Below are 55,210 nucleotides of genomic sequence, written 5' to 3' on the forward strand. Positions count from 1 at the left end.
ACCCCCGTTTTGCGCACCCTCAACGGGAACTGGTTTCCGTGGCAGTGTGGAGCGGGCAAGCCTCAGGGGGCCAAGAGAAGAGGGGGAGTCCGTGATCGTCTGGGTCAACGGCGCGTTCGGTGCGGGTAAGACGACCACCGCACGTGAACTGATCGAACTGATCCCGAACAGCACGCTCTTCGACCCCGAGGTCATCGGCGGGGCACTGACACACCTGCTACCGGCCAAGCGCCTCGCCGAGGTCGGCGACTTCCAGGATCTGCCGATCTGGCGACGACTGGTGATCGACACGGCGGCAGGGATGCTCGCCGAGCTGGGCGGGACCCTGGTGGTTCCCATGACGTTGCTGCGCCAGGAGTACCGCGACGAGATCTTCGGCGGCCTCGCCGCCCGCCGGATCGCCGTCCGGCATCTGTGCCTCACCCCGGCCGAAACGATCCTGCGCGAGCGAATATCCGGCCGGGAGATCCCGCCCGACCTGCCCGACGGCGAGATACGCGTCCGGCAGTGGTCGTACGACCAGATCGAGCCCTACCGTGCCGCCCTCGCCACCTGGATCGGCGCCGACGCCCATCTCGTCGACACCAGTGCCCTCACCCCGTACGAGACGGCCGTGTACATCGCCGAGGCCGTCGGCACCGGTGCCGCGCCCGTCTGTGACATCGTGCAGACCCCGGAGCCCACCGCCGAGACCCTCGCGGCCGGGGTCCTGCTCTTCGACGAGGACGACCGCGTCCTGCTGGTCGACCCCACCTACAAGGCGGGCTGGGAGTTCCCCGGCGGTGTCGTCGAGCCCGGCGAGGCCCCCGCACGGGCGGGCGTGCGTGAGGTCGAGGAGGAGACCGGGATACGGCTGGAGAAGGTCCCGCGGCTGCTGGTCGTCGACTGGGAGCAGCCCGTGCCGCCCCGCTACGGAGGTCTGCGGCTGCTCTTCGACGGCGGCCGACTGGACTCCGCCGAGGCCGGACGGCTGGTGCTGCCGGGGCCCGAGCTGCGCGGCTGGCGTTTCGCCACCGAACAGGAGGCCGCCGAGATGCTGCCGCCGGTGCGCTACGAACGGCTGCGCTGGGCGCTGCGGGCCCGCGAGCGCGGCGCCACGCTCTATCTGGAGGCCGGCGTCCCGGTCGGTTGACAGTCCCTGACTGCACGTCAAGTAGGCGCATTCTCGGTGAGGTTGGCGGGGACCTTGGCAATTCCCGGGGCTGTGTCTAACGTCGGTGCGCAGCTCAACTTCCTCGCGGCCGCCGTCCGCCGTGCACAGGCCGGACACCCACCGGTCGAAGGAGGGGCATTCGCGCGCACTCTTCGGCCCCCACAAGGGGACTCGCGCTCGCCGCCTGTAGGCGCCGACGCCGTAGTGGCAGTACGGCGGCAGGCCGAAGAGGTTCGCGGTGGAGCGGGCGTGCCATGGGTCCCGCTCCCGGTCGGTCAGGGGGATCCGGTTCACGAACACCGGCCTGCCGTCCACCCTGATTCGCATCGCGGTGCCGCCGGTCCCGGTGCCGAGCGGCTCGCCCGCCGCGACCAGCTCGGTCAGCTCCACATCGCTCAGCAGGGCCGGCGAGGTCGCGATGTCGGTGTGGGCTGCGATCCGGCGCGCGGTGTCGGTCATGCTCCCATGGTCAGCGCGGCGGCCCGTAGGTGTCCGCGGATGTCCGCAGCACCTGGGATGCGTCCGCGGTCACCGGATCACCGTGGCCGAAGCAGGCCACCTCCGCGTCCAGGGCGGCCAGCCGCCGGAAGGACGCGACGGCCTGGGCGCGGTCCAGGTTGAACACTCCCAGTATCACCGAGCCGGTGACCGGTGAGACCGCCACCGCGTCCCCGGTGAACAGCACGCCGTACGAGGGGAGATGAAGTGCGATGCTGCCGTCGGTATGACCCGGGACGTGGACGACCCGGGCGCCGCCGCCGAAGTCCAGGACGTCACCGTCGGACAACTCCGTCACCGCGTCCGGGCGAACCGGCTCGTCGGCGGGCAGCCGCTTCGCGGCCTCGGCCCGGATCGGCAGCTCCCACTCCTCGAACACCGGGGGCGCACCAGGGAGTTCGCCCCGGATCACCGGTGCGTCCAGGCGGTGGGCCAGCACGTCGCCTCCGCTCAGGGCGGCGAACTCGGCCGCCCCGCCGACGTGATCCTCGTGGAAATGGGTGAGGACGATCCGTCGTACCGACGAAGGGGAGCGACCCAGCGCGGTGAGCGCGTCGGCGATCGGCCGGCCCGAGCCGACCGGGCCGGCGTCGATCAGCGTCGAGGCGTCGGCGTCCGGGTCGTGCCAGAGGTAGGCCTGGCCGACCGGGAAGCGCAGCAGATGCAGCCGGGGGAACAGTTCGATGACGTCCATGGTCCGACCGTAGGAGGACCCCCGTCCGCAGACGAGGGTCCTCTGCCGTGGGCAGAGCGGTTCAGCCCGCCGCGTAGTTCCGCAGGAACAGCGCCTCCGTTACGGACAGGCGCTCCAGCTCCTCCGGAGACACGCTCTCGTTGACCGCGTGGATCTGCGCCTCCGGCTCGCTCAGACCGATCAGCAGGATCTCGGCGTGCGGGTAGAGGCTCGCCAGGGTGTTGCACAGCGGGATGGAGCCGCCCTGACCGGCGTACTGCATCGTCTCGCCCGGGTAGGCGACCGCCATCGCGTCGGCCATCGCCTGGTACGCCGGGCTGGTGGTGTCGGCGCGGAACGGCTGGCCCTGGCCGACCGCCTCGGTCTGCACCCGGGCGCCCCACGGCGTGTGCGCCTCCAGATGGGCCTGGAGCAGCTTGCTCGCCTCGGCCGCGTCCACGCCCGGCGGCACCCGCAGGCTGACCAGGGCACGGGCGCTCGCCTGGACCGACGGGGTGGCGCCGACCACGGGCGGGCAGTCGATGCCGAGCACCGTGACCGCCGGACGCGCCCAGATGCGGTCCGCCACCGAGCCGTCACCGATCAGCCCGACGCCGTCCAGCACCTTGGCGTCCTTGCGGAACTGCTCCTCGTCGTACTCCAGCCCCGCCCAGTGGGACTCCGGCGCGAGCCCGTCGACCGTCGTCGAACCGTCCTCGGCGCGCAGCGAGTCCAGGACCCGGATCAAAGCGGCCAGCGCGTCCGGGGCGGCGCCGCCGAACTGCCCGGAGTGCAGATTGCCCTGAAGCGTGTCGATCTGGACCCGGAGCATGGTCATGCCACGCAGGGTCGTGGTCACCGTCGGCAGGCCGACACGGAAATTGCCCGCGTCGCCGATGACGATCGTGTCCGCCGCCAGCAGTTCGGGGTGCTGCTCGGCGTACCGCTCCAGGCCGCCGGTGCCCATCTCCTCCGAGCCCTCGGCTATCACCTTGACGTTGACCGGGACGCCACCGTTCGCCTTCAGCGCGCGCAGTGCCAGCAGATGCATGATCACACCGCCCTTGCAGTCGGCGGCACCGCGTCCGTACCAGCGGCCGTCCCGCTCGGTCAGCTCGAACGGAGGGGTGGTCCAGGCGGTCTCGTCCAGCGGCGGCTGCACATCGTAGTGCGCGTACAGCAGGACCGTTTTGGCACCCTCCGGCCCAGGCAGATAGCCGTACACCGACTGCGTCCCGTCCGGTGTGTCCAGCACGGCGACGTCCACGAAGTCCTCGGCGCGCAGTGCGTCGGCGACCCAGTTCGCGGCGCCCTCGCTCTCGCTCCTCGGGAACTGGGCGAAGTCCGCCACCGACTTGAAGGCCACCAGCTCGGCGAGCTCCGCCTTCGCCCTGGGCAGCAGGGCGGTGACGGTCTCGGCGACCGGATTGGACGACATGGGCACGCTCCTCGTGGGTGCGACGTTGAACTGGTGAGTACACCGATCCTCCCACAGCGGCCTGCGGCGATCTCCGCCGTAGGATGCGGGGGGACAGGTGACAGGTGTCGGCCTACGGACGGCCAGGGCCTGACCCACGGGTTGGTACGGCACCTACGGCTTGATACGGCACCTACGGCTTCTACGGCTTGATCGGAGCAGCGGACCATCGTGAGCGGTGAGATTTCTTCGGCGGACGACGTGCAGCGGGTGTGGGACGTCGTCGTGGTGGGCGCGGGACCCGCGGGGGCCTCGGCCGCCTACGCGGCGGCGGTCGCGGGACGGCGCGTGCTGTTGCTGGAGAAAGCCGAGCTGCCCCGCTACAAGACCTGCGGCGGCGGCATCATCGGCCCCTCGCGCGACGCGCTCCCGCCCGGCTTCGAGCTGCCCCTCAAGGACCGGGTGCACGCGGTCACCTTCTCCAACAACGGACGGTTCACCCGCACCCGCCGCTCCAAGCAGATGATGTTCGGGCTGATCAACCGGCCCGAGTTCGACCAGCAGCTGGTCGAGCACGCCCAGAAGGCGGGCGCCGAGCTGCGCACCGGCGCCGCCGTGCAGCGCGTCGAACAGCACGGCGCGGCCGTCCCCGACCGGCGCACGGTCGCGGTCGTCCTCCAGGGCGGCGAGACCCTGCTGGCCCGCGCGGTGGTCGGCGCCGACGGCAGCGCCAGCCGGATAGGCGCCCACGTCGGCGTGAAGGTCGACCAGGTGGACCTCGGTCTGGAGGCGGAGATCCCGGTGCCGGAGACGGTCGCCGAGGACTGGAAGGGGCGGGTCCTCATCGACTGGGGCCCGATGCCCGGCAGCTACGGCTGGGTCTTCCCCAAGGGTGACACCCTGACCGTCGGGGTGATCTCGGCGCGCGGCGAAGGCTCGGCCACCAAGCGGTACTTGGAGGACTTCATCGCCCGGCTCGGCCTCGCCGGCTTCGAACCGAGCATCTCCTCCGGTCACCTGACCCGCTGCCGCGCCGACGACTCGCCGCTGTCCCGGGGCCGGGTGCTCGTGTGCGGTGATGCGGCCGGCCTGCTTGAGCCGTGGACCCGTGAGGGCATCTCCTTCGCACTGCGCTCGGGGCGGCTCGCGGGGGAGTGGGCGGTGCGGATCGCCGAGGCCCACGACGCCGTGGACACCCGCCGCCAGGCGCTGAACTACGCCTTCGCCGTCAAGGCGGGCCTCGGTGTCGAGATGAGCGTGGGCAAGCGGATGCTGGCGGTGTTCGAACGCAGGCCCGGGCTGTTCCACGCGGCCCTGACCGGCTTCCGCCCGGCCTGGCGCGCGTTCAAGGAGATCACCCAGGGCCGGACCTCCCTCGGCGAACTCGTCCGCTCCCACCCGCTCGCCCAGCGCGCCCTCGCCACACTGGCCCCGGAGCCGCCCGCGTCGGGGAAGACCGCCGAGGTGGACGCGGACGACCCGGGCGACACCGACACCGAGGACTCGGTCACTTCGTGACGGTGATCCGGAAGACCGGGTGGTCGGGGGCGATCCGGCGCAGGTCGGCGTCGGGTGAGTCGGGGCCGACCCCGTTGAAGAAGACGCCGACCTCCGCCTTCCAGCGCTTCAGGTAGGCCCGCAGCAACTCGACCTTGTCGTCGTCGGCGACCTCGGTGGCGGTGAAGACGTCCACGTTCTTGCCGAGCCGCAGTTCGCCGCCGCCGGCGGCGCGCATGTTGCGGGTCCACTGGACATGGCCGCGCGGCGCGAGCAGGTACTGCTGTCCGTCCACCGTCAGCAGGTTCACGGGGGTGGTGCGCCACTCCCCGCTCTTGCGTCCGCGGACGGCGAGGACGCGGGAGCCCCAGATGCTGATACCGCGGCGGGTGAGCCAGGACACGGCCTGGTTGAAGACGTTGACGGTGAACCAGCCGGGCTTCTGGACGTGTGTCGACACGGGGACCCCCACAGTTTGGAGAGCGATGCTCTCGCTTGACTCCAGTGTGGGGAGATCGGCGCTCCAAAGCAAGAGCGGTGCTCTCTTTTTTGTACGACGCACTTGATTCGGGTTAGGAGCACTGAAAGGAGATCGGCGCTCAAGTTCGAGTGCAGTGCTCCAAAGTGTGTGCACTGCTCCGTCCTCGTGGCACACTGCTCGTATGAGCACCTCACAGGGCGCCCGCGCGCGAGCCAGGATGGAAGTCACCGCGGCCATCAAGGACGAGGCGCGCAGACAGCTCGCGGCCGAGGGCGCGGCCAAGCTGTCGCTGCGTGCCGTCGCGCGCGAACTCGGCATGGTCTCCTCGGCGCTCTACCGCTACTTCCCGAGCCGTGACGACCTGCTCACCGCGCTGATCATCGACGCCTACGACTCCCTCGGCGAGGCCGCCGAGGCCGCGCACGCCGCTGCCGCCGACGCCGTCCCGGCGGAGCGCTGGGTCACCGTGTGCGAGGCGGTGCGCGGCTGGGCGCTGGCGCGCCCGCACGAGTACGCGCTGATCTACGGCTCGCCGGTGCCCGGCTACTCGGCGCCGGACACGACCATCATGCCGGCCGCCCGGGTCGCCCTCGTGCTGATCGGCATCCTGCACGAGGCGTTCGAGCGGCGCGGTCTGGCCCGTACCCCCGTGCCCGCCGAGCTCGCGCCCGAGGGCCGCAGGATGGCCGACGAGCTGATGCCCGGACTCCCACCGGAGGTGGCTGTGGCCATGGTCGCGGCGTGGGCGCAGCTGTTCGGGCTGGTCGGGTTCGAACTGTTCGGGCAGTTCAAGGGCGTCGTGGAGGACCGTGACCTGTTCTTCCGGCACGCGGCCGCCCAGCTCGCCCACGGGGTGGGCCTGGTCTTCCCCTAGGGGGGCTCCGGCGGGCGAGGCGACGGGCGCGACGCCGCTTCGACCTCGGCACCCTTCGCGGACGACGGGTTCGCGAAGAGCGGCCGCCGCAGAGCCGACGGTCTTCACTGTGCCGGGGCTGCCGACGTCCCGCCGCCGTCCTCCGGGACGAGTACGACCTTGCCGGCGACCGTCCCGGACTCGGCGAGCCGCAGGGCTTCGGCGGCCTGCGTGAGGGGAAGTCGGGCGGCGATGCGGGCGGTGACGTCGCCGCGCCGGAGGGACTGGAACACCTGGGTGAGGTCGGCGCTCAGCCGGGCCCGGAAGCGGTCCTTGTTCAGGGCGCGGCCCTCCCAGACGTTGAAGAAGTACGCGTGCCGGCCGTTGGGCAGCGCGTTCCACAGCCACACCCGGCCGAGGATCTTCAGCACGGGCAACTGCTTGGAGCCCGAGTCGTCCCGGGTGGTGGCGCTGCCGTAGGCGACGAGGGTGCCGCCGGCGGCGAGGAGCTTCCAGGAGTCGACGACGCTGCGGCCGCCGAGGTGGTCGAAGACGGCGTCGACACCGCCGGGAACCAGTTCGCGGACCCGGGCCGGGACGTCCTCGGCGCGGTAGTCGACCGGGGTGACGCCCAGTTCCCGCAGCGCGTCGTGATGGCGGGCGGAGGCCGTGCCGATGACGTGGAGGCCCGCCGCGCGCGCGAGCTGGACGAGGACCGTGCCGACCCCGCCGTTGGCGCCGTGCACCAGGATCGTCCCGGCCTGGCGCACCTTGGCCTTGCGGTGGAGCATCTGCCATGCCGTGATGCCGTTGACGACCAGCGTCTCGGCCTCCGCCGCGCCGACCCCGTCCGGCACCGTCACGGCGTCGGCCGCGTCGAGCACGACGTGACTGGCCCAGCCGCCCACCTTGACCAGGGATGCCACCCGCTTGCCGACGAGCCCGGGCGCGACCCCCTCGCCGGCCGTGAGCACGGTACCGACCAGGTCGTAGCCGGGGATGAAGGGGAAGGGCGGCTGGTCGTAGTAGCGGCCGCGGCGCATCTGCTGCTCCGCGAAGGAGACGCCGGTGGCCTCCATGCGCACGACGATCTGGCCGGAGCCCGGGACGGGGATCTGACGGCGCCGGATCTGCAGTCCTTCGGGCTCAACAACGCCTGGCAGGACGACCTCGACGAGCTGGGTGCTTGCTGCGGTGCCCTTGGGGTTGACGGTTCCCGCGGTTTCCATGGCGACCTCCATGACGATCTCCTTGCAGATGCATTCACGAACAGAAGAGGTGCTCGCCTCTCCCTCGAACTCGCCGGGCAGTTCGTGGGGATGGGCTTCGACCCGGAGCGGCTGTTCGACGCCGAGGTGGCGGAACTGGCACCCGGCCACCGCTGACAGCGCCCCGCCCGACGGCCTACTTCCCCGGGAGTACGCGTGATCACCTCACCGGGCTGACGCTCGCGCGGGCCGGTGCCGTCTAGCGTGGCGGACATGGACGAGCAGCGGGTACGGGAGCGCGGCCCCGCGCACTGGTGGCACCACGGCCCCCCGTGGTGGCACCGCGACGACGACGGCGAGGACGGGCCGTCCCGCGGCCGGCTGCCGTGGCGCACCACCGTGCCGTTCACCGTCCTGGTACTGGTGGGCTCGAACTTCGCCGCCCACGAGCAGCCGCACCGCGAACACCTGGACGGGTACGCCCGCCTGCTGCTCCTGGCCACCTGCGCGCTGTTGCTGTGGCGGCACCGGCACCCGGTGCCGGTGGTGTTCGGCACGGCGGCGCTCGCCCTGGTCTACCTCGCGGCCGGCTATCCGTACGGGCCGGTCTTCGCGGCCGTCGCCGTGGCCTGCTTCGGTGCCGTCGTCGCGGGGCGCCGCCGGGCCGCGTGGGCGGCTCTCGGGATGCTGTGGGGCGGCCACCTGCTGATCTCGCTCTGGCTGTACCGCTGGCTGCCGCCGCCGGGTGACGCGGGTTCGAGTCCCGGCCAGGAGATGATCACCGCCACCTGGGTGCTGATCATCGTCTCCGTGGCCGAGCTGGTCCGGCTGCGGCGCGAGCAGTGGGCGCGGGAGCGGGCCGACCGTGCCCAGGCGGCCCGGCGGCGGGCGGACGCGGAACGGCTGCGGATCGCCCGCGAACTGCACGACGTGCTGGCACACAGCATCTCGGTGATCAACGTCCAGGCGGGTATGGGCCTCGCGCTCCTGGACTCCGACCCCGAGCAGGCCCGGTCGGCGCTCACCACCATCAAGGCCGCCAGCAAGGAGGCGCTCGGCGAGGTGCGTCAGGTGCTCGACACCCTGCGCGCCCCGGGAGACGCGCCGCGCGCGCCCGCCCCCGGCCTCGGGCGGTTGCCGGAACTGGTCGAACAGGCGGCGAGCGCCGGACTCACCGTGGCGGTGGAGGGGGAGCCGCCGCGGCTGCCGCCCGGAGCCGACCTGGCCGCCTTCCGGATCGTGCAGGAGGCGCTCACCAATGTCGTACGGCACTCGGGTTCGCGGCACGCGCGCGTGCGGTTCGGACACGAGGGCGGGGAGCTGCGGTTGCGGATCGACGACGACGGTCCCGCGACCGGCGCGGACGCGGGCGGCAGCGGGAACGGGCTGGCCGGGATGCGGGAACGGGCGGCCGCCCTGGGTGGCACCATCGAGGCGGGACCGCGCGCCGACGGCGGCTTCCGGGTGCTCGCCGTACTGCCCTTGACCGATGCCGTAGTGCCCATGACCGACTCCGTGCTGCCCACGACCGACCGGGAGGACCGATGATCCGGGTACTGCTCGCCGACGACCAGTCGCTGGTGCGGGCCGGTTTCCGGGCGCTGCTCGACGCGCAGCCGGACATCGAGGTGGTCGGGGAGGCGGCGGACGGCGACGAGGCGCTGCGCACGGTCCGTGAACTGCGTCCCGATGTCGTCCTGATGGACATCCGCATGCCGCGTCTCGACGGCCTGGCCGCGACCCGCCGTATCACCGGCGAGGAGAAGCTGAAGGACGTCAGGGTGGTGATGCTGACGACGTTCGAACTGGACGAGTACGTCTTCGAGGCGATCCGCTCCGGCGCCTCCGGCTTCCTCGTCAAGGACACCGAGCCGGAGGAACTCGTGCGCGCCGTCAGGGCGGTGGTAGGTGGGGACGCACTGCTGTCGCCGGGGGTGACGCGTCGGCTGATCGCGGAGTTCGCCGCCCGTTCCAAGGAGCCGGCCGCCGCCGACACTCTCGCTCAACTCACGGAAAGGGAACGGGAGGTGATGGCCCTGGTCGGCATCGGCCTGTCCAACGAGGAGATCGCCCGTCGCCTGGTGGTCAGCCCTCTCACCGCCAAGACCCATGTGAGCCGCACGATGGTCAAGCTGGGCGCCCGAGACCGGGCCCAACTGGTCGTCCTGGCCTATGAGTCGGGGCTGGTCCGGCCGGGCTGGCTGGGCTGAGGCGCGCGCCGGAAGCGGACGAGCACGCTGACGACCCGGGCGAGGAAAACCAGGGTGGCGAGCGCCATGCCCACCAGCGGCAGCGCACGTTCGAAACCGCCGGGCAGGTCGAAGAGCAGTGCCGGTCCCGCCACCGCTCCGAAGACCACCGCCGCCGCGAACACCCCACTGCACAGCGCGTATCCGATCTCGACGGTGATCGTGTCCCGCTCGGCCTGACCGCGCCGTCCCCCGTGACTCGTCATTCCGGCAATGTCACAGCCGTGCGCCCGGCGGGGCAACCGACCCGCCGGGCGCAGGTGTGGAGCGTCAGGTCAGTCGCGCACGGACACGCGCTCCGCCTCCAGGGACGTGGACTTGGCGATCACGACGGTCTGCTGCTTACGCGGGGTGCGCAGTCCGGTGAGTGTGATCAGGAGGCCGGCGAGGGCCACGCCCGCGACCACCATGAAGCCGGGGCGGTAGCTGTCGAGCATCGTCTGCGGGGTGGCCTGCGCCGGGGCGCCCGCGGTGACCACGGCCGTCACGATCGCGAGGAAGATCGCGCCGCCCACCTGCACCGAGGTGTTGAGGAGCCCGGAGACCATGCCCTGCTCGTGGTCGTCCACCCCGTTGGTGGCCTGGATGTTGAGCGAGGGGAAGACCAGCGCACAGGCCGCGCCGATCAGCAGCATCGACGGCAGGATCACCGCCGCGTACCCCGGGTCCAGGTCGATGCGCAGGAACAGGGCGTATCCGACGACCATGAACGCGAAGCCCGCAGCTATCAGCCGCGGGGTGCCGAAGCGGTCCACGATCGCACCGACCTTGGTGGAGGACACCGCCACGAGCGCGCCCGCGGGCAGGAAGGCCAGGGCGGTGTGCAGCGCCGACCAGCCGAGCAGGGACTGCATGTACAGGGTGGTGAGGAACTGGAAGCCGACATACGAGCCGAAGAAGGCGACCGCGCCGAGCTGGGCGCGGACCTGGCTGCCCGAGCGCAGCACGCCGAGCCGGATGAGCGGGCCGGGGGAGCGGCGTTCGACCCGGACGAAGACGGTCAGCAGGACCGCGACCGCGAGGAAGGACAGCAGGGTGCGGGCCGACGCCCAGCCCACCTGCGGGGCCTCCACCACGGTGAACACCAGGAGCAGCATGGAGGCGGTGCCGAGGACCGCGCCGGGGATGTCGTAGCCGTTGTGGTCGCGTTCGCGTGAGCTGCGCGGCAGCAGCTTGAGGCCGGTGAGGAGCGCGATCAGGGCGATGGGGGCGGGCAGCAGCATGGTGAGGCGCCAACTGGCCTCGGTGAGCAGGCCGGACAGCACCAGACCCATGGAGAAGCCGGTGGCCGCGCAGGTGGTGTAGATGGCGAGGGCACGGTTGCGCAGCGGGCCCTCCGGGAACGTGGTCGTGATGATCGAGAGGCCGGCCGGAGCGGTGAATGCCGCGCTCAGGCCCTTGACGAAGCGGCTGGCGATCAGCAGCGGGCCCGAGTCGACCAGGCCGCCGAGCAGCGAGGCGAGCGCGAAGACGCCGAGGGCCACGAGGAACACCTGGCGGCGGCCCAGCAGGTCGGCGGTACGGCCGCCGAGCAGGAGCAGGCCGCCGTATCCCAGGATGTAGCCGCTGACGATCCATTGCAGCGTCGAGGTCGACAGCTGCAGGTCGGAGCCGATCGACGGCAGGGCGACGCCGACCATCGACACGTCCAGGGCGTCCAGGAACATCGCGGCGCAGAGCACCAGCAGAGTGCCCCAGAGGCGCGGAGTCCAGCGGCCCGTCGCGGGCGGGGCGGCAGGGGCGGTGAGCGGAGAGGTCATACCCACGGACACTACATGCACATGCATTGAATGCGAGCGCATTTGATTACGATGCAACAATCCCGTTGCTCTGCTACGGTGCGGGGATGGCGGCGAAGAAGCCCGAGCAGGCACTCGTGGAGCAGTGGCGGGACATTCTCGCCCTGCACGCCCGCACCCAGTGCGAACTCGACCGCGCCCTGCACGGCCACGGCCTGTGCGCCAGTGACTTCGAGGTGCTCGACCTGCTCTCCGCGGGTCCGGCGGCGGACAGTGCCTGCAGTTACCGCGTCCAGGAGATCGCTGAGCGGGTGCATCTCAGCCAGAGCGCGCTGTCCCGGCTGATCGCCCGGCTGGAGAAGGACGGCCTGGTCGAGCGGGCCATGTGCCCGGAGGACCGGCGGGGCGTGCGGGTGGCGCTCACGGGCAAGGGGCGCGCGCTGCACGGCGAGGTGCTGCCGGTGCAGCGCGCGGTGCTCACCCGGATGCTGGCCGGTTAGAACCGGCGGTCAGATCCCGGAGCTGGTGCGCCACAGGTCGACCAGTTCCGGGTCGCCGATCACCTTCGGTACCGGTATCCGGTTCCACAGCGCCAGATACAACTCGTCCGCAGGGCCGGAGAGTTCGGCCGTCGCGTCATGGAGTGCGCCGACTTCCGTGACGGGCGGCTGCTCCGACAGCCGTACGGTCCAGGCCGCGTCCCTGTCCTCGGCGCGGACCAGGAGCACCCGCGGGTATGCGGAGCGGAGCCGGCTGCGGGAGCGGGCGTGGAAGCCGCGCAGCAGCTCGTCGATGCCGTCGACCGCCAAGTCCGTGCCGATCGGGGAGACGGGCCCGCCCCGGGCGGCCTCGGCGTCGTACCGGTGGACGGTCGTCTCATGAGCCTGCCGGCGCAGCCAGAAGATCAGTGGTGAGGGGACGGGGGCGGGGTGGAACGTCCAGCACGTCACGTTCTGCGGCGCAGCGGCCAGGGTGTCGACGAGGTCACGGTGGCCTTCCCGGAACCAGGTGGTCAGTTCGGTGCCGTCGAGGTCGGGCGGGTCCGGGATGGGCCGGGGGCCGGGATGGGCGTCGGCGACGACACCGGCCGCCCACCGGTGGATGGTGCCCGTGTGCCGCAGCAGGTCGCGCACCCGCCAGTCCGGGCAGGCCGGCACCTCGGCGTCGAGGCCCGCCTCCATGGCGGCCGCGGCCAGCGACCGGCCCTCCCGGTCCAGGATCTGAAGAAACTCGGCAGTCTCCATGCCGCGAGTCTGCCCGATACGGCGCACGCCAGTGCGGCAGGCCCCGGCGTGGCATGCCTCAGCGGAGCAGGAACCCCACCGCGTACCCCAGCGCGTTGACCGCCCAGTGCAGGGCCATCGGTGCCAGCAGGGAGCCGCTGCGGTCGCGCAGCCAGCACAGCAGGCAGCCCGCCACGGCCGTGAACAGTACGGCCCCGACGTCCACCAGGACCGCGCCGGCGACCGACTGCCCGAAGACCGAACCCAGGGTCGGCTTGTCCTTGTTGAGGTTCAGCGAGGGCAGGATGTGCCAGAGGCCGAACAGCACGGAGGAGAGGACCGCGGCGGTCGTCGCCGTGCGCAGCCGGCACAGCAGCGCGAACAGCACCCCGCGGAAGGCGATCTCCTCCAGCAGTACGGTCCCCACGGGCACCGCGACCAGCGCCTTGAAGGCGACCTGCGCACCGCTCAGCGCGGCGGTCCGCTGGTCCGCGAACAGCCCGCGGGTGACCGGGACAAGGGCCCCGCACAGATAGACAGCCGTGACGATCCCGATCAGGGTGAGGGCCCAACGCGCCCCGTCCGCGAGCGTGTTCCGGCCCAGCCCCAGCTCCGCCCAGCTGCCTCCGGCCCACAGCAGCAACGTCACCAGGACCGCCGAGGCGATGACCGCGGTCAGCAGGATCCACGACCGGGCCCAGCGGTTGTCCAGCAGGTTGACCGCCACCAGGACGGCCACCGCCGACGCCAGGGCGGCCCGGGTGGGGAGCCCGTGGACCGGCATCTCCGGGCCGCGCGCTGTCAGAACTCGACCGGGTCACGCGGCAGCGGGCAGGTCATGCAGTGCCTGCCGCCGCGCCCCCGGCCCAGTTCGGCGCCGACGATGGTGATGACCTCGACGCCCGCCTTGCGCAGCAGGGTGTCGGTCCGGGTGTCGCGGTCGTAGGTGAAGACCACGCCCGGCTCAGGCGCGACCGCCCCACCCCCCCTCGCGTAGGCGTACACACCCGCGTCCGGGTCCGCCCTGCGCAGCGCCGGCGTCTGGAAGACCAGGGTCGGCACCAGCATGCCGGTACCCACGATCACCCAGGCGATCAGTGCGCCCGCGGCACCGGTCTCCTCGGCGAAGCGGCGCGGCAGCGAGAACACACCGGCGCCGACCATCGAACCGGCCACCATCGCGGTCAGCGTCGGCAACGCCGGCTTGGCCACAGGTGGCGAGAAACGGGGACTTTCGGTCGTCCGGGCCTGGGCCATGCCCACAATGATGGGATATCCGAGGGTGCTCTGCACCTTTTGTCGCCCAAGGGGATGGGCTTGGGGATCTTCCGGATGCGGCGGCCGGTGCGGTGGCCGATCGTGGTCTCGAGGTGGCCAAGTGGGTGTTGCGGGCAAGGCTCTGAATCATACGAGGGACTGGACCCGGCGGGTCGCGGAACGGGTGCGCCGGCACTCGGGCCCCGACCGGGTGGTCCGGCGGCGGCCGTGCTGGGGCGGGATCGCCGTGGCGGTGCTGTGCTACTGCCTGTCCCTCACACCGTCCCTGCTCCCGCGCGCCTGGTGGCTCCAAGGTCTCGTCGCCGGCGTCTCGGCGGTCGTCGGATACGTCGTCGGCGCCGTACTGGAGACACTCGCCCGGTTTCTGCTCCGCTGGGCCGGCTTCCGTATCCGACCGCGTGTCCGCAGGATCGTCTGGGCGGCTCTCACGGTCCTCGGGGCCGCCGCGGTCGTCACCGTCACCGCCTGGAGTGTTCGTTGGGAGGGCGAGGTCCGCCGCGCGGTGGCCCTGCCCCCGCAGGTGGTCTGGTGGCAGTGGGTGCTCGTCCCGGTCGTCGCCGCGTTCGTCGGGACGCTGCTGCTCCTGGTCGGCCGTACGGTACGGCTCGGCACCCGCCTCGTCGCCCGCCCACTCGGCGTCCACGTCCCACGCCCCGTCGCGTACGCCACCGGGGTCGCCCTCGCCGCGTTCGTGATCGTCGGAGTCGTCCAGGGCTTTCTGCTGCGCGCGGCACTGGACGCGATCGAGAGCGGTGCGTCCCTCACCGACCAGGGCACCACCGAGGGCGTCCACCAGCCCGGCCTGCCCACCCTCTCCGGCACTCCCCGGTCCGCCGCCCACTGGGACACCCTCGGCGCCAAGGGCCGCGACTTCGTCGGCACGGCCACGGCCCGTGCCGACATCACCGCCTTCACCGGCCGGTCAGCGAAAGACCCGGTACGCGTCTACGTCGGCCTGCGCACCGCCGACACCCTCGACGAACGCGCCGCCCTCGCCGTACGCGAACTCGAACGCACCGGCGGCTTCTCCCGGAAGATCCTCGCCGTGATGGGCACCACCGGCACCGGCTGGATCAACGACCAGGGCAGCAAACCCCTGGAGTACATGTGGGGCGGCGACACCGCCGAGGTCGCCATGCAGTACTCCTACCTGCCCAGCTGGGTCTCCGCGCTCACCGAGGACGAGGCCGCCGACACCGGGCGCGCCCTCTTCGACGCCGTCTACGCCAAGTGGCGGACCCTCCCCGCGGGCTCCCGCCCCCGGCTCCTCGTCTACGGCGAGAGCCTCGGCTCCTTTTCTCTGGAGTCCGCCCTCGACGGCTCTCTCCCCACGCTCACCTCGGAAACCGGCGGCGCGCTCTTCGTCGGGCCGACCTACGACAACCCCCTGTGGAAGAGGGTCACCGCGCAGCGGCAGCCCGGCAGCCCCGAGTGGCGGCCGGTGGTCGGCGACGGCGCGCATCTGCGGTTCGCGCAGGTGCGGACGGACTACGGCATCCCGCCCGCGCCCTGGGGAGAGCCCCGCGCCGTCTACCTCCAGAACGGCTCCGACCCCGTCGTCTGGTGGTCACCCGACCTCGCCCTCCACCAACCGGACTGGCTGGACCGCCCGCGCGCCCGGGACGTCTCACCGGCGATGCGCTGGTATCCGCTGCTGACGTTCTGGCAGGTGGCGTGCGATCTGGCCGGGGCGGACAGCGTGCCCGACGGGTACGGGCACCGGTACGGCGCGCTGCCGACGAGCGCGTGGGCGGAGATCACGCAGCCACCGGGCTGGACGGCGGCCGACACGGCGAGACTGGCCGGCCTGCTGGAGTCGGTACGGGAACCGGGGTTGCTGGACTGATGGTTGCGCGCTTCTCCACTGCTGTGGTGCGGCGTCGCTCGCCTTTTTCTCGTCGGCCACTTTGATCCGCCGCAGCGGTGCCCGGCCATGACGGCGGCACTTCGGCGGTGCCGGACAGCCGCTGGTCCGTCACTTGCTCGTCGCACCTATCAGCGTCGCGATCCCCGCCAGTAGCGCCACGCTCGTCAGCGCCGTGGGCAGTGATGTCCAGCCAGCCATGAAACCGATCGCCGGCGGGCCCAGCAGCATGCCGCCGTAGCCGAATGTGGAGGCCGTCGCGACGCCCGAGGGACCGGCCAACGCGCCCGCGCGCTCCACCGCCACCGGGAACAGGTTGGCCAGGCCCAGGCCCGTGATCGCGAAGCCGAGCAGGGTTGCCCATATCCAGGGTGTGAGGGAACCGAGGAGCATGCCGGCCGCTGCCGTGCCGCCGCCGAAGATCACGGTCTTGGACCGGCCGAGCCGCTCCAGCAGCCGCGTGCCGCTCGCTCGGCCGATCGTCATGGCCAGCGCGAAACACGTGTAACCGGCCGCTGCGAGACCCGGCGACGCATCCAGGTCCTGCCGGAGATGGAGTGCGCCCCAGTCGGCCATCGCCCCCTCGCCGTACGCCGTGCACAGGGCGATCAGGCCGAAGACGATGACCATGCGGCGGGTACGGATGTCCAGGCGACGCGGGGCGGCGTCGGTGTGCTGCTCGGTGTGCGGGACCGGGGCGTCGTACCGCAGGAGCGTGCGAGCGGTGATGGCCGTGACCAGCAGGCCGATCACGGTGAGGGCGAGCAGGTGACGTGTGGGGGAGAGGATGCCGGCGACCAGTCCGCCCAGGCCCGCCCCGATCATGCCGCCCAGGCTGAACGCCGCGTGGAAACTTGGCATGATCGGGCGGCCCAGGGCGGCGACCAGGTCGACGGCCGCGCTGTTGAAGGCGACGTTCAGACCGCCGTACGCGGCGCCGAACACGAGCAGTACGGCGCCGAGTGCCGCCACCGAGTGGGTGAGCGGGGGCAGCGCGACGCTCAGTGCGAGCAGGGTCGCGCAGACCAGCGTCACCGGGTGGCTGCCGTACCGGCGGCAGAGCCGGCCCGTGAGGGTCATGGTGATCACGGCGCCGGCCGAGACGCCGAGCAGTGCGAGCCCCAGCGCGCCGACCGAGGCGTGGGTCTGGTGCTTGATGTCGGGGATCCGCACCACCCAGCCGGCGAAGACGAAGCCGTCCATGGCGAAGAGTGCGGTGATGGCGATGCGGAGGCGGGTGAGGGCGGCGGTGCTACCCGGCACGACGGTGTGCGATCGGGTTTTGTTTATTAGCGGCACAAAATCAGCGTAGGAGGTGTGCCGGGGCGCCGCAAGGGGAGTGTCGGTCGTTGTGGTGGCCGCCGCGTGCCCGCGGCGGAGGCTCGTCGGTGAAATGCGGAAGCAGGTCATAGGGGGCCTACATACACCCCTGACTCGGAGGTCAGCCCCATCCTCACGCGCCCGCGGACCCGGTTGGCTGTGATCGTCACCGAACAGGACCCACAGCACCGGGGGATTCGATCATGAAGATGCCGCCGTCGAGAAAGACCAGGACCGCCGTACTGACCGCAGCGCTGCTCGCGCTGGCCGCACCCATGGCCGCGACCGCCGTCGCCGCCGGGCACCCGGCGCCGGGACGCTCCTACAGCGAGGACGAGCTCCGCCAGGACCTGGCGGCCGTACGGAAGGCCGGCGGCGGCGATGTGAACGTGCTGGCCAGGGTCGACGGACCGCACGGCGTGCCGCTCATGGCACGGATCGGTACCCGGACCGCCGACTCCTCGGCCCCGATCCCGTGGAACGCGCACTTCCGTGTGGCGAGCACGACGAAGACGTTCGTGGCCACCGTGGTCCTGCAACTCGTGGCGCAGAAGCGGCTGTCGCTCGACGACACCGTCGAGCACTGGTTGCCGGGGGTCGTCGCGGGCAATGGCAACGACGGGAGCCGCATCACCGTCCGCGACCTGCTCCGCCAGACCAGTGGCCTGTACGACTACATCGACGACCCGGAGATCCAGGACCGGCTGATCAACCACTTCGACGAGAACCGCTACGACACCACGCCCGCTGCCGATCTGGTCGCCGTGGCGATGCAGCACGCGCCGGCGTTCCTGCCCGAGCCGGGCGGGGCGACCCGGTGGGCGTACTCCAACACCAACTACCTGCTGGCCGGGATGATCGCCGAGAAGGCCGGCGGCGCGCCCTGGGGCGAACTGGTCGAGCGCCGGGTGATCGCCAGGCTGGGACTGCGGCACACCTCCATTCCGGGGCTCGACCCGCAGTTGCCCGACCCGCACGTGAACGCATACCTGACCGGCGCCGACGGTAAGCGTCTCGACGTCACCGAGCACAGCTTCCAGCACACCGCGGACTCCGGTGTCGTGAGCACCACCGCCGACCTGAACACCTTCTTCCGCGCCCTGGCCGGAGGGAAGTTGCTGCCCGCCGCGCAGTGGCGTGAGATGCGGCAGACCGTCGAGCGGACCGACGACCCGGAGGACGTGGCGGAGATGCCCGAGGGCACCTACGGTCTCGGGCTGCGCAGGATCCCGCTTTCCTGCGGTGGTTTCTACTACACCCACGAGGGTGACGGAGCGGGCGTCAACGCCCGCCCCGCGGTGAGCGCGGACGGCAGGCGAGCGGTGACGATCTCCATCACGACGACGGCCGCGCCGCCGGACCTGGCCGCACTCAACCGCGCCACGGGCACCCTCGTGGACCACGCGCTGTGCGCCGCCGGGCCCGCCAAGGGCTCGCGGCAATAGCCTCCTCTTCGGGTACGGCTCTCTGCGGGCCGGTGAGGCCTGGGCCGCGCGTGCCCAACGGCCGGCCTGATTCCGTGCCAGGAGCCAAGTACCCGGGCCTGACCGCCGGAGCCTTCCGCCGGCTCGGCGCGGTGTCGCGAGCGGAGTGCCGTTCGGTCGTGGCGTTCAGGCGTCCCGTCGGTCATCGTCGCTCAGACTCAGGGTAGAAGGGCCGTGTCGCCCTCGGACTGGCGGCGGAAGGCCTCCTGGACGAGGGGGTCGGCGGCGTGGCAGGTGCGGCCGAGCGCTTCCGTGTCGCCGGCGACGCCGAGCGCGAGCAGTGCACGGCCCACCCCGTCGGCCATCCGGTGCCTGTGCTCGCGGTCCGCCTCCCGGGCCTGGTCGGTCAGACCGTTGCCGAACCGCAGGGCGGCGAAGCCGTCGGTGAACACGCCCACCAGGTCGCCCCACTGCTCGGCGGCTGCGGCACGGACCAGGTCGTCCATCACGCCTTCGAACCAGGAGAGGTACGTCGCTGCCAGCGCGTCGATGATCGCGTCCCGGTCGGGCAGGTACTGGTACAGCGAGTCGTGGTCAGCGCCTGGACACCCTCGGCGACCAGAACGCGCTCCGCGGCCTTCAGTACCGTGCCAACCGGGCTTTGCTGCGGGCCTGTTGGGGTGTCCGCCGCAGGACGACCCCGGTCTCTTCGGTGGTCGGCGATCCACGTGGTCAACCCCACGGGCTACGGCGCCGCCTTCACCGCCGGCTTCGTCCACGGCATCGGGCTGGGCCGCAGTCCCAGGAGGCCGCCGTGCTCGGCGACGCCGTGGCGGCTCTGGTCGCCCAGGGCCTCGGCAGCGACTACGGGGGCCTTCGACCTCGCCGCCGCCGTCACGTTCGCGGCGACCGGCGTCAGGCGTGCGTAAAACGTGACGTTGACCACGCCCGTCCTGGACGTCCGAGAAGTACCTTCCGTCCCTCGAACCGCTGAAATCCTGCGGATATTCACTCGGTAAAGGTGTCTGTGTTCGGAAAGAGTCCGGCAACAGCTCGGTTAATAACTGCCCGCTGATTGGTTACCGGAGAGTGAGCGGTCCATGATGGGCCCATGACGTTGGCCTCGCGCGCTCTGGCGCAACTGGCGACCTGGCCCGACCTGACCCAGGCGGTACCGAGCTGTGGTCTGGGGCAGGCGGTGAATTCGCATCAGGGCGAGATCGCGCACTTCCACTCCGACCGCGATGTGGACCTGCGTCTCACCACGCACGCCATCCGGCACTTCGCCACGGATCTCAAGAGCACGGGAGCGATTCGCATCGTCCCGGGTTCGCAGTGGGTGACGATACGACTCGACGCCGCGAGTGACGTCGATCTGCTGCTGACCCTGGTGAGCGTCGCCCTCCAGGCCCAGCAGAGCTGGCCCGACCCGGCCGACCGGCCCGTGTTCGGCTGCAACGACCAGCGGGGCGCGGGCTTCGTCAGCGCGGACACCAGCGGCATGTGAGATGAGGGCCGGCGTCATGTGACCGGGGTCCGCGGCAGCGTCACACGGTTATGACCCGGATCCCCGCCTCCTCGAACCGGCGCACCGTCCCGGGCGTGGCCGCAGTGTCCGTCACCAGTGTGTCCACCAGTTCCGCCGCGCAGATCCGGGCGAACGCCCGGCCGCCCAGCTTGCTGGAGTCGGCGGCGACGATCACGCGGGCCGCGCGCTCGCACAGCAGCCGGTTGATCGCGGCCTCCGCCTCGTCATGGGCCGCCGCCCCGTGCACGACGTCGAAGGCGACCACCCCGAGCACCGCCACGTCGAGGGTGATCTGACCCAGCACACCGTCGGCGAGCGGCCCGATGAGCTCGTACGACTGCGGGCGCGCCACCCCACCCGTCACCACGATCTTGAACTGGGGCCGCACGGCGAGCTCGTTGGCGATGTTCAGCGCGTTGGTGACGACCGTCAGTGCCGGCGTGCCGGTGGCGAGGTCGCCGCGCACGGCCAGGGCGCGGGCCACCTCCGTGGTGGTCGTCCCACCGGTCAGCCCCACCGCCTCGCCCGGCGCGACCAGTTCCGCGACCGCCTTGGCGATCCGCTGCTTCTCCGAGGCCCGCCGGGCGGCCTTGTAGCGCAACGGCAGCTCGTACGACACCCCGTGCACCACCGCCCCGCCCCGGGTGCGCACCAGCATCTGCTGCTCGGCGAGCTGGTCGAGGTCCCGCCGGATCGTCGCCGCCGACACCGCCAGCTCGGCCGCCACCTCCTCGACCTCCAGACGGCCGCGCTCGACGAGCAGCTCAAGCAGCGCCTTCCAGCGGGCGTCGCGCGACATCCGCCCCCTCCGTTCCTCGATCTCCCGGCGACCCTAACCCACCCCGCCTTCCGCGGAATGCTTGATTGTGCTCGAAAACTGCCCCTATCTTGCAAGAACAATCAAATGCGGGAGGCTCCGGCATGACGTATGTCGAGGACGAGCTGTACAGCCAGCCCGAGTGCTGGATACGGGCGGCGGAAGAGGCGGGGCGGTACACGGGGGCGTTGCCGGCGGCGGGGGAGCGGGTCGCCATCGTCGGATGCGGCACCTCGTACTTCATGGCCCAGGCGGCGGCCGTACTGCGCGAGTCAGCGGGGCAGGGGGAGACGGACGCGTTCCCCCCCTCGGAGTTCCCGCACGGGCGGTCCTACGACCGGGTGCTCGCCCTGACCCGGTCCGGCACCACCACCGAAGTGCTGCAACTGCTGGGGCAGTTGAAGGGGCGGGTGGGCACGTCCGCGATCACCGCTGACCCCGACACCCCCGTGCTGCGGGCCGCCGACGACCTCATCGTCCTGGACTTCGCGGACGAACGCTCCGTCGTCCAGACCCGGTTCGCCACCAGCGCCCTCACCCTCCTGCGCGCCCACCTCGGCCTGCACACCGACGCGGTGGTCGCCGACGCCCGCACCGCGCTCTCGACCCCCCTGCCCACAGGGCTCGTCGAGTGCAGGCAGTTCACCTTCCTGGGGCGCGGCTGGACCGTCGGACTCGCCAGCGAGGCCGGGCTGAAGATGCGCGAGGCCTCGCTGTCCTGGACCGAGGCCTACCCGGCGATGGAGTACCGGCACGGCCCGATCAGTATCACCACCCGCTCCACGGCCACCTGGATGCTCGGCCCGGCGCCCGCCGGACTCGCCGAACAGGTCCGCGCCACCGGCGGACTGTGGATCGAGGGCGCCCTCGACCCGCTCGCCGAACTCGTCCGGGCCCAGCGCCTCGCCGTCGCCGTCGCCGCCGCCCGGGGCCTCGACCCCGACCGGCCACGCCATCTCACCCGCTCGGTGATCCTCGCCCCGACCGGGGAGGCGTGACCGTGCCCCTCGCCGCCACCGGTGAGCTGCTGACCCGGGCCGCCGAGGCCCGGTCCGCCGTCGCCGCGTTCAACGTCATCACCCTGGAGCACGTGGAGGCCGTCGTCACCGGCGCCGAGGCGGCCGGTTCGCCCGTGGTCCTCCAAGTCAGCGAGAACGCCGTCAAGTTCCGCTACGGAAGGGTGCTCCCGCTCGCCCGCGCCGCCACCGCGGCCGCCGAACGTGCCGGCGTGCCGGTCGCGTTGCACCTCGACCACGTCCAGAGCGACGAGCTGCTCCGGCAGGCACCCGAGGCAGGCTTCAGCTCCGTGATGTACGACGCCTCCCGGCTGCCGTACGCCGAGAACCTCGCCGCGACCGCGGCGGCCGTCGACTGGGCGCACACCCAAGGACTGTGGATCGAGGCCGAGTTGGGCGAGGTCGGCGGCAAGGACGGCCGCCCGCCGCAGGACGCCCATGCGCCCGGCGCACGCACCGACCCCGAGGAGGCACGGGCCTTCGTCGCCGGGACCGGGGTCGACGCGCTGGCCGTGGCGATCGGCAGCGCGCACGCCATGACCACCCGCACCGCGGCCCTCGACCACGACCTCCTCACACGCCTGTACGCCGCCGTGCCCGTCCCGCTCGTCCTGCACGGCTCCTCCGGAGTCCCGGACGACGGCCTGGTCGCCGCCGTCGCCGGCGGCATCGCCAAGGTCAACGTCGGCACGGCGCTCAACATGGCGATGACCGCCGCGATCCGCCGCTTCCTCGCGGACCACCCCGAGACGGTCGACTCCCGCAAGTACCTCAGCGTCGGCAGGGAGGCGATGGTCCGGGAGGTCACGAGGATCACCGGCGTCCTGCGGACTACCCGCGCTTGACCGCCTTCAGCACCACGAACTTCGGGTCGCTCGCCACCAGTTGGCTGTTGCCGAACAGCCGGCGCAGCTTCACGTGATAGCCCAGGTGCCGGTTGCCGACCACCCACAGCTCGCCGTCCGGCCGCAGCGCCCGCTTCGCCCCGGTGAACATCCGCCACGCCGTCGCGTCGGTGGTCGCCTGGTGGGAGTGGAACGGCGGGTTGTTCAGCACCACGTCCACGCTTCCGGCCGCGACCCCGGCCAGCCCGTCCCCGACCCGGAACTCGGCATGTCCTGGCACCCCGTTGGCCTTGTACGTGGCCTCCGCCGAGGCCACCGCCTGGAACGACTCGTCGACGAACAGCACCTCGGCCGTCGGATCGGCCAGCGCCACCGCCGTACCGACGACCCCGTTGCCGCACCCCAGATCCACGATCCGCCGGCCGCCCTCGGGCAGATGCCGTAGGAAGAACCGGGTACCGATGTCGAGCCGGTCGGCACAGAAGACGCCCGCGTGATTGACGACCGTACGCCCGGAGACCGCGCCGATGCCGTCCGGGAGCACGTAGCTGTACGGCCACGGGTTCGCCGGCCTTCGCAACGACGGGTCCGGGACGCAGTGGATCAGCCGGGCCTTCTGCTCGGCCGGCGAGGTGCGGGTCGGGCCGAGGATCCGCTCGAACAGCCGCAGCGTCGACGTATGGATCTCCTTCACCATGCCGGTGCCGATCACGACCGTGTCCTTGTGCACGGCGGGCGCCAGCCTGAGCAGCTGGTCCTCAAGGAGCGCCAGGCTCTTCGGCACCCGCACCAGCAGCACATCCACCCGCTCCGGCGGCGGATCCTGGGTGGTGAGCAGCTGTACCGCCCCCGTCTCGACACCCGCGCGCGCCAGGTTCGCCCGGGTCGCCTCCTGGCTCAGGTACGAGTCGGTGATCTGCGTCGGCCGGTACTCCGCCAGCGCCGTGACCAGCGCGCCCCACCGGTCGCCGAGGACCACGACCGTGCCGGACAGCCCGGTCCTTTCCTCGGCCAGGTGCCTCAGCAGATACGCGTCGGAGGCGTCCCAGGCACGCAGCCGGTCGCTCGGGTCCTGGGGGAAGCGGGACAGCTCGTACTCGCCCCACGCAGTCGTCATACGGTCGCTCATCGTGCGTCCAGGCTAGCGGAGCCGCAGCTCAGACCCGGTCGGGCAGGATGGGGAGCATGGAGGACGAGTTGTTCCCGAGGGCGTGCGCCCAGGTCGCGCCGGGCGCCGTGCACGTCCCCGACTGGCTGAGCGCGCCACGGCAGCGTGAGCTGCTGCACGCCTGCCGGGAGTGGGCCCGGCCGCCCGCCGGGCTGCGCACGGTCCGCACCCCGCAAGGCGGCACCATGACCGCCCGGCAGGTCTGCCTGGGCTGGCACTGGTACCCGTACGCCTACGCCCGCACCGTCGTCGACGGCGACCGCAGCCCCGTGAAGCCGTTCCCGGCCTGGCTCGACGAACTGGCCCGCCGTGCGGTGACCGACGCGCTGGGCCCACAGGCGGTCGGCGGATTGTCGTACGACATCGCGCTGATCAATTTCTACGAGGCCGACGCGAGGATGGGCATGCACCGGGACGCCGACGAGAAGTCGGACGCGCCGGTGGTGTCACTGAGCCTGGGGGACACCTGCGTGTTCCGCTTCGGGAACACGGAGACCAGGGCGAAGCCCTACACGGACGTGGAGCTGCGGTCGGGCGACCTGTTCGTCTTCGGGGGCGAGAGCAGGCTGGCGTATCACGGCGTGCCAAGGGTGTACCCGGGCACGGGTCCGCGGGAGCTGGGCTTGACCGGCCGCTTGAACGTCACGCTTCGCACGAGCGGTTTGTGAAGCGCGCCCCGAAGGGCGCGGGGCTGGATCGATGTGCGGCTCCGCCGCGTGGGCGCGACCAGCCACGACGGCGTCGTACCGTTCGCACGGCGCTCCCGGCTCAACCAGTCTACGGATCATGGCAGACTCGCTCTCATGAGCGGCAAGGCGGCCCCCCGCCCGACGGGGGAAGGGACCTCCAGGACGAGACTGGACCGAGGACGCGGCGCACTCGGCCCCGCACTGGAACTCGTGCACACCGGCCGCGCCCCCACCCGCGCCGTGCTCACCGCCGAACTCGGCGTCACCCGGGCCACCGCCGGCGCCGTCGCCGCCGAACTGGAGGCCCTCGGCCTGATCAGGGTCGACGCACACCCGGGCGCCGCGGCCGGTTCACAGGGCCGCCCCTCGCACCGCCTCGAGGTCGCCGAGCACGGCCCGGTCGCGCTCGCCGCACAGGTCCACGCCGACGGTTTCCGTGCCGCGCTGGTCGGCCTGGGCGGCCGTATCGTCGCCACCGCCCCAGGCTGCGAGACCGTCGACGCCGACCCGGCGAAGGTGCTCGGCTCGGTGGTGGAAGCGGGCGCCGACCTGCTGCGCACCACCGGCCTGCGCTGCGTCGGCGCCGGGCTCGCCGTGCCGTCCGCCGTCGCCGAACCGGAGGGCCTGGCCCTCAACCCCCTGCACCTGGCCTGGCCGGTGGGCGCGCCCGTGCGCCGGATCTTCGCGGAGTGCGTGCGCGCGGCCGGGATCACCCGCCCGGCCTTCGCGGGCAACGACGTGAACCTCGCCGCGCTCGCCGAGCACCGGCACGGGGCAGGCCGGGGCGCCCGCGATCTGCTGTGCGTGGCCACCGGGCACCGGGGCGTCGGGGGCGCGCTGGTCCTCGACGGCCGTCTGCACACGGGGAGTTCGGGACTGGCCCTGGAGGTCGGCCACCTCACCGTCAACCCCGAGGGCCGCCCCTGCCACTGCGGCAGCCGGGGCTGTCTGGACGTCGAGGCGGATCCGCTGGCGCTGCTCATCGAGGCGGGCCGCGACCCCGGCCCCGAGGTGTCGCTGCTCCGGCAGGCCGAGGACCTGGTCCGCGACCACTACGCCGACCCGACCGTGCGCAGGGCCGCCGAGGCCCTGATCGACCGCCTCGGCCTGGGCCTTGCCGGCCTGGTCAACATCCTGAACCCCGACCGCATCATCCTCGGCGGCCTGCACCGCACCCTGCTGGACGCCGACCCCGAGCGGCTGCGTGCCGTCGTCGCCGACCGCAGCCTGTGGGGCCAGAGCGGTGGCGTACCGATCCTGCCGTGCACGCTGAGCCACAACAGCCTGGTGGGTGCGGCCGAGTTGGCGTGGCAGCCGGTGCTGGACGATCCGCTCGGTGCGCTGCAGTGACGGTCCACCACTGAGCGGTGAGGCCGGGCCCGCGCTTCCGGACGTCCTACGAGCAGATCGCCTACCGGACCGCCGAACTCCCCGCGCACCAGGCCTGACGCCAGTCGACGGCGAAGGCCCGGGCCGGGTTCTCGGTGAGGATGCGTTCTACGTGCTCCGCATCCAGCTCCGCCGCCAGCCGCGGCCGCACCCGGCGCAGCAGATACGGCATCCCGGGTCCGCCGTCCACCGACCGCGCCCCCGCCACCACGGTGTCACCGCCGAGCAGCAGCCGGTCCCCGAAGCCGGCCTCGGCCAGAGCCCGGACGGCCTCCGGCATGCGCCAGTCGGTGGCATGGTTCGCGCGGGACGGTCCGTCGAAGGCCAGCCAGCAGCCGGAGGCGGCGGCCTGACGCTGCACGACGAGGTCGGGGGAGCGGTTGAGGTGGCCGAGGATCACCCGGTCGCCGGGGACGCCCAACTCCCCGCACAGCAGGTCCAGTACGTCGAGCGCGCCGGTGCCCAGTTCCAGGTGCACGGCGACGGGCGCGCCCGTCGCGTGGTGGGCCTCGGCCGCCGCCGTCATCGTCCAGCGGGTGTGCGCGTCGAGGGCGTGGAAACCCCCCGCCACCTTGATCAGACCGGCGCGCACCCCGGACGTGCCTATGCCCTCGGTCAGCTCGGCGACGAAGACGTCGGCGAGCCTCCCGCCCAGCCCGTCGAGCAACTCCGGCGCATAGTGCGCCGCTTGGTGCAGGTGCGGGGCCCGGCGCCGTGCCAGTGCCATTCGCCCGGCTCGATCCACACCGTGTCCCCCGCGCGGATCGCCTCCGCCTCGCCGCCCCTGCGCTGCACCAGGCCCTCGCCGTCCAGGACGTGCAGCACCTGGCCGTACGGGTGCCGGTGCCAGGCAGTGTGGGCGCCGGGCGCGAAACGGACGTTGAACACGCGCAGCCGGGACGGGGCGGCGGGCGCGGCTGTCTCATCGAGCCACACCGAGCCGGTGAAGTTCTCCGCCGGGCCCTGCTGTGTGTCCGGGCGTCTTGTGGTGATGTGCACGTACGTCAGCTCCTCAGCAGCGACAGCAGTCCGCGCACGCCGGCGTCGAAAGCGGCGGGCGAGCCGGAGGCACGGGCGAGGACGTACCCGCCCTGCACGGTCGCGAGGACCGTCGCGGCGATCTCCTCGCCGTCCACCTGGGGCCCGAACTGCCCCTGCTCCTTGCCCTCTTCGACGATCCCGGCGATCAGCTCCTGGATCCGGTCGAGCGTCTCGTCGACGGGCGCCCGCAGTTCGTCGCTCGCGATGATGTCCGGGTCCATGGTCAGCCGTCCGACCGGGCAGCCGCGCAGCACATCGCGCTCGCGCCGCAGGTACGCCTCTATCCGCTCGTACGGCGTGCCCGGCCCGGTGAGTACGCCCTCGGCGGTGGCCAGCAACTCCTCGGCGGTCCGCCGGATGGCGGCCAGGGCCAGGTCCTGCTTGCCCTTGAAGTGGTGGTACATGCTGCCCTGGCCGGCCCCGGCGCGCTCCAGGATCGCCTTCGGACTTGTGCCGACGTAACCGCGCTCCCACAACAGTTCACGGGTGGACTCGATCAACCGCTCCGACGTGCTCATACATCCACTGTACATACTAGTAGGTACAGTGGGTCAACCGTGAAGGGAGCAGACGCCCTTCGCCCGCGTACTCCCCGGGAGGTACGGCCACTGCCGCCGGTCGCACGACGACCCGGACCCCTCCCCGGAGCCAGTCTCTAGGCGTCAGATCAAGGCCTCTTTCGGCAAGGTTCGAGAAGGGGTGACGACAAGGGAGTTGAGCGAGATGGAGACCCTGGCGAACTGGGACGGCGGGCCCGGCCCGTGGATCCTGTTCTTCCCGCTGATCTGGGCGGCCGTCGTGATCGGCGTCGTCACCGTCCTGCGCCGCACCGCGTGGCGTGGGCGCGGTGGCCCCTGGCGTCCGATGGACGCAGGGCGCCCGGCGGGCGACTCGCCGCTGGCCGTCCTCGGCCGCCGCTTCGCCTCCGGCGAGATCGACGAGGACGAGTACTGGCGGCGGCTGTCCGTCCTGGAGGAGCAGTTCGGCCGTATCGGCAAGGGCGGTGCGGCATGAGGGTGTACGGCGGTGGCGACATCGCCGTACGCGCCCTGGACGTTGCGGTCGTCATGGTGCTGATGGGCGTGGCTCCGGGCGGCCCGACGGGCCTGTGTCCGGCCAGGCGGGCCGCCCGCCGGGCCTGGCTGCGGGCCATCGCCGTGGAGTAGCGCCTGAGGGGAAGACTCACCGCCCGCTCAACTGGCGACAGCCGAGCGGGCGGGAGCGTGTGCGGTGTCAGGGAGCACCGGCGGTCGCGGGTACGGCAGCGGAGGGAGTGGCGGTCACGGGTGGGGGAGCGGGTGCGTCGGCGGCCATGTGGACCGCGACAGCGGAGGCGCCGGCGGTCGCATTCCCGGCAGCGGGCGCACCGGTGGCCGCCGGTCCCGCCGTGACGACCCGGCGGGATGCCGGCTCGGCGGTACGGTGCTGTGGGCGGGCCGCCTTCGGTGTGGCGGTCGGCGCGGGCAGGGTGAACCACACGACCTTGCCGTCGTCGTGCGGCCGTACCCCCCAGCTCTCGCTGACCGCGGCCACCATCGCCAGTCCCCGGCCGCAGGTGGCCATCGGCGCGATGTCCGTTCCGTCCTCGATCACCGGGAGGCGCGGATCGTGGTCACGGACCGACACCGTGAGCCGGTCGAGCTGGAGCTCGATCTCCACGGTGCAGTTCTTGTCGGGCTGGGCGTGCCGGTGGACGTTGGTCAGCAACTCGGTCACACCGAGCGCGGCCCGGTCTATCAGCGGGTCCAGATGCCAGTAGCGCAACTGTGCAGATACGATTCTGCGGATCTGGCCGATCCGCGAGGGCAGGGCTTGGAGCTCCACCGAGCAGTGTCTGCTTGGGTGTTCGATCACGACTGCGACTCCCCGACGTGAGGTCCGGAAGAACACGGAGAACGGATCCAGCAGGGCGCCGCCGTCCAGGGGGCCGCCTGCTGTCGTGGCCGGCGGGGCTGGTTCGCAGCGTTATCGCCGGTAAACCCAGAGTGACGTGAGACAAGCGTGACCCAGTGCGCACGGTCCCGCAACTCGCCGTGGTTCAGTGGTCACGCCCGGCGGCCCGCCGGACCGCCTCGATGAAGCGGCGCGCCGCGGGCGGCCCGGGCTCGCCCGGCGCCGGATCGTGGTCGCCCAGGGTGAGTGAGTAGCGCTGGCCGTTGAGGTCGGCCAGGGCCCGGTCCTCCGACGCGAACCACGGCTTGGAGGCCCGCACCGCCTGCACGGGCGCGCTGTCGATCTCGCTGCCGTAGCTGGTCAGCAGCTGCAGCCTGCCGTCGCTTATCCGGACCTGCCCGGCCCGGGTGAGCGAACGCAGCCGCTTGTCGATCCGCACGCCCTGCGCCGTGAACTCCGGCTCCGCCATCCTGCCCCGCCCCTTTTCGAGTACCTCGGTCACCGGCCCGCGGGCTTGTGGCCCCGGCCGGCGTGCTCCGGCTCGTTTCGTGATCCAGTGTGCGCCCCCGTTCGGGACGTTCGTCCCGTCCGGTGGCAGTCTGCCCGCCCTCGGCGACGAGCACCAGTGCGCACGGGCCGCCGGGCAGGGGGCGCCCGGAGCACTCGCCGCAATGCGCCCCCGAATGGTTCGCGCCACTGTTCCCCAGGGTGTCTTTGAGGAGCTCAAAGATGCGTTTATGCAGGTGAGAAGCGGTGCGGAAGGTGATTATGATCGGGGTGTCGGCCGCGCTCGGACGCCGTCGGCGCCCAGCGTAAGGAGTCTCGCCGTGAGCACCACCCCGCAGATCCGCACCGGCGACACCCTCGACGTCGACCACAGCGACACCGGGTACCGCGACTGGCTCAAAGAAGCCGTCCGCAAGGTCCAGGCGGACGCGAACCGCTCGGCGGACACCCATCTGCTGCGCTTCCCCCTGCCCGAGGCGTGGGGCATCGACCTCTACCTCAAGGACGAGTCGACCCATCCCACAGGAAGCCTCAAGCACCGGCTGGCCCGCTCGCTCTTCCTCTACGGACTGTGCAACGGCTGGATCCGGCCCGGCCGTCCCGTGATCGAGGCGTCCAGCGGCTCGACGGCCGTCTCCGAGGCGTACTTCGCCAAGCTGATCGGCGTGCCGTTCATCGCCGTCATGCCGCGCACGACCAGCTCCGAGAAGTGCAGGCTCATCGAATTCCACGGCGGCCAGTGCCACTTCGTGGACGACTCCCGGAAAATGTACGAGGAATCCGCGCGCCTCGCGGTGGAGACCGGCGGCCACTACATGGACCAGTTCACCTACGCCGAACGGGCCACGGACTGGCGCGGCAACAACAACATCGCCGAATCCATCTTCCGCCAGCTGGAGTTGGAGCGGTTCCCGGAGCCGGCGTGGATCGTGGCCACGGCGGGGACCGGCGGTACGTCTGCGACCCTGGCGCGCTACGTCCACTACACCCAGCGCGATACTCGGATCTGTGTCGCCGACCCGGAGAACTCCTGCTTCTTCGAGGGCTGGATCACCGGCGATCCGGACGTCACCTGCGACTGCGGCTCCAGGATCGAGGGCATCGGGCGGCCCCGGATGGAACCGAGCTTCGTGCCCGGGGCCGTCGACCGGATGATGAAGGTGCCGGACGCGGCGAGCGTGGCGGCCGTGCGGGCACTGGAGCGGGCGATCGGGCGGAAGGCGGGCGGTTCCACCGGGACCGGGCTGTGGAGCGCGCTGAAGATCGTGTCCGAGATGGTGGCGGCGGGGCGTACGGGGAGCGTGGTGACGCTGCTGTGCGATCCGGGGGACCGGTATCTCGACAAGTACTACTCGGATTCGTGGCTGGAGGAGCAGGGGCTGGACATCGCACCGTACTCGGCGGCGATCGAGGCCCTGCTGGCGACCGGAGTCTGGCCAGGATAGGCGCGGGTGGTCTGCGGACCGTTGGGGGCGGCGTGCGGGCCGTTCGGGGGGCGGTGCGGGGTGTTCGGGGGCGGCGCGGGTGGTCTGCGGGGTGTTCCGGGGTGCGAGTGGTCCGTGGCTGAGCACGCCCGCTCGGCGGAGCCGCACATCGACACGGCCCCGCGCCCCTAGGCTCTGTCGGCCTGCAGGGACAGCCGCCGGTCCAAGGTCTGGACCGCCGTGCGGAACGCCCGGCCCATGCCCGGCGACGCCAGCCTGCTCACGGCCCGGAACAGCGCAGTACCGTCCAGTGCGAACGTCATCCGTACCCGCGTGCCGGTGCCGGTGCCGGACGGCACCAGGCGCCACTCCTCCACCCACGACCTCGGACCTGGCACGTTCGTCATGTCCACCCGGTAGGCGTACACCTCAGGGGCCTTCGCCGTGAGCACTGTCTCCTCGAAGCGGACGCCGCCCCGGAGCCGTACCTCGCGGCCGTCCGCCGTCGGCCGGGCCGACCGCACCGCCGAGAACCACTCCGACCAGCCCGGCACGTCCTCCGCGAGGGCCCGGAAGACTGCCTCGGGCGCCGCCGTCATCTCCTGCCCGAACACGAGCCGTATGGGTGCGGTCTCGACGAAGTCGAGTCCCGCCGGGCGCAGTTGGTGAGCCACCGGGCCGACCTCCTCGTGAGACGCTGTCCCGAAAAGGTAGCTGACGGCCCGTCATCTGTCTGCCCCTCAGTCGGTTTCGCCCGCCACCATCAGACGGCGCAGGTGCTCGGATATCTCCGCGCGCGCCGCGGCCGGCAGCCCGGCGTCCGTGACCAGCGTGTCGACCTGTTCCAGCTGGGCGAACGAACTCAGGCCCACCGTGCCCCACTTGGTGTGGTCGGCGACCACCACGACCCGCCGGGCCGACTGCACCAGACGGCGGTTGGTCTCCGCCTCCGCGAGGTTCGGCGTGGAGAGTCCGGCCTCGACCGATATGCCGTGCACACCGAGGAACAGCAGGTCGAAGTGGAGCGCCCCGATCGCCTGGTCGGCCACCGGGCCGACGAGCGAGTCGGACGGGGTGCGCACTCCGCCGGTCAGCACGACGGTCGCCGCGCCCTGCCGCTGCCCGGAGACGCGCTGCGCCGCGTGGAAGACGTCCGCGACCCGCACCGAGTTCGTCACCACGGTCAGATCGGGGACCTCCAGAAGCTGATGGGCCAGCGCGTATGTCGTCGTACCGCCGGACAGGGCGATCGCCGTACCCGGCACGACCAGTTCGGCGGCGGCCCGGGCGATGTCCTCCTTGGCGGTCAGCTCCAGCCCCGACTTGGCCTCGAAGCCCGGCTCGTGCGTGCTCGCCTCGACCACCGGCACCGCACCGCCGTGCACCTTCTCCAGCACGCCCTGCCGGGCCAGCGCGTCCAGGTCCCGGCGTACGGTCATGTCCGACACACCGAGCTTGCGGGTCAGCTCGTTGACCCGCACGCCACCCCGGCGCCGGACCTCGTCCAGGATCAGGGCGCGGCGCTGCTCCGCGAGGAGGTTCTGGTTCTCGCTCACGTACGCTCCGGTCCTCTCGCCTCAAGCCGTCCGACACGCCCTGCGTACCGGCTCCGACCAGGACATTTCGCCCGGCTCCGGTGCGTGGGCGCCCCATCATTTCACGGGACCACGCCGGTTGCGCCACTCCCTGTGGCGGTGCGCACATGCCATTCGGTCACCACGTGTTCCCTCAGGTGTCACACACAACGGGGAGATTCCGTGGCGAGTGGTGTGTGTCACACCGGAATCGGCGATCCTGAAGCCCGCACGGACACAGACCATCGGCGCGGCACGGGGGAAGTGCGAGAAGAGTGGAACGCGCGCAGGAACGTACCGCGGGCGACCCCGCCGAGCGGTCCGCCGTACCGGAGATCGACCTGGAACTGCTGGTGCACGGCGTCGGCGGCACCACGCCCGGGAAGATGCTCGACGATCCGCGCACGGTGCGGATCACCGGCGACAACACGGCCGCCGTCTTCCGCCGCGCCGAGGACGTCGACGCCGAGTCCCGGCCCGGCGACTACCGGGGCCGCCCGGTGCCCGAGGCGTACGTCTGGTGCAACCTCACCTCCGGCAACGCCTCCCGCGCCCTGTGGCTGCTCCTTCTGCCGTTCATGGTGGTCAACCTCGCCCACTGGATGCGCCCCGCCGCCCAGAACCGGCCGCGCACCGTGCGTTTCTACGGCCTGCTGGTCCGGCTCGTCGGGCTCACCCTGACGGTGCTGCTCGTCGCGGCCGCCTGCGAGGTCGCCCTCGACCTGGCCGCCTGGCAGTGCGCGGGCGTCACCGCCTGCGCCCGCCGGCACTCCTGGCTAGGTTTCCTCTCACCGGCCGGCTCCGACGGCGGCTGGTGGAGCGCCCCCGGCCGCCGCCTCGCCCTGGCGGCCCTGGTGCCCACCGCCCTGACCGGCCTGCTCTGGTATCTCTCGCACCGCACCTGGAGCGCCTACGAGTCCACCCGGCCGCTGGCCCACAACCCCGAGCCCGGCCACACCTCCCTCGGCAGCCCCGGCTTCTGGTACGGGCGCCGGCTGGTGGCCCGGCTGCGCGCCGCCCACACCGCGGTGGGCCTGCTCACCGTCGCCGCCGCGGTCCTCGCACCGGCGGCCTCCTTCGACCGCCGGGCCGGCGGACCCGCCGTACTCGACGCGGCAGGGTGGCTCCTGTTCGCCGCGCTGGCCGCCCTGGCGGTCGCCGCGGTGTGGGTGGTCTGCCGCCGGGGCCGCAGCGAGAACCTCCTCGACCAGGAACTCGACCGGCATCTGGTACGACGCCTGCCGCTGGGCGCCCTCGCCCTGCTGGCGCTCGCCCTGCTGTACGCGGGCTGGTCCCGCCCGGGGTGGCGCTCCGTGGGGCGGCTCGCCGGGGACACCGCCTTCGGAGGCCTGGCCCTGGTCCAGGGCATGCTGGTGATCGTCCTCGGGGTCGTCGCCCACGACCTGCACCGCCGGCTCCCCGATCCGCGTGCCACGATGCGCGGTCTCGGCGGGCCCGCGGTCGCGCTGCTCGCCTGCGCGCTGGGCGGGGTGATCTCGGGCGGCGTCGCCCAGCGGGTCTCCGACTGGCTGGACGGCACCGGGACCTCCCTCGCCGGGCCGCCGGTACTGCTGACCTGGCAGGCCTCGGTGATCCCGCCCGTTCTCGTGGTGCTCCTCGCCGCGGTCGCCTGGCTCTCCTGGCGCACCTCGCGACTGGCCCACGCCGAACGCGCCGCCGTCGACCTCGACCACGCCGGCGAACCGGAGGACCTGGCACGTACCCGCCGTATCGCCGGGGTCCGCGCCATGGCCGCCCTCACCGACCGGACACCGCTCATCGTCACCGTGCTCTGCGCGACCACGCTGGTGCTGGGCGCCGGGGCGCTGGTGGGCGCGCTCGCCACCGGAAAGACACCGGACGCGGCCGCCGACCGGACCTGCGCCCTGGTGCACGGCGCGGCCCAGGCCTCGCAGGCGCTCGGCTCCTGGTTGGTCGGGCTCGGCTTCATACTCTTCGTCACCTGGGGCCGGCGCGCCTACAAGGACGCCTCCGCCCGGCGCACCATCGGCATCCTCTGGGACGTGGGCACCTTCTGGCCGCGCGCCGCCCATCCCTTCGCCCCGCCCTGCTACGCCGAGCGCGCGGTCCCCGACCTGACCTGGCGCATGGTCACCTGGACCCGCTGCACCGGGGGCCGGCTGGTCATCTCAGGCCACTCCCAGGGCAGCGTCCTCGCGGCAGCGGCGGCCTGGCAGCTCACCCCGTCGGTGCGCAAGCGCGTCGCCCTGCTGACGTACGGCTCCCCGCTGGAGCGCCTGTACGGCCGCTGGTTCCCCGCCCACTTCGGCCCGGCCGAACTCGGCTCCCTGCACCGCGAGGTCGCCTGCTGGCGCAACCTCTACCGTCTCACCGACCCCATCGGCGGCCCCGTCCGCATCCCCGCCGGCGACGGCCCGGAGGTCGACCACACCCCCCTGAAGGACCCCCTCGCCTACGGACGCACCCCTGAGCACCCGCTCCCCGCCCCGATCCTGGGCCACTCCGACTACCAGGCGGACCCGGTCTTCGCCGAGGAACGGGAACGGCTGCTGGCCCGGCTGCGCCCGGAGCTGCCCGGGCAGCGGCCGCAACCGGCGGGCTGATCAGGCGAGTTCGGGGAGGTCCTCCGCGTACAGCAGGGTGAGGTCGTCGGTGCTCGGGTCGGCTAGCTGGGCGACCCGGCTCGCGTGCCGCTCGACCATCGCCTCGAAGGTCTGCCGGGCGGTACGGCCGTTGCCGAACGCGGGGCCCTTGGGGAGCACCGTGAAGTACTCCCGCAGTGCCTCGGAGGCGCCCGGCGCCAGCCGGTACTCGTGCTCGTCGGCCTGCTGCTCCACGATCCGCAGCAGTTCGTCCGGGCCGTAGTCGCTGAAGGTGATGGTCCGGGAGAACCGGGACGCCACTCCGGGGTTGACCGAAAGGAAGCGCTCCATCTCCTCCGTGTAGCCCGCGACGATCACCACCACGTCGTCCCGGTGGTCCTCCATCAGCTTCACCAGCGTGTCGATGGCCTCCTTGCCGAAGTCCCGCCCGGCGTCCTGCGGCGACAGCGCGTACGCCTCGTCGATGAACAGCACACCGCCGTGCGCCCGTTGGAAGGCCTCCTGGGTGCGGATCGCCGTGGAACCGATGTGCTCACCGACCAGGTCGACCCGGGACACCTCGACCAGATGGCCCTTCTCCAGCACCCCGAGGGAGGCGAGGATCTCGCCGTAGAGCCGGGCGACCGTCGTCTTGCCGGTGCCGGGGGAGCCCGTGAACACCAGGTGCCGCTTGACCGAGGCGGCCTTCAGACCGGCCTGCTGACGGCGCCGGCCGACCTCGATCATGTCGGTCAGCGCACGGACCTCGCGCTTGACGCTCTCCAGGCCGACCAGCGCGTCGAGTTCACCGAGCACGGCCTTGGAGGTGCGGGCCGGCTCCTGGGGCGCGGCGGGGGTGAGGAGCGGCTCCTGCTCGGTGCTGCGCTGGCCGGGAATCGCGCCCAGCAGTCCGGGGGTCTGGCGCGCGGTCTGTACGGCCGGCTCGTGCGCCGCGGGCGGCCGCAGGCTGCCGCTCTCGTCGCTGGTGCAGTCCTCCACCACCGGGCCGGTGCCCGAACCCGCGTCCGGGCCGCCGTCGGCGAACTCGTAACCTCCGCGCGCACACCGCTCCGTACGGCACTTGCGCAGCGTCGTACGGCAGCCGTCGATCACATGGAACCCGTAGCCGCCACTGCCGGTGACCCGGCAGTTCTCGAAGGTGCCGCGGCCGCCCGCCGACACATAGAAGCCCGCCTCGGCCGGGGAGTCCACCGTGCAGCGCTCGATGGTGGGGTCGGCGCCCTTGGTGACGATCACTCCGGTCTGGGTGCCGTCCACCGTGCAGTTGTTGAGGGTGCCGCCGCTGCCGTGGTCACGGAACCAGGCGCCGGTGGCCGCGTCCCGGATCCGGCAGTCGTCCAGCTGCGCGGTCGCCCCGTCGCTCACCGACACCGCCGTGTTGCGCACCTGGGAGAGGTCGCTGTCGACGACGTCCGCGCGGGAGCCGCGGTCCAGTACGAACAGCGCGTCCGGCACGTCGTGCACCCGGCAGGAGTCCAGGACGGCGGTGGCACCGTCGCTCACCCACACCGCCGGATAGTCACCCGTGCTGTCGAAGATCTCGCACTGGTTGGCGTCCACGCGGGTGCCCGGGTCCCACACCGACAGCCCGTTGCGACCGAACTGACGCACGGTCGTCCGCGTCAGCGTCAGCACCGAGCGCGAGCGCAGGTCGACCGCGTTCTCCGGGATGTCGTGGATGTGGCAGTCGGCGAGGGTGAGCACCGCGTCGGTGTCGAGCGTCACGCCGTCGGCGGTGGTGCGGTGCACATCGCAGTCGGTGAGGTGCGCCGTGGCCCGTGCGGTGACCTGCACACCGGAGCCGCGCACCTCGTAGATCTCACAACCCACGGCCTCCAGCGAGGAGTTCTCGCCGGTCGCCGTCATCCCCGTGCCCGATGCGTGGTGGATCCGGCAGCGCTCCAGCCGCGGACGGCCGCCGCCGCGCACCGCCACCCCCGCCTGACCGGCCGCCACGACCTCGCACTCCTCGAACACCCCACCGCCGCCGTCGAGTACGGCGATGCCGATGCCGGCCGGGTTGTCCACGGTGCACCGCCGCACGGTCGGGCGCGCTCCGCCGCGCACCTCGATGCCGGCGGCGGAGCGGGTGACGATCCGCACGTCCAGCAGTTCCGGCGCGCCCTCCTCGACGAGCAGCGCGGGCGCGGCCGCGTCCTGGCCCTCGACATGCAGGTCCTGTACGACCGCCGAGGCCCGCACCGTCAACGGCACCCCGTCCGCGGGCGCGATGCGCACCGAGCCGGGCGAGCCCTCCGGGCCGCGCAGCGTCACCGCGCGCTGGACGACGAGGTTCTCCCGGTAGGTGCCGGGCGCGACCGTCAGGACGTCGCCGTCGGCGGCGGCCTCCAGGGCGGCGGCGAGCGACGCGTACTCACCCGTGCGGCGCCGCCACCTCGATGTGCCGGTGTGCGTCACCTGTACCGTGCCCTGTGCCATGGCGTTGCTGAGCCCCCACCTCGTCGTACAGATCGCTTGCTCGCCATGGGGGCCACCTCGGAGGGTGTCCGGCCCCTGCGGTCCGCTCGCGCGCGGGTCGATACCGAATGCGCTTCGGCCGGTCCACCGTAGCGTGCGCCGAGGTGGTGGACTGACCAGAGGCGGAAAGGCCCTCAGCTGCCGGTGCCGGCCTTGCCCCAGTCCGGGCCCGCCCGGTCCCAGGCCTGATCCCAACGCTCGTATCTGCGACGGACCATACGCCAGACGATCATCCGTCTGGCGCCCTCGACCAGGCCCGCGGTGAGCAGGGTCGCGCCGAACCCGGCCAGCACGGCGTGGGTCGTCGCGGTGGCTGAGTCCAGCGGGCGGGCCGTCAGCAGGCCGTGCCGGTCCGTCCAGATGCCGAAGTGGTCGCCCTTGTGCGGGGACTTGAGGGTCGTCAGGGCAGCGCCGGACTGTCGGGTGCCGTCCGGTGCGGTCCAGTTGGCCAGGACGCGGCTGCGGGTGTCGTGGGCGCTGGTGGCGTCGGGGTCGGGCTCGACCAGGGAGCCGTCCAGCTTCCGTACGACGGTGGCCGTGACCAGATGCCGGTCGTGGTGCTGCTGCCGGACGGACCGCTGGAGGGTGTCCTGGGCGGCGGCGCCGACGAGCGAGCCGAGCACGGGCGCGGCCACCACGATCAGCAGCAGTGCCACCAGGGCCACCCAGGCCTCGACCAGGTCGGTCGCGCGGCGCAGCGGATTGCGCCGCCAGCGCCACAGGCCGCGGATCGCTCGCACCGTCCACCACCCCTTCCCGCTCCGTGATAACCCCCGCCCGAGCCGTTCACCCGTGAGCCCGGCCGAAGAGAGAGCGAAATCACCCCCGGCCGGTGCTTTCATGAACTTCCCACGACCCCAACGACCGGGCCGCGGACTTGGGTTCCCGCGAGGGCGGAGATCACTCGAGTCCGAGTCGAAGCCGGCTTGGGACAGGGCGGCGGGGGCGGCGCGGGGGCGTGGCTCGGGCGAGGGTGGTGCGGGTGGTGCAAGAGGCGTGGCTCGGGCGAGGGCGACTCGGTGGAGGCTGGAGGGCGGCGGCTACGGGGTGAGCGCAGGACGCAGGAAGCTGGGGCGACGAGGCGCGGCCGACGGCCGTCAGGGGAGGGGAGCCGGTGAGAGTGCGGGTGGCTCCGTCCAGGACGGGTCGGCCGTGGCGACATCAGCCGAGGACGCGCACCGGGTCCCCGACCCGGATCGTGCCGGGGGAGCACGGCACCAGGTTCTGGCCGAAGACGAGTCGGTTGCCGACCCTGCGATACCGCGCCAGCGTCCGCAGCGGTTCCCGGCCGCGCTCGGCGGTTTCCTGGTCGGTCGTGGTCACGACGCACCGCCCGCACATCTTCGACACCCGGAACTCGACCTCGCCGATGGCGATCCGTGTCCAGACGTCCTCCGCCCACGGCTCCGTGCCCCGGACGACCACGTTCGGCCGGAAGCGGTTCATGGGGAGCGGGCCCTCGTCGGCGTGGTCGCCCTGCGCTATGAGGGAGTTGAGGGCGTCGAGCGAGGCCTGTGTGGTGAGCAGCAGGGGATAGCCGTCGGCGAAGCTGACGGTCTCGCCCGGCAGCGCGTGGTCCGGGTCGATCGGGCGGCGGGTGGCTGGATCGTCCATGTGGACGAGGCGGATGTCGGCTCCCAGATAGTCGCTGCACCAGGCGTGCGCGGTCTCGGCCGCGAGGAGCGCCTCCACCTTCGTACCGAAGACGTCCACCGGCACCGTGGCCGCCGGCTTCGGGACCGGCACCTCCAGTGGGGCCCGCCCGGGCGCGGACAGGCGGATGCCGCCACCGGACAGCAGCCCGGCGGCGGCGGGCGCGAGGCGCGGCTGTTCGCGCTGGGTGACGACCTTTCCCCCGTCGTCGATCAAAGCCCAGCGCCGGTCACCGGCCAGCCCCCAGGGCTCCACAACGGCCTGCCGGGGCGAGAAGCCCCGGAGCGCCTTGACCGGGTGAACGTGTATCGACTGCAGACCGGCGATCCCCATGACGCCATCGTGCCAGGCGGCACCGACATCGGGGGATGCCGATCAGTAGCCGCGGTACTGCTGCTGTTGCTGGTTGTTGTACGGGTCCTGGTACGGAGCCGTCGGCGCGGGACGCGGAGCCGCCGGGCGCATCGCCTCGTACCCGGTGCCGCCCATCGTCGGGCGCGGCGGCTGCGGCTGCTGCTGACCGGGGTAGTAGCCGCGCGGTGCCGTCGCCTGCTGGGGGATGTACGCCGTGGGCGCCTGCTGCAGCGGAGCGGGCTGCTGCATCTGCGGGTAGCCGTAGCCGGGGGCCGGCTGGGAGGGGCCCGCCGGGAGCGCGGGCAGTGCCGACGGGAGCGCGGGCAGGTTCATGCTGCTGGGCGCGTCGTAGGCGGGGGGGACCCGGATCGGGGCGATCTGCGGGGTGCCCCGCTCGGCCACGAGGGAGTCGTAGATCGGGGTGTCCGGGAAGGAGGCGGAGTAGTAGCCGCCGCCATAGGTGGAGCGGGGGGAGGTCATGGCACATAAGTTAAGCCCACGATGTGCTGGTTGGGGAGACCGATAAGAGGGTTGTTTTCCGTGTCGGCAGTGACGCCGCATCCCCAACCCGAGCGAACTCGGCAAAAAGGGACGGCAATCAACGTTCTGATCGTGTAAAGGCCGAGTTCTGCGCCGGTTACCGGCAGTTGGACAGGGATCTTCCTGTGCCTCATGGGACTTCTCTGTCCCCGGGAATAGGTTGTGCGGGTAGGGATGATCTGGGACCGCCGGGCGCGCCCGGTATGGCGACACGTGATGGGGGCGGACATGTCAATGTCGAAAGGATCCAATACGCCGGTGCCGACCGCGGCGCTGCGTATCGAATTGGGCTGGCGCTCCGGTCCGGGTGTCCCCGACGCGGACGCCTCGGCGCTGCTGCTGGTCGCCGGAAAAGTGCGCTCCGACGGCGACTTCGTCTTCTACAACCAGCCCGCGCACGCCTCCGGCGCGGTCCGCCACGAGGGCAAACGGCACTCCGGTGATCAGGTCACCGACACCCTTTTCGTCGACCTCGCGCGCGTGGAGGCCCCGATCGAGCAGATCGTCCTGGCGGCCTCCGCCGACGGCGGAACGTTCGGCCAGGTCCCCGGTCTCTACATCGAAGTCCGCGACGCGGCGAACGGGAACGAGGTCGCCCGGTTCGACAGTACCGGCACCACGGTGGAAACCGCTTTCGTACTCGGTGAGTTGTACCGACGCCAGGGCGGCTGGAAATTCCGTGCCGTGGGACAGGGCTACAGCAGCGGGCTCGAAGGACTCGCCACCGACTTCGGGATCACGGTGGAAGAGCCGCAGCACCCGGCACCGCCGCCCGTGCCCCAGGCCGCCCGGCCGGCCACCCCCGCGGTGACCACGCCCCCCGGCGCCCCGCAGGCGCCCGCCCAGGTGCCCCCGCCGCAGCCCGGCGGTCTCCCCTTCCCTCAGCACCCGGCGCCGACCGCCGGCGGCCTGCCCGTCCCGCCGCCACCCTCACCGGCCGCGCCCGTGCGCCTGTCCAAGGTGACGCTCACCAAGTCGGCCCCCTCCGTGTCCCTGGCCAAACAGGGCGGCACCTCCGGCTCGCTGCGCGTCAACCTCAACTGGCAGGTCCGCAAGCAGTCCCCGGGCTGGGGCGCCCGGCACGGCGGGGCCGACCTCGATCTCGACCTGTGCGCCCTGTACGAGCTCGCCGACGGCCGCAAGGGCGTCGTCCAGGCACTGGGCAACGCCTTCGGCTCGCTCGGCCGGCCCCCGTACATCCATCTCGACGGTGACGACCGCACCGGTGCCGTGGCGAGCGGGGAGAACCTCACCGTCAACCTCGACCACAAAGAGGACTTCCGGCGCATCCTGGTATTCGTGACGATCTACCAGGGCGCCAGCTCCTTCGCCGACCTGCACGCCACCGTCACCCTCCAACCCCAGCACGGTGCCCCGATCGACTTCTCCCTGGACGAGTGCACTGTCCCCTCGACCGTGTGCGCCCTCGCCCTGCTCACCAATACCGGTGGCGACCTGGTCGTGCAGCGCGAGGCGCGCTATCTGGTCCCGGACCGCGGGGTGAGCCCCCAGCGGACCGTCGACCGCGCCTACGGCTGGGGCATGAACTGGACGCCCGGCCGCAAGTGACCTGAGGGAGCGGGTCAGCCCTCGTCGGCCACGGCGCCGGGACGCGCGTACGTACGGCCCTTCCAGGCCGCCCCGCGCCCGCGGTAGTGCTGCACCGCCGAGTCGACCGTCATCAGGAGATAGAGGAACGCGGTGAACGGCAGCAGAGGGGCGAGCCACAGCGGCTGCCGGTAGTAGCGGAGCATCGGCACGTACGTCGCGGTCATCACCAGCCAGGCCGCGGCCCCGACGAGTGCCGCCGCCGCGCTGCCGGCTACCGCGCCCGCCAGCACCGCCGCCGGGGGTACCAGGTACACCAGCGCGAGACCGGCGACCGTACCGAGGAGCAGCAGCGGGTTGTGCCGCAGTTGCGCGTACGCACTGCGGGAGACCATCCGCCACAGGTCGTGCAGTCGTGGATAGGGCCGGACGCTGTCCACCCGGTCCGCGAGCCCCAGCCAGATGTGGCCGCCGGAAGCCTTCACCGCACGGGCGAGCGCCACGTCGTCGATCACCGCGTGCCGGATCGCGTCCGGGATGCGCGCCCTCTCCGCCGTATCGGCGCGCAGCAGCACACAACCGCCCGCCGCTGCCGCCGTACGCGACCCCCTCCGGCCGATCCGGCGGAACGGGTACAGCTGGGCGAAGAAGTAGACGAAGGCGGGGACCACGAGCCGTTCCCACAGGCTCTCCACCCGCAGCCGGGCCATCTGCGAGACCGCGTCGAAGCCCCCCGTGCGCGCGGCCGCCACCAGCAGCCGGAGGCTGTCCGGCTCGTGTGCGATGTCCGCGTCCGTCAGCAGCAGATACTCGGGGTCACGCGCGCGTGCCAGAGAGATGCCGTGCCGTACCGCCCACAGCTTGCCGGTCCAGCCCGCCGGCGGCTCGCCGGGCGAGGCCACGGTCAGCGTCAGCCCGCCGTGGCGCGCGGCCAGCTCCCGGGCCAGCTCCCCGGTGCCGTCCGTACTGCCGTCGTCGACCAGGAACACCTCCGCCCGCCCCGGGTAGTCCTGCGTCAGCAGCGACGGCAGACTCAGAGGGAGTACGGCGGCCTCGTCCCGGGCCGGCACGACCACGCACACATCCGGCCACTTCTCAGGATCGTGCCGGGGCGGCAGCCGGACGTCGGTGCGCCAGAAGAAGCCCTGGCAGAGCAGCAGCCACAGCCAGGCGGCGAGGGATACGGCGGCGGTCCACACAATGGCGCTCACCCGCGCAGTCTGCCCCATGGGACCTGACGCCAACGGCCCATCGTCTATCGTGGCCGGGTGAAGATCGCGCTCATCGACTCCGGCATCGGCCTGTTGGCGGCCACCGCAGCGGTACGGCGGCTGCGCCCTGACGCGGATCTCGTCCTCTCCTTCGACCCCGAGGGCATGCCCTGGGGGCCCCGCACCCCCGAAGGCATCACCGAGCGCGCCCTGGCCGTCGCCGAGGCCGCGGCAGCCCGTCACCCCGACGCGATGATCGTCGGCTGCAACACGGCGACCGTGCACTCCCTGTCCGCACTGCGCGCCCGCCTTGAACCCGGCATCCCCGTCGTCGGCACCGTCCCGGCGATCAAGCCCGCCGCGGCCGGTGGTGGCCCCGTGGCGATCTGGGCGACCCCCGCGACCACCGGCAGCGCCTACCAGCGGGGCCTCATCGAGGACTTCGCCAACGGCGTGCCGGTCACCGAGGTGCCCTGCTGGGGCCTCGCCGAGGCCGTGGAGCACGCCGACCAGGCGGCCGTCGACGCCGCCGTGGGCGCGGCGGCCCAGCTCACACCGGACGATGTAAGGACCGTCGTCCTGGGCTGCACCCATTACGAACTCCTGGCGGAACGTATCCGCACCGCCGTCCAGCGCCCCCGCGCCGCACCCGTCGCCCTGCACGGGTCCGCTGGAGCGGTGGCCGCCCAGGCGCTGCGCCGGATCGGTGCGCAGCCGGCCCCCGACGCACCGGCCACCGGCACGGTGACGGTGCTGCTGAACGGCCGCGAGGGCGGACTCCCCGAGGCCGCGCTCAGCTACGCCGAGGCGCGCCTGCTGCGGACGATCAGCCCCGCCGCTTCCCAGTGAACCCTCAGGGGCTGCCGATACCGCCGATGTGAGCAGTCACCCTCCGCAACGCAGTACCCGCGCAGCGAAACCTGAGTAATCTCGTAGACATGAGGGACCACCCCCACGACCGCTCCCCGGACGAGGACGCCCCGCACCCGGATGTCTGGACGGGGCGCGCCACCAACCGGGTCCAGTGGCTGCTGGCGCTGGTCGGCGCGGCCTGCATGGCGCTCGGCATCGAACTGGCCGTGGACTCCGCCTGGACCTCGGGGATCGCCCCGCTGGTGATGTCCGTCGTGGGCTGCATCGCCGCCGGGCTGCTGGTCCTCTTCGGCACCCTCGCCTTCGTGCATGTCGATCTGAAGCTCGACAAGGAGTGCCTCGAAGTCCGCTGCGGCCATATAGGGGTGCCGCGGCGCCGTATTCCGCTCTCCCATGTGGTCGGCGCCGACTTCACGCCGCAGATCACTCCGCGTCACTGGGGCGGCTGGGGCTACCGCTGGCGGCCCGAGAAGGGCACGGCCGTCGTCGTCCGCCGTGGCGAGGGCATCGTCCTGAGCCTGTGGGACGGCCACACCTTCACGATCACCGTGGACAACGCCGAGTCGGCGGTCCGGGCCATCAGGGAACGCCTGCGGACGATCGCACCCGGCACCGCCCACTGAGACAACCCGCGTGGCTGTATGGCCCAACCACATGTGTCCGGAGCACATGGGCGTGTGCCGGGGGCACATGGACGTCCGCCTCAGCTCTGTGGAAGACCCGCCACCCACGGCCGGGCCGTCGCCAGGCCCGCCAGCAGGCCGGCGCCCGCCGACACCGTCGTGAAACTCAGGGCGTCGCCGACCGCGGCGATCGAGGCCAGTGCCGTAAGCGCCGCGCCCGCGGTGACCACGACCGGCGTGGAGCGGGGCGAGCGCCACAGGGCGTAGAGAATCCAGCAGAACGCGGCGGCCAGCAGGAGGGCACCGACCAGACCCTGTTCGGCGGCCTGCTGGAGCGGCGCGGAGTGCGGCTTGCCGACGGGCAGCAGGGCCTCGGACGCGGTGCCGCTCAGCTCGCCGAACCGGCCGGGGCCGACGCCCAGTGCACTGTTCCGGCGGGCGAGATGCAGGGCGTCCCGCCATAGCTGGACGCGGCGCTCGGTGAGGGGGCCCGCCAGGGCGGTGCTGAGGCCGGTGGGCAGGACGTTCGCGGCGACCGCCCAGACCGTGCCGGTCACCAGCGCGGCCACCAGGGCCAGGCCCGCGATGCCCGGTCCCCGACGGCGCATTCGGCCGGCGGCCAGGGAGTACAGCAGCACGGCGGCACTGGCCGCGCACCCCATCGCCGAGCCCATGGCCGCACCGGTCACCGCGATCCCGGCGGCCAGCGTCCGCAGTCCGAAGCGCAGCGCCGGAACCGGTGTCGCCCAGACGGCGCAGCACACGCCACCCGTCGCGAGGACCAGCAGCGCCGCGACGGCACCGGCATGGCCGAGGGGCGTCGTGAACTGGGGGCCCGCCGCCACCTCGGGCATCGCCACCGCCAGGCCCAGCCCGGCCAGCGCGCCGACACAGGGCGCGGCCACCGGCCACAGCGCCCCCGACATCCGGCCCGCGGCATAGCCAGCGGCCACGGCGAGCACCGCCAGCAGCACGCCCTCGGGCCGTCCGTCACGCCCGGCCGCCGAGAGCAGCGGCCACACGGCGCACGCCCCGAGCACCACGACGCCCACCGCATCAGAAACGTTTCGTCTCTCGTTGTCCGCGTCCGTGCCGGCAGCGGACATCATCCCGGTCGACCCCACCGTCGCCCCCCCGTACCCGGTCCCCCCACCTGTGGCAGGCCTCGCCGCCCGCCCCGGCTCACCGTAACCGGTGATGCCCGCTTTGTGGACGACTTGAGCGGGAACGGTGTGATTCCTGCATGCCGAGACCGTGCTGTCGGCCGCAAGGCCGGCCGCCGTACACTCCCGGAGTGACCGTCACCGCAACTTCCGTCGACCAGTCGGACCAGCTCACACCGCGCCCAGCGCCCCGCGCACGCGGCCTGCGGCTGCTCCGCCGCCTGGTCCCCGCGGCCGCCGCCGCGCTCAGCGGAGTGCTGCTGTACGTCAGCTTCCCGCCGCGCACCCTGTGGTGGCTGGCCCTGCCCGCCTTCGCCGGACTCGGGTGGGTGCTGCGCGGCCGTACCTGGAAGGCGGCACTCGGCCTCGGCTATCTGTTCGGACTTGGTTTCCTGCTGCCCCTGCTGGTGTGGACCGGCGTCGAGGTCGGTCCCGGGCCGTGGCTCGCGCTGGTGGCCATCGAGGCGATCTTCGTCGCCCTGGTCGGTGTAGGCGTCGCCGCCGTGTCCAAACTGCCGTTCTGGCCGGTATGGGCGGCCGCCGTGTGGATCGCCGGTGAGGCGGCACGCGCGCGTGCGCCCTTCAGCGGCTTCCCCTGGGGCAAGATCGCCTTCGGCCAGGCGGACGGCGTCTTCCTGCCGCTCGCGGCGGTGGGCGGCACCCCCGTGCTCGGCTTCGCGGTCGTCCTGTGCGGATTCGGTCTGTACGAGGTGGTGCGCCTGGCCGTCGAGGGGTGCCGTACGCGTGAGATCCGGCGCGGGGCGGCGGCCGCGGCCCTGCTGAGTGTGGCCGTCCCCGTGGTGGGTGCGGTAGCCGCTCGGACGCTGGTGACCGACAAGGCGGAGGGCGGCTCGGTCACCGTCGCGGTCATCCAGGGCAATGTGCCGCGCGCCGGCCTGGACTTCGCGTCCCAGCGGCAGGCCGTGCTCGACTACCACGTGAAGGAGACGCTCAAGCTGGCCGCCGACGTCAAGGCGGGCAAGGCCGCCAAGCCGGACTTCGTGCTGTGGCCGGAGAACTCCTCCGACGTCGACCCGTTCGCCGACGCCGACGCGGCCGCCGTGATCGACGAGGCTGCCACGGCGATGGGCGTGCCCATCTCGGTCGGCGGGGTCGTCGAACGGGACGGCAAGCTCCTCAACGAGCAGATCCTCTGGGACCCGGTCAAGGGCCCGACGGCGACGTACGACAAACGGCAGATCCAGCCCTTCGGCGAGTACCTTCCGCTGCGCGGTGTGGTCGGCGCCATCAACAAGAACTGGACCAGCATGGTCCGGCAGGACTTCAGCCGGGGTTCCAAGCCCGGCGTGTTCGACATCGACGGGACCAAGGTCGGCCTCGCCACCTGCTACGAGGCCGCCTTCGACTGGGACGTGCGGGACACCGTCACGCACGGCGCCGAGATGATCTCCGTGCCGAGCAACAACGCCACGTTCGACCGCAGCGAGATGACCTACCAGCAGCTCGCCATGTCCCGTATCCGCGCGGTAGAGCACAGCCGGACCGTCACCGTCCCGGTGACCAGCGGCGTCAGTGCGATCATCATGCCGGACGGGAAGATCACCCAGAAGACCGGCATGTTCGTACCCGCCTACCTGGTCCAGAAGGTGCCGCTGCGCACCTCCGAGACGCCCGCGACCAAGCTGGGCATCCTGCCCGAGATCGCGTTGGTGCTGGTCGCGGCGGGTGGGGTCGGCTGGGCGATCGGCTCCGGGCTGCGCTCCCGGCGCGCCGGTGACGCGTAGCCGTACACCCTCTGTACGCCCCGTGGCTTCGGCCGGTGCGGTAGGACCGGGCGGTTAGGGTCGGCGCATGGCTACTCCTGACTTCATCCGCACGATCCGGGCCTCGGCGGGCCGCCAGTTGCTGTGGCTGCCCGGGATCACCGCCATCGTCTTCGACGACGAGGGCAGAGTGCTGCTGGGCCGTCGTACCGACACCCGCAAGTGGTCGGTCATCGGCGGCATTCCGGAACCCGGGGAGCAGCCTGCCGCCTGCGCCGTGCGGGAGGTCTTCGAGGAGACGGCGGTGCGCTGTGTCGCCGAGCGGGTGGTCCTCGTCCAGGCGCTGAACCCCGTCACCTACCCGAACGGCGACATCTGCCAGTACATGGACATCACCTTCCGATGCCGGGCCGTCGGCGGCGAGGCCCGCGTCAACGACGACGAGTCGCTGGAGGTGGCCTGGTTCGACGTGGACGCCCTACCGCAGCTGAACGAGTTCGGTGTGCACCGGATCAAGCAGGCCATGTCGGATGCACCCACATGGTTCGACGCTACGGCTTTCAGCTGAAGTATGTGCGCTGACCCTATGTGGTCCCGGGGGACGGCCGCCTAGGGTCGGATCATGAGCTCGCCCAGTGCCCTTCCCGACCCCCACCCTCCCGCGCTCGACCTGCGCGGCCGCACCGCCCTTGTCACCGGTGCCGCCGGCGGCATCGGCCGAGCCTGCGCGCTGCGCCTCGCGGCCGCCGGAGCCGCGGTGAGAGCCGTGGACCGGGACGCGGCGGGGCTGGCCGAACTGACCGAGGCGGCCCAGCGGGTCGCGGGCCCGGCGGGCGGACCCGTCGAGCCGTACGTCCTCGACCTCACCGACCTGGACGCGGCCGAACGCGCCGCCGCCGGCACCGATGTCCTCGTCAACAACGCGGGCATCCAACTGGTGCGCTCCATTGAGGAGTTCCCCCCGGACGTCTTCCACACCGTGCTGACGGTGATGCTGGAGGCCCCGTTCCGGCTCATCCGGGGGGCCCTGCCGCACATGTACGGGCAGGGCTGGGGGCGGATCGTGAATGTGTCCTCCGTCCATGGGTTGCGCGCCTCCGCCTTCAAGTCCGCCTATGTGGCCGCCAAACACGGTCTGGAGGGGCTGTCCAAGACGGCCGCCCTGGAGGGCGCACCCCATGGCGTGACCTCCAATTGTGTGAACCCCGGCTATGTGCGCACCCCACTGGTGGAGAAGCAGCTCGCCGACCAGGCCCGGGCGCATGGCATCCCCGAGGAACGGGTGCTGGCGGAGGTGCTCCTGGCGGACACCGCCGTGAAACGGCTTCTCGAACCGGAGGAGGTCGCCGAGGCCGTGGCCTATCTGTGCGGTCCTCACACCGCCTTGGTCACGGGCACCTCGCTGGTGCTCGACGGCGGCTGGACGGCCCACTGAAGGGCCGGGCAGCCGCCGGTCCACGAGTTTTCCACAGGCCCGACGGGCCGGAGCGGCGATGCGGAATCCTGTGACCATGTCCCGCAATCACGCGCAGTCCGCCAGGTGGCCGGCCCCGGCAGAAAGGGTCGGCGCTCTCGCCGAGGGTGCCGAGATGCCCGGGGGCGCCGAGGTGCTGTCCGGCGCCGAGTCGACGTACCTCGAACTGCTGGCCAGGGGCGCCTCGGCGGAGGCGTACGAGCAGCCGCTGCTGGTCGCCCGTGCCGAAGGCCGGCCGGCCGAGCGGATCGCCGAGCTGGAGCGGGCCAGACTCCTCGCGCTGCGGGTCCGCACCGAACTGGAGGGCAGACGTCGACGCGAGGCGGAGCTGTCCGCGCTGTTCGAGACCGCGCACGACCTGGCAGGGCTGCGGGACGTGGACGCCGTGCTCCAGGCGATCGTCCAGCGCGCCCGCTCCCTGCTCGGCACGGACGTCGCCTACCTGAGCCTCAACGACCCGGCGCGCGGCGACACCTACATGAGGGTCACCGAGGGGTCCGTCGCGGCCCGCTTCCAGCAGCTGCGGCTCGGCATGGGGGAGGGACTCGGCGGGCTCGTCGCACAGACCGCGCGGCCGTACGTCACCGAGGACTACTTCAAGGACGACCGCTTCCAGCACACCCTCACCATCGACGCCGGGGTGCGCGACGAGGGCCTGGTCGCCATCCTCGGGGTGCCGCTGATGCTGGGGCCGCACGTCATCGGTGTGCTGTTCGCGGCGGACCGGCGGGTGCGCGTCTTCGAACGGGAGCAGATCGCGCTGCTCGGCTCCTTCGCCGCGCTGGCCGCGGCCGCCATCGACGGGGCGAACCTGCTCACGGAGACCCGTTCGGCCATGGCCGGCCTGGAGCGTGCCAACGAGATCATCAAGGACCGCAGCGCGGTCATCGAACGCGCCTCGGACGTCCACGACCGGCTCGCCGAACTCGTGCTGCGCGGCGGCGGAGTCCATGACGTGGCCGCCGCCGTCTCCCAAGTCCTCGGCGGCACGGTCGAGTTCACCGACACCGACACCGCCGACACGCGCTCGCTGGCGACCTCGCGCACGGAAGGTCACGCGGTCCGGCACGGCGACGACTGGATCGCCGCGGTCGCCGCCGGCGGTGAACTGCTCGGCGCGCTGGTGCTGCGCGGCCACCCCGGCCTCGACCCCGTCGACCAGCGCACCCTGGAACGCGCCGCCATGGTCACCTCGCTGCTCCTGCTGGCCCGCCGCTCCGCAGCCGAGGCCGAACAGCGTGTGCGCGGCGAGCTGCTGGACGACCTCCTCCACGCACGCGACCACGACCCGCGCCAACTGCGTGACCGCGCCGCCCGGTTGGGCGCCGACCTCGACGCCACCCACGTCGTGCTCGCCGCCCGGCTGGACGGCCCGGCGGCCGACGCCGAGGACGAGGCGGCCGCCCGCCGCCGGCTCTGGTCGGCCGCCTCCCACCTCGCCACCACCCGGCACGGCCTGGCCGCGGCCCGCGACGGCGGCATCGTCCTGCTGCTGCCCCTCGGCCCCGGCGACACCGCCGCCGGCGTGGCCCGCCGCACCGCCCGCCACCTCGGCACCGCCGTCCACCAGCCGGTGACCGTCGGCGCATCCGCGCCCGTCGCCGACCTCGCCGCCCGTCCCGACGCCGTGGCCGTCGGCTATGCCGAGGGCCGCCGCTGTCTGGACACGCTGAACCTCCTGGGCCGGGGCGGGGACGGGGCCGCCGCCGAGGACTTCGGCTTCCTCGGCCTGCTCCTCGCCGGGGAACGGGACGTCGCCGGATTCGTGGAACGCACCATCGGCCCGGTCGTCGCGTACGACGCACGGCGCGGTACAGAACTGCTGCGCACCCTCGACGCGTACTTCGCCTGCGGGATGAGCCCGGCCCACACGAAGGACGAGCTCCACGTCCACGTCAACACGGTCGCCCAGCGACTGGAGCGCGTCGCCCGCCTCCTCGGTGACGACTGGCAGAGCCCCGCGCGGGTCCTGGAGGTCCAACTGGCGCTGCGTCTGCACCGGTTGGGGGCGCCACCGGAGCGCCGCTGATCCCCCGGGGGGACCTGCGGCGCATGCTCACGCGGTGTGCGCGTCGGCCTTGCTGCTCGCCGTTACGGTGCCGGTGCCGTCGTCGGCCAGGTCCCGCTGCCGGGTCTCCTTCGCCACGGCCACCGCGAGCAGAGTGAGCAGGGATGCCGCGATGACGTAGAGGGCGATCGGGGTCGAGCTGCCGTAGTCGGACAGGAGCGCGGTGGCGATCAACGGGGCCGGTGCCCCGGCGGCGACGGAAGCGAACTGGGCGCCGACGGAGGCGCCGGAGTAGCGCATCCGGGTCGCGAACATCTCGGAGAAGAAGGCGGCCTGGGGCGCGTACATGGCGCCGTGCAGGACCAGACCGACGGTGACCGCCAGCACCAGGTACCCGAACCGCCCGGTGTCGACCAGGGAGAAGAACGGGAACATCCACAACCCGATCCCGGCCGCACCCAGCAGGTACACGGGCCGCCGCCCGACCCGGTCGGACAGTGCGCCCCACGCCGGGATCACCGCGAAGTGCACGGCGGAGCCGATGAGTACGGCGTTCAGGGCCGTCTGCTTGGAGACACCGGCGGAGGTGGTGGCGTAGACCAGGATGAAGGCGGTGATGACGTAGTAGCTGATGTTCTCCGCCATACGCGCGCCCATCGCCACGAGCACATCGCGCCAGTGGTGCCGCAACACGGAGACCAGTGGGGGCGGTTCGGCCGCCCCGTCCCTGCCCCGCGCCTCGGCCCGCGCCAACGCCTCCCGGAACACGGGCGACTCGTCGACGGAGAGTCGGACCCACAGACCGACGACGACCAGGACACCGGACAGCAGGAACGGGATCCGCCAGCCCCAGCGCGCGAAGGCGTCGTCCGAGAGCACGGCGGTGAGCAGCGACAGCACACCGGTCGCGAGCAACTGCCCGGCCGGCGCCCCGGTCTGCGGCCACGACGCCCAGAACCCGCGCCTGCGCGCGTCCCCGTGCTCGGACACCAGCAGGACGGCGCCGCCCCACTCACCGCCGAGCGCGAACCCCTGGACGAGCCGCAGGAGCGTCAGCAGAACAGGCGCCGCACTGCCGACCGTCGCATGGGTCGGCAGCAGCCCGATGGCGAAGGTCGCCCCGCCCATCAGCAGCAGACTCAGCACGAGCAGCCGCTTGCGCCCCAGCCGGTCCCCGTAATGCCCGAACACCAGCGCCCCCAGCGGTCGGGCGGCGAACCCGACGGCGTAGGTCAGGAACGACAGCAGGGTGCCGACGAGCGGGTCGGAGCCGGGGAAGAACAGCTTGTTGAAGACGAGGGCGGCCGCGGAGCCGTACAGGAAGAAGTCGTACCACTCGATGGTGGTGCCGATGAGACTGGCGGCGACGATTCTGGGGAGGCTGGCGGGGGGTGGGGGAGCGGTGGTTCCGAAGGCCATGTGCGCCACTTCCTCGTGTGCGGTGGGGACGGGTACGTGTCGGCACACGGTAGGAAGATGCAGGTCAGGGGCCCATGTGGTGGGGCAACATAGTTCGAGTATTGGCTATGCGTGCGGCCACCATGCCGGCGCACGGAAGGGCGGTTCAGGGGCTCGAAGGTCGTCGAAACGAGTGCTGTCCGGGACGCACAGTTCGGGGTTATCTGACGGTGCGGTGCTGACTCCCGGGCTGGTTTGGTGCTGACTAAAAGCCCACGTCATCACCCGTGCTCACCCCTCCCCTGCTGACTTGGTACTGACTACGCTCCGTTGAACTCGGACATCTTGGGGCCGATCGGCTCAGGGCCGTTGCGTGGTAGGCGACCTGAACGAGAGGTCGACCCGGCTTTGCCGCTCGGCTCTCTGATGACCGCGCCCGACCCCATTAGGCTGAGGGCACGGGTTCTCACATCGCAGATCTGGTCCGTGGCGGCATCCACGCCTATGCGTCGTGGCCTCAGATCCCTCTGCAGGTGTTCTTCGTCAGCTTGGTGATCCTCGATCCGCTGGCCGCCGTGCTGGTGGGGCTTGTGCGGCGGGAAGGGATCTGGCTGGCAAACGCTGTGATGGTGATGGACGTCAGCGCGAACTGGTGGGGCAACCGGCACTGGCTGCGGGATGACCCTGCCCAGCTCCTCCGGCTGTTGCCCATCACTCTCTTCGGCCTGTTCGTCGTTGCGTTCGCGGTCCCCTTGCTTCGCACGGTTGCCGGGGCAGCGAGCAGGCCGCAGGCGGCCTGGCCGTCTGCCTGACGGCTCACGATGCTCAACGGCTGTTGCCGGTCCCAGGGCCACATGGACCGTTTCCAATATTCCCTGTTTTGAGTGGTTTGATGAACTATTAGGTCTTCCTTGCGAATCCGTCGGGTTCCCCATGGGCATGCCGGTGCCGGGGTGAGGGTCCTGGCCCTTTCGGAGACGTCGCGGTCCCTTGACCTGCGAACCGAGAGGTCGACGGACACGCCGGATGGCAAGGAGAACGTTCACCGTGGTCGACATCGTCGAGATCTACGTGCACTGGTACGCGGGCCGCTCGAAGAGCCAGGTGTCCGCCTCGCTGGGGGTGGACCGCAAGACGGTCAGGAAGTACCTGGCGCCGGCAGAGGAGGCCGGGATCACCCCAGGCGGGCCGCCCATGAGCGAGACGGACTGGGCCAAGCTGCTCAAGAGTTGGTTCCCGGAGCTGGCCGGCCGGAAGCTGAACCGGGTCAGGTGGGGAGAGATCGAACCGCACCGCGACTCCGTCGCCAACCGGTAGCAAGCCGGTACCCCTTACAACCACGGCGACGGCGGACGCGTGCCCGCCCGGGCCGGGGGTCCTGAGGGGTCAGCACGCGACCGGCGTAGCGGCGGGGTGATTCACCGCGGTGGCGACAGGCGGCCCGCTGACCGTTCGACCTCCGAACCCTGCACGGGCTGCTTCAGCCTCTTAGGTACAGACCATTGACTCACGCGCGGGTGCTTGCGAGCATCACTCGCCAGCAAGCACTTGTCTTTGCGGTCTCCGTCACGGCCCCACCCGTAAGAGGAGTACGACCGTGTTAAAAATCGTCATACCGCACAGTGCGCGGCGTCGCCCCCAGGCCATCCTCGCCGTCCTCCTGGCGTTGATCGCCGCTTTGGCCATCAACGCCGTCTCGCCTTCGCCGGCCCGAGCAGATGGAACGCTGCTCTCCCAGGGCAGGCCCGTCACCGCCTCCTCCACAGAGAACGCGTCCTTCCCTGCTTCCCAGGCGGTGGACGGCAATGAACAGACCCGCTGGTCCAGTGCGTTCAGCGACCCTCAGTGGATCCAAGTAGACCTTGGATCCGAGCAGCCCATCACGCAGGTCACCCTGAAATGGGAGGCCGCGTACGCCAAGGCCTTCACCATCCAGACAGCCACGAGCCCGAGCGGCCCGTGGACCACCGTCTACTCGACCACCACAGGCACGGGCGGTGTACAAAACCTGAACGTGACCGCCTCCGGCCGGTATGTGCGGATGTACGGCACCCAACGCGCCACCCCGTACGGCTATTCGCTGTACGAGTTCCAGGTCTACGGCGGCTCCGGAGGCGGCGGGACCCCGCCGCCGGACAACTTCTGGGGGACGACCGATGACATCCCGGCCTCATCGGCCGTCATGAAAGTGAAGGTCCTCAACCGGACCAACGGCGCCTATCCGGACAGCCAGGTCTACTGGAGCTACAACGGTCAGGTCCACTCGATCGCCGAACAGCCCTACCTAGACATCGTCGCAGGGCCCGCCCAGCGCATGTACTTCTACGTCGGCGCCCCGAACGGCCAGTACTACGACTTCATCGAATTCACCACCGGTACCGCCGACTTCAACGGCAACACGACCCGCGTGGACGCCTGGGGGCTGCCTTTGGCCATCCGACTGCACTCGCACAGCGGTCAGGACGTCCAACTGGGCGACTCTCAGGACCTGTTCACCATGAGCCGCGATCAGGTCTTCCAGAGCTTCCAGAATTCCGTGCCGCAGCAGTTCAAAGTACTGGCTCAGACTCAGGCGCCGTACCGCATCATCGCCCCGGGCAGCGACCCGAGCTTCCGCGCAGGCGGCGCCAACGCCAACTACTTCAACGCGTACGCGAATTCCGTCGGCGTCAACGAGTCCACCTCGAACATCTTCGGATGCGCCGGTTCCCTCGCGGCGAATGCCGGCCTGTGCGCGGCACTGAACCGGCACACTGCAGACCTGCCGGCTGCCCAGCAGCAGGACCCGGCCCGGTTCTACGCCGGCGACC

The 55,210-nt window shown here is 71.9% G+C and carries 54 protein-coding genes and 1 pseudogene (1 of these 55 only partly in view); 27 read left to right on the forward strand and 28 right to left on the reverse strand.

What is annotated here, in order from left to right; genetic code table 11:
• The first annotated feature begins 91 nt into the window (after positions 1–91).
• Positions 92–1,132: an NUDIX hydrolase gene (locus tag ACZ7OO_RS24945; RefSeq protein ID WP_471507771.1), complete on the forward strand. Its 1,041-nt coding sequence runs from the start codon at positions 92–94 to the stop codon at positions 1,130–1,132.
• Between the two features lie 490 nt (positions 1,133–1,622).
• Here ACZ7OO_RS24945 and ACZ7OO_RS24950 read toward each other — a convergent pair whose 3' ends face one another.
• Both ACZ7OO_RS24950 and ACZ7OO_RS24955 read right to left on the reverse strand, forming a co-directional pair.
• Positions 1,623–2,345 carry an MBL fold metallo-hydrolase gene (locus tag ACZ7OO_RS24950; RefSeq protein ID WP_471507773.1) on the reverse strand — a complete coding sequence of 241 codons (723 nt, stop codon included), beginning with the start codon at positions 2,343–2,345 and terminating at the stop codon, positions 1,623–1,625.
• 61 nt (positions 2,346–2,406) lie between these two features.
• Positions 2,407–3,762: a M20/M25/M40 family metallo-hydrolase gene (locus tag ACZ7OO_RS24955; protein ID WP_471507775.1), complete on the reverse strand. Its 1,356-nt coding sequence runs from the start codon at positions 3,760–3,762 to the stop codon at positions 2,407–2,409.
• Positions 3,763–3,972: 210 nt separating this feature from the next.
• Here ACZ7OO_RS24955 and ACZ7OO_RS24960 point away from each other — a divergent pair, with 210 nt between their 5' ends.
• A complete protein-coding gene (locus ACZ7OO_RS24960; protein WP_471507777.1) occupies positions 3,973–5,259 on the forward strand; it encodes a geranylgeranyl reductase family protein in 1,287 nt (428 codons plus the stop codon).
• Here ACZ7OO_RS24960 and ACZ7OO_RS24965 read toward each other — a convergent pair.
• Complete coding sequence (locus ACZ7OO_RS24965; RefSeq protein ID WP_471507779.1) at positions 5,249–5,698, reverse strand: nitroreductase family deazaflavin-dependent oxidoreductase; 450 nt, start codon at positions 5,696–5,698, stop codon at positions 5,249–5,251. The two genes, ACZ7OO_RS24960 and ACZ7OO_RS24965, sit on opposite strands and share 11 nt — an antisense overlap.
• A gap of 202 nt (positions 5,699–5,900) precedes the next feature.
• Between ACZ7OO_RS24965 and ACZ7OO_RS24970 the strand changes: the two genes are divergently transcribed.
• Entirely contained in the window at positions 5,901–6,593 is a 693-nt protein-coding gene (locus tag ACZ7OO_RS24970; RefSeq protein ID WP_471507781.1) for a TetR/AcrR family transcriptional regulator, read from the forward strand.
• Positions 6,594–6,697: 104 nt separating this feature from the next.
• Here ACZ7OO_RS24970 and ACZ7OO_RS24975 read toward each other — a convergent pair whose 3' ends face one another.
• Complete coding sequence (locus ACZ7OO_RS24975) at positions 6,698–7,801, reverse strand: medium chain dehydrogenase/reductase family protein (protein WP_471507878.1); 1,104 nt, start codon at positions 7,799–7,801, stop codon at positions 6,698–6,700.
• 252 nt (positions 7,802–8,053) lie between these two features.
• On the opposite strand from ACZ7OO_RS24975, the gene ACZ7OO_RS24980 reads away from it, so the two are divergent.
• Together ACZ7OO_RS24980 and ACZ7OO_RS24985 are read left to right on the forward strand one after the other, a co-directional pair.
• The gene (locus ACZ7OO_RS24980) at positions 8,054–9,328 is read left to right on the forward strand and encodes a sensor histidine kinase (protein ID WP_471507782.1); all 1,275 of its coding nucleotides are present in this window, start codon (positions 8,054–8,056) and stop codon (positions 9,326–9,328) included.
• Entirely contained in the window at positions 9,325–9,990 is a 666-nt protein-coding gene (locus tag ACZ7OO_RS24985; RefSeq protein WP_471507784.1) for a response regulator transcription factor, read from the forward strand. The genes ACZ7OO_RS24980 and ACZ7OO_RS24985 overlap by 4 nt, the downstream gene beginning before the upstream one ends.
• On the opposite strand, the gene ACZ7OO_RS24990 is transcribed toward ACZ7OO_RS24985, so the two are convergent.
• Positions 9,951–10,235 (reverse strand): DUF6332 family protein, encoded by a 285-nt coding sequence (locus ACZ7OO_RS24990; RefSeq protein WP_471507786.1) that lies wholly within the window; start codon positions 10,233–10,235, stop codon positions 9,951–9,953. The two genes, ACZ7OO_RS24985 and ACZ7OO_RS24990, sit on opposite strands and share 40 nt — an antisense overlap.
• Before the next feature lie 69 nt (positions 10,236–10,304).
• A complete protein-coding gene (locus tag ACZ7OO_RS24995) occupies positions 10,305–11,789 on the reverse strand; it encodes an MFS transporter (protein WP_471507788.1) in 1,485 nt (494 codons plus the stop codon).
• 86 nt (positions 11,790–11,875) lie between these two features.
• Here ACZ7OO_RS24995 and ACZ7OO_RS25000 point away from each other — a divergent pair, with 86 nt between their 5' ends.
• The gene (locus ACZ7OO_RS25000; protein WP_471507790.1) at positions 11,876–12,268 is read left to right on the forward strand and encodes a MarR family winged helix-turn-helix transcriptional regulator; all 393 of its coding nucleotides are present in this window, start codon (positions 11,876–11,878) and stop codon (positions 12,266–12,268) included.
• A 9-nt stretch (positions 12,269–12,277) separates the two neighbouring features.
• Here ACZ7OO_RS25000 and ACZ7OO_RS25005 read toward each other — a convergent pair whose 3' ends face one another.
• Genes ACZ7OO_RS25005 through ACZ7OO_RS25015 form a run of 3 tightly spaced genes read right to left on the reverse strand, consistent with a single transcriptional unit; the run spans position 12,278 to position 14,248 of the window.
• On the reverse strand, positions 12,278–13,012 hold the full coding sequence (locus ACZ7OO_RS25005) for a maleylpyruvate isomerase family mycothiol-dependent enzyme (protein WP_471507792.1): 735 nt from the start codon (positions 13,010–13,012) through the stop codon (positions 12,278–12,280).
• A 58-nt stretch (positions 13,013–13,070) separates the two neighbouring features.
• On the reverse strand, positions 13,071–13,775 hold the full coding sequence (locus tag ACZ7OO_RS25010; RefSeq protein ID WP_471507794.1) for a lysostaphin resistance A-like protein: 705 nt from the start codon (positions 13,773–13,775) through the stop codon (positions 13,071–13,073).
• Between the two features lie 17 nt (positions 13,776–13,792).
• Complete coding sequence (locus ACZ7OO_RS25015; RefSeq protein ID WP_471507796.1) at positions 13,793–14,248, reverse strand: arginine deiminase family protein; 456 nt, start codon at positions 14,246–14,248, stop codon at positions 13,793–13,795.
• 184 nt (positions 14,249–14,432) lie between these two features.
• On the opposite strand from ACZ7OO_RS25015, the gene ACZ7OO_RS25020 reads away from it, so the two are divergent.
• Positions 14,433–16,115: an alpha/beta hydrolase gene (locus tag ACZ7OO_RS25020; protein ID WP_471507798.1), complete on the forward strand. Its 1,683-nt coding sequence runs from the start codon at positions 14,433–14,435 to the stop codon at positions 16,113–16,115.
• Between the two features lie 129 nt (positions 16,116–16,244).
• Here ACZ7OO_RS25020 and ACZ7OO_RS25025 read toward each other — a convergent pair whose 3' ends face one another.
• Positions 16,245–17,396 carry an MFS transporter gene (locus ACZ7OO_RS25025; protein ID WP_471507800.1) on the reverse strand — a complete coding sequence of 384 codons (1,152 nt, stop codon included), beginning with the start codon at positions 17,394–17,396 and terminating at the stop codon, positions 16,245–16,247.
• Between the two features lie 260 nt (positions 17,397–17,656).
• Between ACZ7OO_RS25025 and ACZ7OO_RS25030 the strand changes: the two genes are divergently transcribed.
• A complete protein-coding gene (locus ACZ7OO_RS25030) occupies positions 17,657–18,898 on the forward strand; it encodes a serine hydrolase domain-containing protein (RefSeq protein WP_471507802.1) in 1,242 nt (413 codons plus the stop codon).
• A 197-nt stretch (positions 18,899–19,095) separates the two neighbouring features.
• Here the strand turns inward: ACZ7OO_RS25030 and ACZ7OO_RS25035 are convergent, their stop codons facing one another.
• Entirely contained in the window at positions 19,096–19,383 is a 288-nt protein-coding gene (locus ACZ7OO_RS25035; protein WP_471507804.1) for a hypothetical protein, read from the reverse strand.
• Between the two features lie 239 nt (positions 19,384–19,622).
• Entirely contained in the window at positions 19,623–19,823 is a 201-nt protein-coding gene (locus ACZ7OO_RS25040) for a hypothetical protein (protein ID WP_471507805.1), read from the reverse strand.
• 165 nt (positions 19,824–19,988) lie between these two features.
• Between ACZ7OO_RS25040 and ACZ7OO_RS25045 the strand changes: the two genes are divergently transcribed.
• A complete protein-coding gene (locus ACZ7OO_RS25045) occupies positions 19,989–20,384 on the forward strand; it encodes a luciferase domain-containing protein (protein ID WP_471507807.1) in 396 nt (131 codons plus the stop codon).
• Between the two features lie 40 nt (positions 20,385–20,424).
• Here the strand turns inward: ACZ7OO_RS25045 and ACZ7OO_RS25050 are convergent, their stop codons facing one another.
• Complete coding sequence (locus ACZ7OO_RS25050; protein WP_471507809.1) at positions 20,425–21,204, reverse strand: DeoR/GlpR family DNA-binding transcription regulator; 780 nt, start codon at positions 21,202–21,204, stop codon at positions 20,425–20,427.
• A 122-nt stretch (positions 21,205–21,326) separates the two neighbouring features.
• Between ACZ7OO_RS25050 and ACZ7OO_RS25055 the strand changes: the two genes are divergently transcribed.
• Both ACZ7OO_RS25055 and ACZ7OO_RS25060 read left to right on the forward strand, forming a co-directional pair.
• Entirely contained in the window at positions 21,327–22,220 is an 894-nt protein-coding gene (locus tag ACZ7OO_RS25055; RefSeq protein WP_471507811.1) for an SIS domain-containing protein, read from the forward strand.
• Between the two features lie 2 nt (positions 22,221–22,222).
• On the forward strand, positions 22,223–23,083 hold the full coding sequence (locus ACZ7OO_RS25060) for a class II fructose-bisphosphate aldolase (protein WP_471507880.1): 861 nt from the start codon (positions 22,223–22,225) through the stop codon (positions 23,081–23,083).
• Here ACZ7OO_RS25060 and ACZ7OO_RS25065 read toward each other — a convergent pair.
• On the reverse strand, positions 23,070–24,200 hold the full coding sequence (locus ACZ7OO_RS25065) for a methyltransferase (RefSeq protein ID WP_471507813.1): 1,131 nt from the start codon (positions 24,198–24,200) through the stop codon (positions 23,070–23,072). The genes ACZ7OO_RS25060 and ACZ7OO_RS25065 overlap by 14 nt on opposite strands.
• A 68-nt stretch (positions 24,201–24,268) precedes the next feature.
• Here ACZ7OO_RS25065 and ACZ7OO_RS25070 point away from each other — a divergent pair, with 68 nt between their 5' ends.
• Both ACZ7OO_RS25070 and ACZ7OO_RS25075 read left to right on the forward strand, forming a co-directional pair.
• A complete protein-coding gene (locus ACZ7OO_RS25070) occupies positions 24,269–24,919 on the forward strand; it encodes an alpha-ketoglutarate-dependent dioxygenase AlkB family protein (protein ID WP_471507815.1) in 651 nt (216 codons plus the stop codon).
• Positions 24,920–25,054: 135 nt separating this feature from the next.
• Entirely contained in the window at positions 25,055–26,290 is a 1,236-nt protein-coding gene (locus tag ACZ7OO_RS25075; RefSeq protein ID WP_471507817.1) for an ROK family protein, read from the forward strand.
• Between the two features lie 61 nt (positions 26,291–26,351).
• Here the strand turns inward: ACZ7OO_RS25075 and ACZ7OO_RS25080 are convergent.
• From ACZ7OO_RS25080 to ACZ7OO_RS25090, 3 genes and pseudogenes are all read right to left on the reverse strand, one after another.
• Positions 26,352–27,035, reverse strand: a pseudogene (locus ACZ7OO_RS25080) (phosphotriesterase family protein); the annotation flags it as partial.
• Positions 26,945–27,328, reverse strand: a complete 384-nt coding sequence (locus ACZ7OO_RS25085; protein ID WP_471507819.1) for a cupin domain-containing protein — start codon at positions 27,326–27,328, stop codon at positions 26,945–26,947. The gene ACZ7OO_RS25085 and the pseudogene ACZ7OO_RS25080, both read right to left, overlap by 91 nt.
• Before the next feature lie 5 nt (positions 27,329–27,333).
• The gene (locus tag ACZ7OO_RS25090; RefSeq protein WP_471507821.1) at positions 27,334–27,888 is read right to left on the reverse strand and encodes a TetR/AcrR family transcriptional regulator; all 555 of its coding nucleotides are present in this window, start codon (positions 27,886–27,888) and stop codon (positions 27,334–27,336) included.
• Positions 27,889–28,093: 205 nt separating this feature from the next.
• Between ACZ7OO_RS25090 and ACZ7OO_RS25095 the strand changes: the two genes are divergently transcribed.
• Together ACZ7OO_RS25095 and ACZ7OO_RS25100 are read left to right on the forward strand one after the other, a co-directional pair.
• Complete coding sequence (locus ACZ7OO_RS25095) at positions 28,094–28,384, forward strand: SHOCT domain-containing protein (protein ID WP_352222868.1); 291 nt, start codon at positions 28,094–28,096, stop codon at positions 28,382–28,384.
• Positions 28,381–28,536, forward strand: coding sequence for a hypothetical protein (locus ACZ7OO_RS25100; protein ID WP_471507823.1), 156 nt, complete (start codon positions 28,381–28,383; stop codon positions 28,534–28,536). Before ACZ7OO_RS25095 ends, ACZ7OO_RS25100 begins: the two co-directional genes overlap by 4 nt.
• A gap of 67 nt (positions 28,537–28,603) precedes the next feature.
• On the opposite strand, the gene ACZ7OO_RS25105 is transcribed toward ACZ7OO_RS25100, so the two are convergent.
• Together ACZ7OO_RS25105 and ACZ7OO_RS25110 are read right to left on the reverse strand one after the other, a co-directional pair.
• Positions 28,604–29,224: an ATP-binding protein gene (locus ACZ7OO_RS25105; RefSeq protein ID WP_471507825.1), complete on the reverse strand. Its 621-nt coding sequence runs from the start codon at positions 29,222–29,224 to the stop codon at positions 28,604–28,606.
• A 184-nt stretch (positions 29,225–29,408) separates the two neighbouring features.
• Positions 29,409–29,732 carry a hypothetical protein gene (locus ACZ7OO_RS25110; RefSeq protein ID WP_471507827.1) on the reverse strand — a complete coding sequence of 108 codons (324 nt, stop codon included), beginning with the start codon at positions 29,730–29,732 and terminating at the stop codon, positions 29,409–29,411.
• Positions 29,733–30,090: 358 nt separating this feature from the next.
• On the opposite strand from ACZ7OO_RS25110, the gene ACZ7OO_RS25115 reads away from it, so the two are divergent.
• A complete protein-coding gene (locus tag ACZ7OO_RS25115; RefSeq protein ID WP_471507829.1) occupies positions 30,091–31,215 on the forward strand; it encodes a PLP-dependent cysteine synthase family protein in 1,125 nt (374 codons plus the stop codon).
• A gap of 167 nt (positions 31,216–31,382) precedes the next feature.
• Here the strand turns inward: ACZ7OO_RS25115 and ACZ7OO_RS25120 are convergent, their stop codons facing one another.
• Positions 31,383–31,868, reverse strand: coding sequence for an SRPBCC family protein (locus ACZ7OO_RS25120; protein WP_471507831.1), 486 nt, complete (start codon positions 31,866–31,868; stop codon positions 31,383–31,385).
• A gap of 66 nt (positions 31,869–31,934) precedes the next feature.
• Positions 31,935–32,750, reverse strand: coding sequence for a DeoR/GlpR family DNA-binding transcription regulator (locus ACZ7OO_RS25125; RefSeq protein WP_471507833.1), 816 nt, complete (start codon positions 32,748–32,750; stop codon positions 31,935–31,937).
• Between the two features lie 293 nt (positions 32,751–33,043).
• On the opposite strand from ACZ7OO_RS25125, the gene ACZ7OO_RS25130 reads away from it, so the two are divergent.
• Positions 33,044–35,353: a hypothetical protein gene (locus ACZ7OO_RS25130; protein WP_471507835.1), complete on the forward strand. Its 2,310-nt coding sequence runs from the start codon at positions 33,044–33,046 to the stop codon at positions 35,351–35,353.
• Here the strand turns inward: ACZ7OO_RS25130 and ACZ7OO_RS25135 are convergent, their stop codons facing one another.
• From ACZ7OO_RS25135 to ACZ7OO_RS25150, 4 genes are all read right to left on the reverse strand, one after another.
• Complete coding sequence (locus ACZ7OO_RS25135; protein WP_471507837.1) at positions 35,354–37,792, reverse strand: right-handed parallel beta-helix repeat-containing protein; 2,439 nt, start codon at positions 37,790–37,792, stop codon at positions 35,354–35,356.
• A 173-nt stretch (positions 37,793–37,965) separates the two neighbouring features.
• Positions 37,966–38,571, reverse strand: coding sequence for an Rv1733c family protein (locus ACZ7OO_RS25140; RefSeq protein ID WP_471507839.1), 606 nt, complete (start codon positions 38,569–38,571; stop codon positions 37,966–37,968).
• Positions 38,572–38,992: 421 nt separating this feature from the next.
• Complete coding sequence (locus tag ACZ7OO_RS25145; RefSeq protein ID WP_471507841.1) at positions 38,993–39,817, reverse strand: MOSC domain-containing protein; 825 nt, start codon at positions 39,815–39,817, stop codon at positions 38,993–38,995.
• Between the two features lie 42 nt (positions 39,818–39,859).
• Entirely contained in the window at positions 39,860–40,318 is a 459-nt protein-coding gene (locus tag ACZ7OO_RS25150) for a DUF6643 family protein (protein WP_471507842.1), read from the reverse strand.
• A gap of 276 nt (positions 40,319–40,594) precedes the next feature.
• On the opposite strand from ACZ7OO_RS25150, the gene ACZ7OO_RS25155 reads away from it, so the two are divergent.
• Positions 40,595–41,947 carry a TerD family protein gene (locus ACZ7OO_RS25155; RefSeq protein WP_471507844.1) on the forward strand — a complete coding sequence of 451 codons (1,353 nt, stop codon included), beginning with the start codon at positions 40,595–40,597 and terminating at the stop codon, positions 41,945–41,947.
• Positions 41,948–41,961: 14 nt separating this feature from the next.
• Here ACZ7OO_RS25155 and ACZ7OO_RS25160 read toward each other — a convergent pair whose 3' ends face one another.
• Entirely contained in the window at positions 41,962–43,155 is a 1,194-nt protein-coding gene (locus ACZ7OO_RS25160) for a glycosyltransferase (RefSeq protein ID WP_471507846.1), read from the reverse strand.
• A gap of 39 nt (positions 43,156–43,194) precedes the next feature.
• On the opposite strand from ACZ7OO_RS25160, the gene ACZ7OO_RS25165 reads away from it, so the two are divergent.
• Together ACZ7OO_RS25165 and ACZ7OO_RS25170 are read left to right on the forward strand one after the other, a co-directional pair.
• Positions 43,195–43,986, forward strand: a complete 792-nt coding sequence (locus tag ACZ7OO_RS25165; RefSeq protein WP_471507848.1) for a glutamate racemase — start codon at positions 43,195–43,197, stop codon at positions 43,984–43,986.
• 89 nt (positions 43,987–44,075) lie between these two features.
• Entirely contained in the window at positions 44,076–44,633 is a 558-nt protein-coding gene (locus tag ACZ7OO_RS25170) for a hypothetical protein (protein ID WP_471507850.1), read from the forward strand.
• Positions 44,634–44,713: 80 nt separating this feature from the next.
• Here ACZ7OO_RS25170 and ACZ7OO_RS25175 read toward each other — a convergent pair whose 3' ends face one another.
• The gene (locus ACZ7OO_RS25175) at positions 44,714–45,742 is read right to left on the reverse strand and encodes an O-antigen ligase family protein (protein WP_471507852.1); all 1,029 of its coding nucleotides are present in this window, start codon (positions 45,740–45,742) and stop codon (positions 44,714–44,716) included.
• A gap of 185 nt (positions 45,743–45,927) precedes the next feature.
• On the opposite strand from ACZ7OO_RS25175, the gene lnt reads away from it, so the two are divergent.
• From lnt to ACZ7OO_RS25195, 4 genes are all read left to right on the forward strand, one after another.
• The gene (gene lnt / locus ACZ7OO_RS25180; RefSeq protein ID WP_471507853.1) at positions 45,928–47,541 is read left to right on the forward strand and encodes an apolipoprotein N-acyltransferase; all 1,614 of its coding nucleotides are present in this window, start codon (positions 45,928–45,930) and stop codon (positions 47,539–47,541) included.
• A gap of 67 nt (positions 47,542–47,608) precedes the next feature.
• Positions 47,609–48,088, forward strand: a complete 480-nt coding sequence (locus ACZ7OO_RS25185; protein WP_471507855.1) for an NUDIX hydrolase — start codon at positions 47,609–47,611, stop codon at positions 48,086–48,088.
• 54 nt (positions 48,089–48,142) lie between these two features.
• Entirely contained in the window at positions 48,143–48,955 is an 813-nt protein-coding gene (locus ACZ7OO_RS25190; RefSeq protein ID WP_471507857.1) for a 3-hydroxybutyrate dehydrogenase, read from the forward strand.
• A gap of 76 nt (positions 48,956–49,031) precedes the next feature.
• On the forward strand, positions 49,032–51,023 hold the full coding sequence (locus ACZ7OO_RS25195) for a helix-turn-helix domain-containing protein (protein WP_471507859.1): 1,992 nt from the start codon (positions 49,032–49,034) through the stop codon (positions 51,021–51,023).
• A gap of 27 nt (positions 51,024–51,050) precedes the next feature.
• Here the strand turns inward: ACZ7OO_RS25195 and ACZ7OO_RS25200 are convergent, their stop codons facing one another.
• A complete protein-coding gene (locus ACZ7OO_RS25200; RefSeq protein WP_471507861.1) occupies positions 51,051–52,421 on the reverse strand; it encodes an MFS transporter in 1,371 nt (456 codons plus the stop codon).
• Positions 52,422–52,933: 512 nt separating this feature from the next.
• Between ACZ7OO_RS25200 and ACZ7OO_RS25205 the strand changes: the two genes are divergently transcribed.
• The 3 genes from ACZ7OO_RS25205 to ACZ7OO_RS25215 all read left to right on the forward strand — a co-directional run.
• Positions 52,934–53,212 (forward strand): hypothetical protein, encoded by a 279-nt coding sequence (locus ACZ7OO_RS25205; RefSeq protein ID WP_471507863.1) that lies wholly within the window; start codon positions 52,934–52,936, stop codon positions 53,210–53,212.
• A gap of 214 nt (positions 53,213–53,426) precedes the next feature.
• Positions 53,427–53,717 (forward strand): hypothetical protein, encoded by a 291-nt coding sequence (locus tag ACZ7OO_RS25210; protein WP_471507865.1) that lies wholly within the window; start codon positions 53,427–53,429, stop codon positions 53,715–53,717.
• A gap of 289 nt (positions 53,718–54,006) precedes the next feature.
• A protein-coding gene (locus ACZ7OO_RS25215; RefSeq protein WP_471507882.1) for a beta-1,3-glucanase family protein crosses the window boundary here: on the forward strand, positions 54,007–55,210 show its 5' portion. Its footprint extends 143 nt past the window's final position; the window shows 1,204 of its 1,347 coding nt (coding positions 1–1,204); its start codon is at positions 54,007–54,009; its stop codon lies beyond the right edge, outside the window.

This window comes from Streptomyces sp. NPDC111744 (genome assembly GCF_055634995.1).

What these genes read in the sequence shown, in the direction of transcription:
- ACZ7OO_RS25195 (WP_471507859.1), top strand. Translation starts at nt 49,032, where the DNA reads ATGTCCCGCAATCACGCGCAGTCCGCCAGGTGGCCGGCCCCGGCAGAA.
- ACZ7OO_RS24990 (WP_471507786.1), bottom strand. Translation starts at nt 10,235, where the DNA reads ATGACGAGTCACGGGGGACGGCGCGGTCAGGCCGAGCGGGACACGATC.
- ACZ7OO_RS24985 (WP_471507784.1), top strand. Translation starts at nt 9,325, where the DNA reads ATGATCCGGGTACTGCTCGCCGACGACCAGTCGCTGGTGCGGGCCGGT.
- ACZ7OO_RS25160 (WP_471507846.1), bottom strand. Translation starts at nt 43,155, where the DNA reads ATGGGGCAGACTGCGCGGGTGAGCGCCATTGTGTGGACCGCCGCCGTA.
- ACZ7OO_RS25075 (WP_471507817.1), top strand. Translation starts at nt 25,055, where the DNA reads ATGAGCGGCAAGGCGGCCCCCCGCCCGACGGGGGAAGGGACCTCCAGG.
- ACZ7OO_RS25145 (WP_471507841.1), bottom strand. Translation starts at nt 39,817, where the DNA reads ATGGGGATCGCCGGTCTGCAGTCGATACACGTTCACCCGGTCAAGGCG.
- ACZ7OO_RS25210 (WP_471507865.1), top strand. Translation starts at nt 53,427, where the DNA reads ATGGCAAGGAGAACGTTCACCGTGGTCGACATCGTCGAGATCTACGTG.
- ACZ7OO_RS25170 (WP_471507850.1), top strand. Translation starts at nt 44,076, where the DNA reads ATGAGGGACCACCCCCACGACCGCTCCCCGGACGAGGACGCCCCGCAC.
- ACZ7OO_RS25095 (WP_352222868.1), top strand. Translation starts at nt 28,094, where the DNA reads ATGGAGACCCTGGCGAACTGGGACGGCGGGCCCGGCCCGTGGATCCTG.
- ACZ7OO_RS25045 (WP_471507807.1), top strand. Translation starts at nt 19,989, where the DNA reads ATGACGTTGGCCTCGCGCGCTCTGGCGCAACTGGCGACCTGGCCCGAC.
- ACZ7OO_RS25175 (WP_471507852.1), bottom strand. Translation starts at nt 45,742, where the DNA reads ATGATGTCCGCTGCCGGCACGGACGCGGACAACGAGAGACGAAACGTT.
- ACZ7OO_RS25150 (WP_471507842.1), bottom strand. Translation starts at nt 40,318, where the DNA reads ATGACCTCCCCCCGCTCCACCTATGGCGGCGGCTACTACTCCGCCTCC.
- ACZ7OO_RS25090 (WP_471507821.1), bottom strand. Translation starts at nt 27,888, where the DNA reads ATGAGCACGTCGGAGCGGTTGATCGAGTCCACCCGTGAACTGTTGTGG.
- ACZ7OO_RS24995 (WP_471507788.1), bottom strand. Translation starts at nt 11,789, where the DNA reads ATGACCTCTCCGCTCACCGCCCCTGCCGCCCCGCCCGCGACGGGCCGC.
- ACZ7OO_RS25185 (WP_471507855.1), top strand. Translation starts at nt 47,609, where the DNA reads ATGGCTACTCCTGACTTCATCCGCACGATCCGGGCCTCGGCGGGCCGC.
- ACZ7OO_RS25200 (WP_471507861.1), bottom strand. Translation starts at nt 52,421, where the DNA reads ATGGCCTTCGGAACCACCGCTCCCCCACCCCCCGCCAGCCTCCCCAGA.
- ACZ7OO_RS25135 (WP_471507837.1), bottom strand. Translation starts at nt 37,792, where the DNA reads ATGGCACAGGGCACGGTACAGGTGACGCACACCGGCACATCGAGGTGG.
- ACZ7OO_RS25055 (WP_471507811.1), top strand. Translation starts at nt 21,327, where the DNA reads ATGACGTATGTCGAGGACGAGCTGTACAGCCAGCCCGAGTGCTGGATA.
- ACZ7OO_RS25070 (WP_471507815.1), top strand. Translation starts at nt 24,269, where the DNA reads ATGGAGGACGAGTTGTTCCCGAGGGCGTGCGCCCAGGTCGCGCCGGGC.
- ACZ7OO_RS24980 (WP_471507782.1), top strand. Translation starts at nt 8,054, where the DNA reads ATGGACGAGCAGCGGGTACGGGAGCGCGGCCCCGCGCACTGGTGGCAC.
- ACZ7OO_RS24970 (WP_471507781.1), top strand. Translation starts at nt 5,901, where the DNA reads ATGAGCACCTCACAGGGCGCCCGCGCGCGAGCCAGGATGGAAGTCACC.
- ACZ7OO_RS25155 (WP_471507844.1), top strand. Translation starts at nt 40,595, where the DNA reads ATGGGGGCGGACATGTCAATGTCGAAAGGATCCAATACGCCGGTGCCG.
- ACZ7OO_RS25005 (WP_471507792.1), bottom strand. Translation starts at nt 13,012, where the DNA reads ATGGAGACTGCCGAGTTTCTTCAGATCCTGGACCGGGAGGGCCGGTCG.
- ACZ7OO_RS25010 (WP_471507794.1), bottom strand. Translation starts at nt 13,775, where the DNA reads ATGCCGGTCCACGGGCTCCCCACCCGGGCCGCCCTGGCGTCGGCGGTG.
- ACZ7OO_RS24955 (WP_471507775.1), bottom strand. Translation starts at nt 3,762, where the DNA reads ATGTCGTCCAATCCGGTCGCCGAGACCGTCACCGCCCTGCTGCCCAGG.
- ACZ7OO_RS25065 (WP_471507813.1), bottom strand. Translation starts at nt 24,200, where the DNA reads ATGACGACTGCGTGGGGCGAGTACGAGCTGTCCCGCTTCCCCCAGGAC.
- ACZ7OO_RS25035 (WP_471507804.1), bottom strand. Translation starts at nt 19,383, where the DNA reads ATGGACGACCTGGTCCGTGCCGCAGCCGCCGAGCAGTGGGGCGACCTG.
- ACZ7OO_RS25050 (WP_471507809.1), bottom strand. Translation starts at nt 21,204, where the DNA reads ATGTCGCGCGACGCCCGCTGGAAGGCGCTGCTTGAGCTGCTCGTCGAG.
- ACZ7OO_RS25015 (WP_471507796.1), bottom strand. Translation starts at nt 14,248, where the DNA reads ATGGCCCAGGCCCGGACGACCGAAAGTCCCCGTTTCTCGCCACCTGTG.
- ACZ7OO_RS25000 (WP_471507790.1), top strand. Translation starts at nt 11,876, where the DNA reads ATGGCGGCGAAGAAGCCCGAGCAGGCACTCGTGGAGCAGTGGCGGGAC.
- ACZ7OO_RS25190 (WP_471507857.1), top strand. Translation starts at nt 48,143, where the DNA reads ATGAGCTCGCCCAGTGCCCTTCCCGACCCCCACCCTCCCGCGCTCGAC.
- ACZ7OO_RS24950 (WP_471507773.1), bottom strand. Translation starts at nt 2,345, where the DNA reads ATGGACGTCATCGAACTGTTCCCCCGGCTGCATCTGCTGCGCTTCCCG.
- ACZ7OO_RS25110 (WP_471507827.1), bottom strand. Translation starts at nt 29,732, where the DNA reads ATGGCGGAGCCGGAGTTCACGGCGCAGGGCGTGCGGATCGACAAGCGG.
- ACZ7OO_RS25030 (WP_471507802.1), top strand. Translation starts at nt 17,657, where the DNA reads ATGAAGATGCCGCCGTCGAGAAAGACCAGGACCGCCGTACTGACCGCA.
- ACZ7OO_RS25100 (WP_471507823.1), top strand. Translation starts at nt 28,381, where the DNA reads ATGAGGGTGTACGGCGGTGGCGACATCGCCGTACGCGCCCTGGACGTT.
- ACZ7OO_RS24975 (WP_471507878.1), bottom strand. Translation starts at nt 7,801, where the DNA reads ATGGAAACCGCGGGAACCGTCAACCCCAAGGGCACCGCAGCAAGCACC.